At 57.3% G+C, this 57,671-nt stretch carries 48 protein-coding genes and 2 pseudogenes (2 of these 50 cut by a window edge); 39 read left to right on the top strand and 11 right to left on the bottom strand.

The window, feature by feature from the left end; all coding sequences use genetic code 11:
- The 4 genes from ABIE02_RS12925 to ABIE02_RS12940 all read left to right on the top strand — a co-directional run.
- Positions 1 to 15,128, top strand: the 3' portion of a protein-coding gene (locus tag ABIE02_RS12925; RefSeq protein ID WP_429211286.1) for a BapA/Bap/LapF family large adhesin. 1,039 nt of this gene lie to the left of the window's left edge; 15,128 of the gene's 16,167 nt are visible here — the last part of the coding sequence; the start codon falls outside the window, past its left edge; the stop codon is at positions 15,126 to 15,128.
- Between the two features lie 76 nt (positions 15,129 to 15,204).
- Positions 15,205 to 16,605: a TolC family outer membrane protein gene (locus ABIE02_RS12930; RefSeq protein WP_032613346.1), complete on the top strand. Its 1,401-nt coding sequence runs from the start codon at positions 15,205 to 15,207 to the stop codon at positions 16,603 to 16,605.
- Entirely contained in the window at positions 16,602 to 18,794 is a 2,193-nt protein-coding gene (locus tag ABIE02_RS12935; protein WP_032613348.1) for a type I secretion system permease/ATPase, read from the top strand. The genes ABIE02_RS12930 and ABIE02_RS12935 overlap by 4 nt, the downstream gene beginning before the upstream one ends.
- Positions 18,795 to 18,804: 10 nt before the next feature.
- Positions 18,805 to 19,974: an HlyD family efflux transporter periplasmic adaptor subunit gene (locus tag ABIE02_RS12940; RefSeq protein WP_103792627.1), complete on the top strand. Its 1,170-nt coding sequence runs from the start codon at positions 18,805 to 18,807 to the stop codon at positions 19,972 to 19,974.
- A gap of 1,027 nt (positions 19,975 to 21,001) precedes the next feature.
- On the opposite strand, the gene ABIE02_RS12945 is transcribed toward ABIE02_RS12940, so the two are convergent.
- The 5 genes from ABIE02_RS12945 to ABIE02_RS12965 form a co-directional block, all read right to left on the bottom strand.
- Complete coding sequence (locus tag ABIE02_RS12945; protein WP_336995185.1) at positions 21,002 to 21,697, bottom strand: hypothetical protein; 696 nt, start codon at positions 21,695 to 21,697, stop codon at positions 21,002 to 21,004.
- Between the two features lie 319 nt (positions 21,698 to 22,016).
- Complete coding sequence (locus ABIE02_RS12950; RefSeq protein WP_336995184.1) at positions 22,017 to 22,409, bottom strand: hypothetical protein; 393 nt, start codon at positions 22,407 to 22,409, stop codon at positions 22,017 to 22,019.
- A 753-nt stretch (positions 22,410 to 23,162) separates the two neighbouring features.
- On the bottom strand, positions 23,163 to 23,747 hold the full coding sequence (locus ABIE02_RS12955) for a hypothetical protein (RefSeq protein ID WP_336995183.1): 585 nt from the start codon (positions 23,745 to 23,747) through the stop codon (positions 23,163 to 23,165).
- A 21-nt stretch (positions 23,748 to 23,768) separates the two neighbouring features.
- On the bottom strand, positions 23,769 to 24,557 hold the full coding sequence (locus ABIE02_RS12960; protein WP_336995182.1) for a phosphotransferase: 789 nt from the start codon (positions 24,555 to 24,557) through the stop codon (positions 23,769 to 23,771).
- A gap of 3 nt (positions 24,558 to 24,560) precedes the next feature.
- The gene (locus ABIE02_RS12965; protein WP_336654175.1) at positions 24,561 to 25,517 is read right to left on the bottom strand and encodes a LysR family transcriptional regulator; all 957 of its coding nucleotides are present in this window, start codon (positions 25,515 to 25,517) and stop codon (positions 24,561 to 24,563) included.
- 100 nt (positions 25,518 to 25,617) lie between these two features.
- On the opposite strand from ABIE02_RS12965, the gene ABIE02_RS12970 reads away from it, so the two are divergent.
- From ABIE02_RS12970 to ABIE02_RS12980, 3 genes are all read left to right on the top strand, one after another.
- The gene (locus tag ABIE02_RS12970; protein ID WP_032613369.1) at positions 25,618 to 26,052 is read left to right on the top strand and encodes a DMT family transporter; all 435 of its coding nucleotides are present in this window, start codon (positions 25,618 to 25,620) and stop codon (positions 26,050 to 26,052) included.
- A gap of 7 nt (positions 26,053 to 26,059) precedes the next feature.
- Positions 26,060 to 26,545 (top strand): DMT family transporter, encoded by a 486-nt coding sequence (locus ABIE02_RS12975; protein ID WP_032613372.1) that lies wholly within the window; start codon positions 26,060 to 26,062, stop codon positions 26,543 to 26,545.
- Between the two features lie 121 nt (positions 26,546 to 26,666).
- On the top strand, positions 26,667 to 27,353 hold the full coding sequence (locus ABIE02_RS12980; RefSeq protein WP_032613374.1) for an RluA family pseudouridine synthase: 687 nt from the start codon (positions 26,667 to 26,669) through the stop codon (positions 27,351 to 27,353).
- Positions 27,354 to 27,499: 146 nt separating this feature from the next.
- On the opposite strand, the gene ABIE02_RS12985 is transcribed toward ABIE02_RS12980, so the two are convergent.
- Positions 27,500 to 28,018: a hypothetical protein gene (locus ABIE02_RS12985; protein ID WP_103792495.1), complete on the bottom strand. Its 519-nt coding sequence runs from the start codon at positions 28,016 to 28,018 to the stop codon at positions 27,500 to 27,502.
- A gap of 583 nt (positions 28,019 to 28,601) precedes the next feature.
- Here ABIE02_RS12985 and ABIE02_RS12990 point away from each other — a divergent pair.
- From ABIE02_RS12990 to cydB, 6 genes are all read left to right on the top strand, one after another.
- On the top strand, positions 28,602 to 28,787 hold the full coding sequence (locus tag ABIE02_RS12990; protein WP_032613375.1) for a general stress protein: 186 nt from the start codon (positions 28,602 to 28,604) through the stop codon (positions 28,785 to 28,787).
- Between the two features lie 92 nt (positions 28,788 to 28,879).
- A complete protein-coding gene (locus ABIE02_RS12995) occupies positions 28,880 to 29,374 on the top strand; it encodes a ferritin-like domain-containing protein (protein ID WP_103792496.1) in 495 nt (164 codons plus the stop codon).
- A gap of 31 nt (positions 29,375 to 29,405) precedes the next feature.
- Positions 29,406 to 29,912 carry a ferritin-like domain-containing protein gene (locus ABIE02_RS13000; RefSeq protein ID WP_032613379.1) on the top strand — a complete coding sequence of 169 codons (507 nt, stop codon included), beginning with the start codon at positions 29,406 to 29,408 and terminating at the stop codon, positions 29,910 to 29,912.
- A 15-nt stretch (positions 29,913 to 29,927) separates the two neighbouring features.
- Positions 29,928 to 30,800 (top strand): manganese catalase family protein, encoded by an 873-nt coding sequence (locus ABIE02_RS13005; RefSeq protein WP_032613381.1) that lies wholly within the window; start codon positions 29,928 to 29,930, stop codon positions 30,798 to 30,800.
- 77 nt (positions 30,801 to 30,877) lie between these two features.
- Positions 30,878 to 32,281, top strand: coding sequence for a cytochrome ubiquinol oxidase subunit I (locus ABIE02_RS13010; RefSeq protein ID WP_032613384.1), 1,404 nt, complete (start codon positions 30,878 to 30,880; stop codon positions 32,279 to 32,281).
- Positions 32,281 to 33,291 (top strand): cytochrome d ubiquinol oxidase subunit II, encoded by a 1,011-nt coding sequence (gene cydB, locus ABIE02_RS13015; protein ID WP_032613386.1) that lies wholly within the window; start codon positions 32,281 to 32,283, stop codon positions 33,289 to 33,291. Before ABIE02_RS13010 ends, cydB begins: the two co-directional genes overlap by 1 nt.
- Before the next feature lie 220 nt (positions 33,292 to 33,511).
- On the opposite strand, the gene ABIE02_RS13020 is transcribed toward cydB, so the two are convergent.
- Genes ABIE02_RS13020 through ABIE02_RS13035 form a run of 4 tightly spaced genes read right to left on the bottom strand, consistent with a single transcriptional unit; the run spans position 33,512 to position 36,003 of the window.
- Positions 33,512 to 34,498: an SDR family oxidoreductase gene (locus ABIE02_RS13020; RefSeq protein ID WP_032613395.1), complete on the bottom strand. Its 987-nt coding sequence runs from the start codon at positions 34,496 to 34,498 to the stop codon at positions 33,512 to 33,514.
- Positions 34,499 to 34,507: 9 nt separating this feature from the next.
- A complete protein-coding gene (locus tag ABIE02_RS13025; RefSeq protein ID WP_032613397.1) occupies positions 34,508 to 35,032 on the bottom strand; it encodes a 2-oxo-tetronate isomerase in 525 nt (174 codons plus the stop codon).
- Positions 35,029 to 35,481, bottom strand: a complete 453-nt coding sequence (locus ABIE02_RS13030) for a DUF421 domain-containing protein (RefSeq protein ID WP_032613400.1) — start codon at positions 35,479 to 35,481, stop codon at positions 35,029 to 35,031. The genes ABIE02_RS13025 and ABIE02_RS13030 overlap by 4 nt, the downstream gene beginning before the upstream one ends.
- 9 nt (positions 35,482 to 35,490) lie before the next feature.
- Positions 35,491 to 36,003, bottom strand: coding sequence for a hypothetical protein (locus tag ABIE02_RS13035; protein ID WP_336658170.1), 513 nt, complete (start codon positions 36,001 to 36,003; stop codon positions 35,491 to 35,493).
- A gap of 142 nt (positions 36,004 to 36,145) precedes the next feature.
- Here ABIE02_RS13035 and ABIE02_RS13040 point away from each other — a divergent pair, with 142 nt between their 5' ends.
- The 26 genes and pseudogenes from ABIE02_RS13040 to ABIE02_RS13165 all read left to right on the top strand — a co-directional run bounded on the left by ABIE02_RS13040 (position 36,146) and on the right by ABIE02_RS13165 (position 57,488).
- On the top strand, positions 36,146 to 36,538 hold the full coding sequence (locus ABIE02_RS13040; protein ID WP_336658169.1) for a YdeI family stress tolerance OB fold protein: 393 nt from the start codon (positions 36,146 to 36,148) through the stop codon (positions 36,536 to 36,538).
- 220 nt (positions 36,539 to 36,758) lie between these two features.
- Complete coding sequence (locus ABIE02_RS13045) at positions 36,759 to 38,438, top strand: ShlB/FhaC/HecB family hemolysin secretion/activation protein (RefSeq protein ID WP_375341680.1); 1,680 nt, start codon at positions 36,759 to 36,761, stop codon at positions 38,436 to 38,438.
- Positions 38,438 to 38,986, top strand: coding sequence for a toxin-activating lysine-acyltransferase (locus tag ABIE02_RS13050; protein ID WP_032613408.1), 549 nt, complete (start codon positions 38,438 to 38,440; stop codon positions 38,984 to 38,986). Before ABIE02_RS13045 ends, ABIE02_RS13050 begins: the two co-directional genes overlap by 1 nt.
- Positions 38,979 to 47,711, top strand: coding sequence for a hemagglutinin repeat-containing protein (locus ABIE02_RS13055; protein ID WP_429211290.1), 8,733 nt, complete (start codon positions 38,979 to 38,981; stop codon positions 47,709 to 47,711). Before ABIE02_RS13050 ends, ABIE02_RS13055 begins: the two co-directional genes overlap by 8 nt.
- Positions 47,695 to 47,919 (top strand): hypothetical protein, encoded by a 225-nt coding sequence (locus tag ABIE02_RS13060; RefSeq protein WP_032613411.1) that lies wholly within the window; start codon positions 47,695 to 47,697, stop codon positions 47,917 to 47,919. Before ABIE02_RS13055 ends, ABIE02_RS13060 begins: the two co-directional genes overlap by 17 nt.
- 95 nt (positions 47,920 to 48,014) lie before the next feature.
- Positions 48,015 to 48,341 (top strand): hypothetical protein, encoded by a 327-nt coding sequence (locus ABIE02_RS13065; RefSeq protein ID WP_336654173.1) that lies wholly within the window; start codon positions 48,015 to 48,017, stop codon positions 48,339 to 48,341.
- 86 nt (positions 48,342 to 48,427) lie between these two features.
- The gene (locus ABIE02_RS13070) at positions 48,428 to 48,769 is read left to right on the top strand and encodes a hypothetical protein (RefSeq protein ID WP_336654172.1); all 342 of its coding nucleotides are present in this window, start codon (positions 48,428 to 48,430) and stop codon (positions 48,767 to 48,769) included.
- A gap of 107 nt (positions 48,770 to 48,876) precedes the next feature.
- Positions 48,877 to 49,152 (top strand): DUF6966 domain-containing protein, encoded by a 276-nt coding sequence (locus ABIE02_RS13075; RefSeq protein WP_130588319.1) that lies wholly within the window; start codon positions 48,877 to 48,879, stop codon positions 49,150 to 49,152.
- Between the two features lie 387 nt (positions 49,153 to 49,539).
- Positions 49,540 to 50,172, top strand: coding sequence for an SMI1/KNR4 family protein (locus ABIE02_RS13080; RefSeq protein WP_336995180.1), 633 nt, complete (start codon positions 49,540 to 49,542; stop codon positions 50,170 to 50,172).
- Positions 50,173 to 50,193: 21 nt separating this feature from the next.
- Positions 50,194 to 50,610: an Imm63 family immunity protein gene (locus tag ABIE02_RS13085; protein ID WP_032613423.1), complete on the top strand. Its 417-nt coding sequence runs from the start codon at positions 50,194 to 50,196 to the stop codon at positions 50,608 to 50,610.
- Positions 50,611 to 50,675: 65 nt separating this feature from the next.
- Positions 50,676 to 51,092 (top strand): hypothetical protein, encoded by a 417-nt coding sequence (locus tag ABIE02_RS13090; protein ID WP_336995179.1) that lies wholly within the window; start codon positions 50,676 to 50,678, stop codon positions 51,090 to 51,092.
- Entirely contained in the window at positions 51,089 to 51,439 is a 351-nt protein-coding gene (locus tag ABIE02_RS13095) for a DNA/RNA non-specific endonuclease (RefSeq protein ID WP_336995178.1), read from the top strand. Before ABIE02_RS13090 ends, ABIE02_RS13095 begins: the two co-directional genes overlap by 4 nt.
- 32 nt (positions 51,440 to 51,471) lie before the next feature.
- Positions 51,472 to 51,804 (top strand): hypothetical protein, encoded by a 333-nt coding sequence (locus tag ABIE02_RS13100; protein WP_032613425.1) that lies wholly within the window; start codon positions 51,472 to 51,474, stop codon positions 51,802 to 51,804.
- Positions 51,805 to 52,008: 204 nt separating this feature from the next.
- Positions 52,009 to 52,449: pseudogene (locus ABIE02_RS13105) on the top strand (VENN motif pre-toxin domain-containing protein); the annotation flags it as partial.
- Positions 52,450 to 52,544: 95 nt separating this feature from the next.
- Positions 52,545 to 52,742, top strand: coding sequence for a hypothetical protein (locus tag ABIE02_RS13110; RefSeq protein ID WP_336995176.1), 198 nt, complete (start codon positions 52,545 to 52,547; stop codon positions 52,740 to 52,742).
- Between the two features lies 1 nt (position 52,743).
- Positions 52,744 to 53,253, top strand: coding sequence for a DUF2247 family protein (locus ABIE02_RS13115; protein ID WP_200142784.1), 510 nt, complete (start codon positions 52,744 to 52,746; stop codon positions 53,251 to 53,253).
- A gap of 228 nt (positions 53,254 to 53,481) precedes the next feature.
- Entirely contained in the window at positions 53,482 to 53,787 is a 306-nt protein-coding gene (locus ABIE02_RS13120) for a hypothetical protein (protein WP_241258644.1), read from the top strand.
- A 260-nt stretch (positions 53,788 to 54,047) separates the two neighbouring features.
- Positions 54,048 to 54,182, top strand: coding sequence for a hypothetical protein (locus ABIE02_RS13125; RefSeq protein WP_260985652.1), 135 nt, complete (start codon positions 54,048 to 54,050; stop codon positions 54,180 to 54,182).
- Positions 54,179 to 54,469 (top strand): Imm70 family immunity protein, encoded by a 291-nt coding sequence (locus ABIE02_RS13130; RefSeq protein ID WP_164540917.1) that lies wholly within the window; start codon positions 54,179 to 54,181, stop codon positions 54,467 to 54,469. Before ABIE02_RS13125 ends, ABIE02_RS13130 begins: the two co-directional genes overlap by 4 nt.
- A 9-nt stretch (positions 54,470 to 54,478) precedes the next feature.
- Positions 54,479 to 54,679, top strand: coding sequence for a hypothetical protein (locus tag ABIE02_RS13135; protein ID WP_164540919.1), 201 nt, complete (start codon positions 54,479 to 54,481; stop codon positions 54,677 to 54,679).
- A 34-nt stretch (positions 54,680 to 54,713) separates the two neighbouring features.
- Positions 54,714 to 55,067 (top strand): hypothetical protein, encoded by a 354-nt coding sequence (locus ABIE02_RS13140; RefSeq protein ID WP_146054039.1) that lies wholly within the window; start codon positions 54,714 to 54,716, stop codon positions 55,065 to 55,067.
- A 40-nt stretch (positions 55,068 to 55,107) separates the two neighbouring features.
- Positions 55,108 to 55,224: pseudogene (locus ABIE02_RS13145) on the top strand (DUF6966 domain-containing protein); the annotation flags it as partial.
- Between the two features lie 36 nt (positions 55,225 to 55,260).
- Positions 55,261 to 55,485 (top strand): hypothetical protein, encoded by a 225-nt coding sequence (locus ABIE02_RS13150; RefSeq protein ID WP_164540921.1) that lies wholly within the window; start codon positions 55,261 to 55,263, stop codon positions 55,483 to 55,485.
- 134 nt (positions 55,486 to 55,619) lie between these two features.
- The gene (locus ABIE02_RS13155; RefSeq protein ID WP_144882617.1) at positions 55,620 to 56,084 is read left to right on the top strand and encodes a hypothetical protein; all 465 of its coding nucleotides are present in this window, start codon (positions 55,620 to 55,622) and stop codon (positions 56,082 to 56,084) included.
- Between the two features lie 106 nt (positions 56,085 to 56,190).
- On the top strand, positions 56,191 to 56,526 hold the full coding sequence (locus tag ABIE02_RS13160; protein WP_103792511.1) for a hypothetical protein: 336 nt from the start codon (positions 56,191 to 56,193) through the stop codon (positions 56,524 to 56,526).
- 401 nt (positions 56,527 to 56,927) lie between these two features.
- Entirely contained in the window at positions 56,928 to 57,488 is a 561-nt protein-coding gene (locus tag ABIE02_RS13165) for an Ail/Lom family outer membrane beta-barrel protein (protein ID WP_164540923.1), read from the top strand.
- 102 nt (positions 57,489 to 57,590) lie between these two features.
- Here ABIE02_RS13165 and ABIE02_RS13170 read toward each other — a convergent pair whose 3' ends face one another.
- A protein-coding gene (locus ABIE02_RS13170) for a LysR family transcriptional regulator (protein ID WP_164540924.1) crosses the window boundary here: on the bottom strand, positions 57,591 to 57,671 show its 3' end. It continues 813 nt past the right edge of the window; only the last 81 of its 894 coding nucleotides appear in the window; its start codon lies beyond the right edge, outside the window; the stop codon is at positions 57,591 to 57,593.

Consider the following 57,671-nt stretch of genomic DNA (forward strand, 5'->3'; position numbering starts at 1 on the left):
TCACCACCCGGGCCACCGACGGCGCGGGCAATACCGGACCGGCCTCACCGGCATTCAGCTTTAACGTGGACACCGTTGCCCCGAATGCCCCTTCCAGCGTGACGATCACTGACACCACCGGGACGGTGCAGGGCGTGCTTACCGCCGGGCAAACCACCGATGCCAACCGCCCTGCCCTGACCGGCACCGGCGAGGTGGGCAGCACCATCACGATCTATGACAACGGTCAGCCCGTGGGCCAGACCACGGTGGGGGAAGATGGCAAATGGAGCTTTACCCCAACGACCCCTCTCGCGGATGGCGCGCACAGCATCACCCTGACGGAGACCGATCTGACGGGCAACACCAGCGCCCCTTCCGCTCCGTTTGACTTTACCATTGACCGCACCCCGCCGGACCAGCCGACCATCAGCCTGATCCCTGGCGGCACCGAGGTCATCGGCACCGCCGAGCCAGGCAGCACGATCACCATCACCAACGGTAGCGGAACGGTGATTGGTACCGGCCAGACCGATGCCAATGGCGACTACAACGTGGTTCTCACCGAGCCACAAACCGAAGGGAATACCCTCAACGTGGTGGCCTCTGATGCCGCCGGAAACCAGAGCCAGCCAGTGAGTACCGTGGTGGGGGATGTCACCCCGCCTGACGCACCGACCGATCTGGCGATCAATCCTGAAGGCACGGTGGTGACCGGTAAGGCAGAAGCAGGCAGCACCGTCACCCTTCGCGATGGCGACGACGTCATCGGCAGAGGCGTTGCCGGCCCTGACGGCAGCTTCGAAATTCTCCTCAGTACCCCGCGCCTGAACGGGCAGGAACTGGTAGCCACCGCCACCGACCCGGCGGGCAATACCGGGCCGGAAGGCAGTGTGACTGCACCGGACGTCACCCCGCCGCAGGCCCCGCTCATCACCAGCGTGGTGGATGACGTAGAGGGCCTTACCGGCGTGGTGGGCAACGGTCAGGTCACTAATGACTCCCGTCCGCTCATCACGGGTACCGGCGAACCGGGCGCGACCATTAATATCTACAACGGCGAGGCCCTGGTGGGGACTGCCGAAGTGGATGAGAACGGCAACTGGACCACCGAGCTGGAGCTAAGCGGCGACGGTGGCTACGTCCTGACGGCGCAAGCCGTTGATAGCAATGACAACCGCAGCGAATTCTCCAACAGCTGGAGCATCATCCTTGATGCTACGCCACCGGCCACGCCAGCCATTTCCCAGGTGATCAACGATCTGCCTGAGACCGCAGAAGCCATCGCCAACAATGGCACCACCAACGACAACCGCCCAACCCTGTACGGCACCGGCGAAGCAGGTTCGACGATCAGCATTCGGGTGGATGGCGTAGAGATCGGCACCGCCCAGGTGGGCAACGGCGGGGAGTGGAGCTTCACCCCAGCCACGGCGCTGGCGGATGGTCTGCACGAGATCACCACGGTGGCAAAAGATGCCGCCGGGAACAGCAGCCCGGCTTCCGGGGCCTTTACCCTGACGATTGATACCGTCGCCCCGGACGTTCCGGTGATCACCCGGATCGAAGACAACACCGGCAGCGTGCAGGGGGATGTAAGCAACAACGTCCCGACTGACGAAACCCGTCCGGTGATCCACGGCAGCGGCCCGGCGAATGCGCAGATCAGCATCTATGAAGGCACCACCCTGCTCGGCACCACCACCAGCAATGCGGAGGGTATCTGGAGTCTGCAGCTTGCCACGCCGCTGGTTAACGGCACCCACGTCCTGACCGCATCGGTGAGAGATGCAGTCGGCAACGTCTCCACCTCCGACAGCTTTAACCTGGTGGTGGATACCCTGGCCCCGGCCACTCCGGGAGTACCGGCGATCACCGTCAACCCTGACGGAAGCGGCGAAGAGCCGCTCACCTCCGGCGGCAGCACTCGCGACACCACCCCAACCCTGAGCGGCACCGGGACAGAAGGCGATATCGTCACCATCTACGACGGCACCACCAAAATCGGGGAAACCACCATTCCGCCGGGCGGCAACTGGACCTGGACCCCGCCAGCCGGGCTGCCAAATGGCACCTACGATCTCAGCCTGACCGTGACCAACAAAGACGGCGCAGGCAACGAGAGCGCCCCGTCGCAGCCGGTGTCCATCACTATCGATACCGACGCGCCGGATAAACCTGACGTGCCGGTGGTCACCGATAACGTCAGCGACATTACCGGACCGGTGGACAACAACGGCGCGACCAACGACACCCGTCCGGTACTGAGTGGCACCGGCACACCGGATGACGTGATCAGCATCTACGACCAGACCGCAGACGGTAACGTGCTGGTGGGCGAAGTGGTGGTGGATCTCAACGGCAACTGGACATGGCGTTCAGAGACGCCGCTGGCCGAGGGGTCGCACAGCTTTACCGTCATCGCCACCGATGCCGCGGGCAACGCCTCGGTGGTGTCGGACACCATTACCGTGACCGTTGACAGCCAGCTTCCGGAGATCCCGCTGATTAGCAGCGTGGATGGCATCGCCGCGGGCGGCAGCACCAACGACACCACCCCAACCGTCACCGGGACCGGCGAAAACGGCACCACAGTGATCCTCTACAGCAATGGCGTTGAAGTCGGGCGCGGGCTGGTCAGCAACGGCAACTGGTCCATCACCACGGCCGCGCTGAAGGATGGCGCGACGACCCTCACCGTAGCGGCAGTGGATGCCGCCGGGAACGTCAGCAGCGCCGGAAGCGACTTCACCTTTACTATCGACACCGTGCCGCCGGGCAACCCGCAACTGCTGGAGATCTCTGACAGCACGCTGGCGAACGGCACGCTGTACGTGAACAGCGGCACCCCGACCCTCAGCGGTACCGGCGAGCCGTTAAGCACCGTTACCGTCTCCGTTGACGGCAATCCTCTCGGCGAGGTGCAGGTCAACGAGCAGGGGCAGTGGACCTTCCCGCTGCCGGTCGGCACAACGCTGTCCGATAATCCGCATACCATCACCGTGGTAGCGCGCGACGCGGCGGGCAACACCAGCGAAAGCGGCCCGGTCAGCGTGGTCGTCGATACTGACGCCCCGGACGCGCCGGTGGTCAGCGAGGTCGTCTCCGGCGGTACGCCGCTGACCGGCACCGCCGAAGCAGGTACTACCATTACGGTCACTGGCCCGGGTAACGTGGTGTTGGGCACAGCCGTGACCAATGCGCAGGGGCAGTTCTCCGTGGCCCTGACCCCACCGCAGTACAACGAAACCACGCTGAACGTGGTGGCGAGCGATCCAGCGGGTAACGCCAGCGATCCGGTGAGCTTTGACGTCCTGCCGACGCCACAATTGCCGGACGTTCCTGTTATCGACGCCATCCTGGATGACAACGGCACCGCCGGTGACGTCAACGTCAAAGGTGGCAGCTCCAACGACGCCACCCCTACCCTCACCGGTACGGCGATCCCGGGCAGCGTGGTCACCATTTACCTGGACGGTAGCACCACGGCGCTGGGCACCGTCACTGCCAACGAAGTGACGGGGGCCTGGTCGTTCCCGATTTCAGATGCCCTGGCTGAAGGCAGCCACAGCTTCAGCGTGACAGCTACTGTCGACAACCAGACCAGCGGCCAGTCTCCGGGGGCGACGGTCAATATCGATCTCACCCCACCGGCCGCCCCATCGTTTGGCAGCGTGGTGGACGACGTTGGCCCGCAGACCGGTACGGTGGTCAGTGGCAGACCTACCAATGATGACCTGCCGACCTTCACCGGCACGGCAACCCCAGGCGATGTGATCCGCCTTTACGCCGACAATACCCTGATCGGCACCGCGACGGTGGGTAACACCGGAGCCTGGAGCATCACCCTGGCCCAACCGCTGGATGATGGCACCTACGCCCTGACCCTCAGCGCCACCGATCCGGCCGGGAACGAAAGCCCGCGTTCGGAAGCCTTCTCCCTGGTGGTGGATACCACTGCGGACGCCCCAATCATCACCGGGGCCAACGATGACGTCGGGCCGGTTACCGGCAACGTCGCCAACAACGGCAGCACCGACGACAACACCCCAACCCTGACGGGCACGGCGGAAGCGGGCAGCAGCGTCGCCATCTACGACGGCATTAAGCTGATTGGCACCGTCACCGCCAGCGCCACGGGTGCCTGGAGCTTCACGCCGACCACCGTGCTGGCGGAAGGTCAGCACGTCTTTACCGCCGTCGCCACCGATAGCGCGGGCAACGTCAGCCCGATCTCCGGTTCCTACACCCTGACCGTTGACGTGACCCCACCAGCCACGCCGCTGATCACCAGCATCAACGACGATGTGGCGGGCAATACCGGTCTGCTGACCAACGGCCAGGTCACCAACGATGTGCGCCCGGAACTGACCGGCACCGGCGTGGCGGGCAGCACGGTTCACATTCTGGATAATGGGGTGGAGATCGGCACCGCGCTGGTCAGCGCCAGCGGCAACTGGAGCTTTACGCCGTCCACCGATCTGGCCTCAGGGCCACACGATCTGCGCGTTAACGCTACCGATGCCGCGGGCAACGTCTCCGGCGCCTCGCCGGTCTTCAACATCACTATCGATATCACTGCCCCGTCGGCACCGGTGCTGGACACCGTGGTGGATGATGTCGGCACGGTGACCGGCACGCTGGACAGCGGCGATGTCACTAACGACGCCCGTCCAACCTTTACCGGCAGCGGCGAAGTGGGTGCCACTATCCGTATTCTTGTCGATGATCAGGAGATCGGCACCACGGTGGTTAACGCCTCGGGCAGCTGGACCTTTACCCCGGAGACGGCGCTCGAAGAAGGCTCGCGCAGCATCCGCTTTACCGCCACCGACACCGCCGGGAACACCGGTCCCGCCAGCGATCCGTTTATTCTGACGGTCGATACGCTGGCACCTGCGGCCCCGACGCTTACCGCCATCAGCGATAACGTGGGTCCTATCCAGACGCCAATCACCACCTCCGGCCAGGTCACCGATGACGCCTTACCAGGGTTAACCGGCACCGCTGAAGCCAACGCCACCGTAGTGATTTACGATAATGGTGCCCAGGTCGCCACCGTGCAGGCCACGGAAACCGGGGAGTGGAGCTGGACCCCGACCACGGCCCTGAGCAACGGCAGCCACACCTTTACCACCAGCGCCATTGACGCGGCGGGCAACCTCAGCGAAACCTCGCCGGGCTTCACGCTGATTGTCGATACCCTGAAACCAACCGCGCCAGTGATCGCGCTGGCGATTGACGATGTTGACCCGGTGACCGGGGCGCTCACCAGCGGCCGCACCACCAACGATCAACAGCCTGTGCTCACCGGCACCAGCGAACCGAATGCCCGGGTGCAGATTTTCAATGGTGAGACCCTGATCGGTGAAGGCATCGCCAATGCCAATGGCAGCTGGTCGATCGAGGTGAACACACAGCTTAGCGATGATGTGTACAGCTTCACCGCGGTGGCGATCGATGCGGCAGGGAATATCAGCGATCCGTCCGCGCCGTTCACCCTGACAATAGATACCCAGTTGCCGGACGCGCCGGTTCTGGTCTCGGTCACGGATGATGTGGGCGAGCCGGTGGACCTCACCAGTGGCCAACTGACCAACGACGCCAGACCGACCCTCAGCGGCACGGCCGAAGCGGGCAGCACGGTGAACATTTACGACGGCACCACCCTGCTGGGCAGCGCTACTGTTGGGGCGAACAACGCCTGGAGCTTTACCCCAACGACGCCGCTGGCTGACGGGGAACATACGCTCACGGTGACCACCACCGATGCGGCGGGCAACGTCAGCCCACCTAACGAAGGGTTTGTCATCAACGTCGATGCCACCGCCCCGGTCGCACCGCTCATCACCTCGGTGGTGGATAACGTCGGCTCGGTGCAAGGTCCGGTGCTTAACGGCAACCCGACCAACGACACCCGTCCGACCCTCAACGGCACCGCCGAAGCCGGCGCAACCGTGCGCATTTACGACGGTGAGACCCTGGTAGGCGAGACCCTCGCCAACGATCAGGGACAGTGGACGCTGGATGAAACCCTCATCGCCCTTGAGGATGGCGAGCATACCTTCACCGCCATTGCCACCGATGCGGCGGGTAACCTCAGCGCGGCATCCCCGGTGGCTTCCATCACCGTTGATACCCTTGCCCCGGGCGCACCGGACAGCTTCACGGTCCTTAACAATGGCAGCACCCTCACTGGCCGGGGTGAAGCAGGCAGTACCATTACCGTGCGCGATGGCAATACGGTGATCGGCACCGGGGTGGTCAATGACACCGGCAGCTTCTCCATCACCCTTACCACGCCGAAACAGAACGGCGAACTGCTGACGGTCACCGCCACCGACAGAGCCGGAAACACCGGCGCGGAAGGCCAGATCGCCGCCCCGGACACCACGCCTCCGGCCATCCCGGTGATTGTGGATGTGGTAGACAACGTGCCCGGCGTGACCGGCACCATCACTGACGGGCAAACCACCAACGATGCAACGCCGCTGATCCGCGGCACCGGCCCTGCCAACACGACGATTCAACTCTATAGCGGCACGACGCTGATCGGCACCACGCAGACCGGCGAGGGTGGCACCTGGGAGATCCAGCTCACCGCCGCGCTGCCTGACGGCGGCCACGTCCTCACGGCGCAATCCGTGGATACCACGGGCAACGCCAGCGCCGCTTCCAACAGCTGGAGCATCGTGGTTGATGCCACCGCCCCGGACGCCCCGGCGATCACCTCCGTGATCAACGATCTCTCCGGCACCGCGGTCGTCATCGGGAACAACACCGCCACTAACGACACCCGTCCGACCCTGAACGGCACCGGGGAAGCCGGGGCCACCATCAGCATTCAGGTGGATGGCGTGGAAGTCGGCACGGCCCAGGTAGGAACAGGAGGCACATGGAGCTTCACCCCGGAAGACCCGCTCACTGAGGGGCCGCACGCGATCATCGTCGTGGCGACGGATGCCGCGGGTAACACCGGCGAGGCCTCCCCGGCCTTTAACGTCACCATCGACACCGTACCGCCTGTTGCCCCGGTCATCACCCTGGCCGTGGACAGCACGGGCAGCGTCACGGGCGACGTGGTCAGCGACCAGCCGACCGACGAAACCCTGCCGTTGATCCGGGGAACAGGCCCGGCCAACGCGCAGATTAGCCTCTATGAAGGCACCACCCTGCTCGGCACCGCCACCACCAGCGCAACGGGGGCATGGAGCGTGCAACTGACGACCCCGCTGGGTAACGGTACGCACGCCCTGACCGCCACGGTCAGCGATGCGGCAGGCAATACCGCCGTTTCCAACACCTTTAACCTGGTGGTGGATAACGTGGCCCCTGCCACACCGGCTATCCCGGACATCACCGTCAACCCTGACGGCACGGGAGAGATCGCCCTTACCGGCGGCGGTAGCACCCGTGATACCACCCCAACCCTGAGCGGCACCGGGAATGAGGGGGATATCGTCACCATCTACAACGGCACCACCCCGATCGGTGAAACCACCGTCCAGCCAGGCGGCACCTGGACCTGGACCCCGCCAGAAAGTCTGCCAAATGGCACCTACGACCTCAGCCTGACCGTGACCAACAGTGACGGCGCGGGCAACGAGAGCGCCCCGTCGCAGCCGGTGTCCATTACCATCGATACCGATGCTCCAACCGCACCGGGTCTGCCAGTGGTGACGGATAACGTCAGCGACATTACCGGGCCGGTGGGCAATAACGGTGCCACCAACGACACCCGTCCGGTGCTGAGCGGCACCGGCACACCGGATGACGTGATCAGCATCTACGACCAGACCACCACAGGTAATGTGCTGGTGGGCGAAGTGGTAGTGGATATTAACGGCAACTGGACATGGCGTTCAGAGACGCCGCTGGCCGAGGGGTCGCACAGCTTCACCCTCACTGCCACCGATGAGGCGGGCAACGTCTCTGAGCTTTCCGGCACCATGACCGTGACCGTCGACAGCCTCGTGCCTGAGATCCCGGTCATCACCAGCGTGGATGATAACGTTGGGCCGGTCACCGGCAATATCGCGGCGGGCAGCAGCAGCAACGGCAACATCCCAACCGTCACCGGCACCGGGGAGAACGGCACTACCGTTATTCTCTACAGCAACGGTATCGAAGTGGGACGCGGCCTGGTCAGCAACGGCACCTGGACCATCACCACGCCAGTGCTGAAGGATGGCGCGACCACCCTCACCGTGGCAGCAATGGATGCCGCCGGGAACGTCAGCGAGGCGGGCAGTAACTTTGCCTTCACCATCGACACCGTGCCACCGGCAATCCCGCAGCTGCTGGAGATCTCCGACAGCACCCTCGCCAACGGCACGCTCTACGCTAACAGCAGCACCCCAACGCTGAGCGGCACCGGCGAACCGCTGAGCACCGTTACCGTCTCCGTTGACGGCAATCCTGTTGGCGAGGTGCAGGTCAACGCACAGGGACAATGGACGCTGCCGATCCCGGTCGGCACGCCGCTGTCTGATACTACGCATACCCTCACCGTGGTGGCGCGCGATGCGGCGGGCAACACCAGCCAAAGCGGCCCGGTCAGCGTGGTCATTGATACTGACGCACCGGATGCGCCTGCGGTTACCGACATCGTTTCCGGGGGTACACCGCTGACCGGCACCGCCGAAGCGGGTACCACCATTACGGTCACTGGCCCGAATAACGTGGTGTTGGGCACCGCCGTGACCAACGCGCAGGGACAATTCTCCGTGGCCCTGACCCCGCCGCAAAGCGATGCGGTGACCCTCACCCTGACCGCCAGCGACCCGGCGGGCAACGTCAGCGGCCCGGCAACCTATGACGTCCCGGCCACGCCTGCGCTGCCGGATGTCCCGACGATCGATGCCATCCTGGATGACAACGGCACCGGCGGTAACGTCAACGTCAAAGGCGGCAGCTCCAACGACGCCACCCCGACCCTCACCGGTACGGCGATCCCGGGCAGCCTGGTCACCATTTACCAGGACGGCAGCACCACCGCGCTGGGCACGGTGACTGCCGATGCCACCACCGGGGCCTGGACATTCCCGGTCTCGACCCTTGGGGAAGGCAGCCACAGCTTCAGCGTGACCGCCACCGTTGATGGCCAGACCAGCGGCCAGTCGCCAGCGGCGACAGTCAATATCGATCTGACGCCACCTGCTGCACCAGTGTTTGGCACCCTGGTGGATGACGTGGGCACCGTCACCGGATCGGTGGTCAGCGGCAGACCGACCGACGACAACCAGCCGGTACTGAACGGCACGGCGACGCCGGGGGATGTGATTAACGTCTATTCCGGCGATACCCTGCTCGGTAGCGTCCCGGTGAGCGCCACCGGTGCCTGGAGCTTTACCCTGCCTCAGGCGCTGGACGACGGCACTTATACCCTGACCCTCAGCGCTACCGATCCGGCGGGCAACGAAAGCCTGCGCTCGGATCCGTTCTCGCTGGTGGTTGATACCGTGACGGCTACACCGGTTATCACCGGCGCCAACGATGACGTCGGCCCGGTCACCGGTAACGTCGCCAGCGGCGGGTTCACCAACGACAACACCCCAACCCTGTCGGGTAGCGCGGAAGCGGGCAGCAGCGTCGCCATCTACGAAGGCAGCCGCCTGCTCGGCACCGTGCTGGCCAACGCCAGCGGTATCTGGAGCTTCACACCAACGACGGTGCTGGCTGAAGGCGAACATCGCTTTACCGCCATCGCAACCGACACCGCAGGTAACGTCAGCCCGCTCTCCGGGGAGTATATTCTGACCGTCGATATGACCCCACCGGCCACCCCGGTGCTGGTCAGCGTTAACGACGACGTGGCGGGCAATACCGGCCCGCTGGTCAGCGGCCAGCTCACCAACGATGCACGGCCAGAACTGACCGGCACCGGCGTGGCGGGCAGCACCGTGCACATCCTGGATAACGGTATCGAGATCGGCACCGCGCTGGTCAACGCCAGCGGTAGCTGGAGCTTTATTCCGACCAGCGATCTGGCTCAGGGGGCGCACGCGCTGCGCGTCAACGCTACCGATGCGGCAGGTAACGTCTCGGGCACCTCTCCGGCCTTCTCGCTGAACGTAGATACCGTTGCCCCACTGGCGCCGGTGCTCTCCAGCGTGGTGGATGATGTCGGGACCATCACCGGCGCGATCAACAACGGCGGCATTACCAACGACAACCGTCCAACCTTTACCGGCACCGGTGAAGCTGGCTCCACGGTTCGCGTTCTTGTCGACGGGCAGGAGATTGGCAGCGCGGTGGTGAATGCGTCGGGCAGTTGGACCTTTACGCCTGACACCCTCATCGAAGACGGGCTGCACAGCGTGACCCTGACGGCCACCGATCCCGCCGGGAATACCGGTCCTGTCAGCGGTGCCTTTACCCTGACGGTGGATACGCTGGCACCTGCGGCACCGACCATTGTCGCGGCCGCCGACAACGTTGGCCCGATCCAGACCCCACTCACCACCTCCGGTCAGATCACCGACGATGCCACTCCAACCCTGTCGGGCAGAGCCGCCGCTAACGCCACGGTGACTGTCTATAACAATGGCGTCTCCCTCGGCACCGTGCAGGCCACCGCCGCAGGCGACTGGACCTTCACACCCGAAAACGCACTGGACAATGGCAGCCACACCTTCACCGCCACTGCCGTCGATGCGGCAGGCAACCTCAGTGAGGTCTCGGCAGGCTTCACGGTGATTGTGGATACCCTTAAACCGGTCGCGCCGGTCATCGCCCTGGCTCAGGATGATGTCGGTTCTGTTACGGGCGCGCTCACCAGCGGTCAGCGCACCGACGACACCCTGCCGGTGCTCTCCGGTACCAGCGAACCGAATGCCCGGGTGCAGATCTTTGAAGGCCAGGCCCTGCTGGGTACCGCCACTGCCGATGCCAACGGCAACTGGACGATCCCGCTGACCACGCCGCTCACCAACGCCCTGCACAACTTCACGGCGGTGGCGACGGATGCGGCAGGCAACAGCAGCGATCCTTCTGCGACCTTCAGCCTGACGGTAGATACCCAGCCGCCAGCAGTACCGGTTCTGGTCTCGGTGGTGGATGATGTCGGCACCCAGGTGTCGCTCACCAGCGGTCAGTTGACCAACGATGCCAGACCGACCCTGAACGGCACGGCGGAAGCTGGCGCTACGGTGAACGTCTACGACGGCGATCGGCTGCTGGGCAGCGTGGTGGCCGACGCTAACAACGCCTGGAGCTTTACCCCAACGACGCCGCTGGCAGACGGACAGCACACCCTGACGGTGACCGCCACCGATGCGGTGGGCAACGTGAGCCTGCCAACCGCTGGCTTTAACCTTAACCTCGATGCTACCGCCCCGGGCGCGCCTGTCATCACCTCGGTGGTGGATGACGTCGGCTCGATTCAGGGTCCGGTACTCAACGGTAATCCGACTAACGACAACCGTCCGACCCTCAACGGCACAGCCGAAGCCGGTGCAAACGTTCGCATCTACGACGGCACCACTCTGGTGGGCGAGGTCACGGCGAACGCCCAGGGCCAGTGGACGCTGGCGCAGACCACCACCACCCTCACCGACGGGGTGCATAACTTCACCGCTACCGCCACCGATGCGGCGGGCAACCTCAGCGCGGCATCGCCGGTGACCTCCATCACCGTCGATACCGTAGCGCCGGGCGCGCCGGGTGGCTTCACCGTGCTTAACAGCGGCGGCCAGGTTAACGGCACCGCCGAGGCGGGCAGTACCGTGACCATTCTCGGCACTGACAACGTGACGGTGCTGGGCACCGGCGTCGCTGACGCCACCGGGAAGTTCAGCATCACGCTCTCCACGCCGCAGGTTAACGCCGAGCTGCTGCACGTCTTTGCCACCGACCGGGCCGGTAACGCCGGGCTGACGGTGGATCTGCGGATGCCGTACTCGCAGGTGCCAAACCCACCGGCCATCACCAGCGTCAACGACAATGTGGGCAGCATCATCGGCAACCTGCTGAACGGGCAGAGCACGGACGATACCACCCCAACCCTGACCGGGACCGCGCAGCCGTCCTCCACCATCACCCTGTATGACAACAACGTGTTGTTAGCCACGGTGACCACCAACAGCGCGGGGGTCTGGACCTGGACCCCAACCGTGCCGCTGAGTAATGGCCCTCACGCCTTTACCGCCACCGCAGGCAATGCGGCGGGCACCAGCGCCGTGACGCCGCTGAGTTCGATTGTGGTGGATACCGTTGCGCCGGGCACGCCGCAGGGGACCTTCAACGCCGACGGCAGCGTCCTGAGCGGTACTGCCGAAGCGGGCAGCACCATCACCCTGCTGCTGAGCGATAACAGCGTGGTGACCACCACCGCCAACGCGCAGGGCAACTGGAGCTACACCTTCACCGATAAGCAGTCCGAAGGGGAGCGGATCACCCTGTCGGCCACCGATGCGGCGGGTAATACCTCCGTCACCGGCACGGTGATTGCGCCAAACCTGCCGCTGTCGGCCAGTGACAACGTGGTGGGGCTGGCCCTGACCACCAACGCCACCATCAGCACTGCCCAGTACAGTGACTATGGCGTCCAGCTGGTGGGCGGCGTCGGCAACGTGCTGTCGCTGCTGGGGGAAAACTCGGCCCAGGTGACCTTCAGCGTACCGACCGGCGGTAGCGCGGATATGGAGATCAACGCCAGCGCCACCGGCATTGTCCTCTCCCTGCTCAACACTCTGGAGATCATCGTTCAGCGCTGGAACGGCACCACCTGGACCACGGAAGTGGATACCGGCCTGCCGCAGTTCGCTAACCTGTTGACCCTCGGGGCCAGCGGCGTGACGCTGAACCTGACCGGTCTGCCGGGCGGGCAGTATCGCGTGCTGAGCTACAACTCCAACCTGCTGGCGACCGGGTCGTACACCAGCCTTGATGTGGACGTCACGCAAACCACCGCGGGCACCCTGACCGGCACGCTGGTACAAAACGGCAACGTCATCACCGATGTGGATCCGGTGAGCGGCAGCGACAGCGCCCCGAACGGCACGGTGGTCACCAGCGTGACCAACGCCAACGGCGTCACGGTCAACGTGGCGGCGGGTGCGGCGGGCACCACCATCAACGGGCTGTACGGCACCCTGACCCTGCATACTGACGGGAGCTATACCTACACCCTGACCAACACCAGCGCCTCGGTGCTGGGCCGGACCGATACCTTCACCTACAACATCGCCGGGAAAGGGGCCACGGACGACGCCCGCCTGGTAATCACCCTGGGTGAAAACACGGTGCGCAACAGCGTGACGGCAGTGGACGATACCGCCTCCCTGACCTTCAACACGCAGGTGCAGGCTATCGACTACGGTCCATCGAGCCAGAGCGGCTTTACCGTGGTGGGCGTCAACCTGGGTAACGTGCTGAATCTCAACCTGCTGGACGATCGCAGCGAGACGATGAAGTACAGCGTGCAGGAAGGCACCACCCGCACCATGACCATTCAGGGGTCTGTTGGCGGGGTTGCCCTGGCGTCGGTGTTTGACCTCTATATCTACAAGTTCAACCCGGCGACACAGAGCTATGAGCGGATGCGCACCGAGTCAGGCTGGCTGCGCGCGCCGCTGCTGGGCGGCACCTCAGCGCCGCTGACGCTGACCCTGCCGGCAGGGGAATACATCTTCCTGATGAACACCGTCTCGGGGATCACCGCCCTGACCGGCTACCAGCTCAACATCCTGGAAGATCATGTTTATGCCGTCACCAGCACCACCGCCGCGACGACCGGCGACGTGCTGCAGAGTGACATTGTGCCAGCAGGCACCTTCGTCACCCAGGTGAACGGCGTTGACGTGAACGCCACGGGCACCACCCGCATTGAGGGGCAGTACGGCACCCTGCTGATCGACGCGCAGGGCAAATACACCTACACCCTGCGGGCCGGGGTGGGAGCCGACCTGATCAGCACGCCGGACACCTTCGTCTATACCGTGACGGCACCGAATGGCGATAAGGACACCGCCTCGCTGAACATCACCCCAACGCCGGTGGCGCTGGATGCGGTCAACGACGTCAGCGATACGCTGAGCGTGGATGCGACCCACCCTGTGGCGGCCTATCGGGATGATACGGTGGGTAACGCGACCTGGAACGCCGCCCTGCTGGCCCCTACCACGGGCAGAGGCAGCGGCGAGTTTGTGGTGGCGGCCAACACCGCCCTGCATGACGTCGTGCTCCACTTCAACGTCGCCTCACTGTTGACGCTGGGCGGCCTGAACGTGAACTGGACCATTACCGGGGCGGGGGTTTCCAGAAGCGGCTCCTTCAATGGCGGTCTGCTGCTGGGTGGCGTTGCCACCATCAACGTCGCGGGTCTGGATCTGGACGCGGGGACTTACACCCTGAGCTTTACCGGCTCCATGGGGCCGCTGGGGGTAGGCGCCATCTCCATCACGCCGTACGTCACCGGGACAACGGTGTTCCTGAACAATGAGCTGACCACGGCGGGCCACACCGTCACCGGCAATATCTTTGACGGTTCGGATTCGGGCGGCGTGCTGGATCAGCTCCATTCGGTGGACAGCCGTCTGAGCATCACCAGCTATACCGGCACCGTCACTACGCTGGATCCGTACACCACCGCCACGGCGACCGCCACGGTTCAGGGGCATTACGGGGTGCTGACCATCGGCGTGGACGGGCATTACACCTACACCCTGAACAGCGGCGTCTCGCTGGACTCGATGACCACGAAGGAGACCTTTACCTACAAACTGACCGGCGATAACGGCACCTCCGATACCGCGACCCTGACCATTGATATGGCACCGAAGTTCGTCAGTTCCGAGCATAACGATACCTTCACCGGTAGCGCCTATGGCGACACGCTGATTTACGAGGTGTTGAACAACACGGCAGGTAACGGCACGGCGGGCAACGGGGGCAATGACCACTGGACTAACTTCTCGCTGGCGCAGGGAGACAAGATCGACATCAGCGATCTGCTGGTGGGCTGGAACGGTCAAAGCGCAACGCTGGGTAACTATCTGCATGTTACCAACAGCAATGGCAATACCGTGATCTCTGTCGACCGAGACGGAGCGGCAAATATTTACACCAATACTACACTGGTAACATTGGATAACGTTCAGACAACTTACGAGGAACTGGTTAACCAACAACACATCATCACCAGCTAAGGCTAATAACAAGACCCGGGCGCACGTCGCCCGGGCTTAACATTATAAAGTTGTTCAGTTTTTTAGGGATAATGCCATGAACAAAGTACCTTGCTGGTGGCTGGGGTGCTGCCTGTTGTCCGGGCAGGTCCTGGCCGCCGACTCCCCTGCGGTCATTAGTTTTGGGCAATTAAATGAAAATCAGGAGCTGCCCTCTCTGAATGGACGGGTTGCATTGCCGACAAGCCAGGCCGCGCCCGGCACCTTAACCCTGGGCGATGCGGTGACACGTGCCGTTAACTGGCACCCCACCATTCGCGAAGCGGTGGGCAAACTCTACGAACAGATACAGCAGGTAGATGTTGCCAAATCGAAGTACTACCCGCAGATCAGCGCCGGTATTAACAACGGCTACAGTAACAACTCCAGCGATACCGGTTTTACCCCTTCCGTGGTGCTCTCCCTCTCCCAGATGCTCTATGACTTTGGCAAGGTTGCCAGCCAGGTGCGCGCCGAAGACGCGGGTGTGGTGGCACAGCAGGCCAATGTGCTGCTGAGCATTGATACCATCGCCCGGGATACCGCCACCGCGCTGGTGCAGGTGCAGATGTGGCAGCAGATGGTGGATACCGCCGAAGAGCAGCTTGAGGCGCTGGGCAGCATCGGCAAACTGACGCGCCAGCGTAATGACGAAGGGGCCACCTCGCTCTCCGATGTGGTACAGACCGACGCCCGTATCGAAGGGGCACGATCGCAGCTGATGCAGTATCAGGCTAATCTCGACAGCGCCCGCGCCACGCTGATGAGCAATCTTGGCTGGAGCAACCTCAACGCGGTCAGCAACACTTTCCCGGAGAAACTGGCCCGCAGCTGCGACATCAAGGAGCCGGATGACCGGCTGGTGCCTGCGGTGCTCTCCTCCTGGGCGCAGGCCAACGTCGCGCAGGCCAATCTGGACTACGCCAACGCCCAGATGACCCCGACCATTTCGCTGGAGCCGGAGGTGCGCCACTACATTAACAATCGCTATCCCGGCCACGATACGCTGGATAAAACCCAGTACAACGTGTCGGTTAACGTCGAGATGCCCATCTACCAGGGCGGCGGCCTGAACGCGCGGCGTAACGCCGCCAGCCATGCGGTGGAGGCGGCGCAGTCCAACGTGCAGCGCACCCGGCTGGACGTGCGGCAAAAATTGCAGGAGTCCCGCAGCCAGGTGATGAGCCTGATGAGCACTCTGCAGATCCAGTCCCGCCAGGAGACCCTCAGCCAGCGCACCCGCGAACTCTATCAGCAGCAGTATCTGGATCTCGGCTCCCGCCCGTTGCTGGACGTACTGAACGCCGAGCAGGAGGTCTACCAGGCCCGCTTTACCCAGTGGCAAACCGCCGGACAACTGCATCAGCTGCAGATCAACTGCCTGTATAACACCGGACGGATGCGCAATGCCTTCGACCTTGAAAACCACACGATTCAGTCAGTGGAGATCCAGCCATGAAGCAAGACGATATCCTTCACGAGGAGCCGCTGACGCAGGAGGCGCTGGAACACTGGGCGCAGGCGTTTGGCTATGTCGCCACCCGCTACCGGGTGGCCTGTTCCCCTGGGGCGCTGGTGGCGGGCGCACCCTGGCTACAGGGAAAGAGTAAAACCCCGGCCCTGACCGGGCTGGCCCGCGAGGCGGGGCTCTCTTTTAAGCTGCTGAACAACGGCCAGGAGTCGATCAACAGCTGGCGGTTGCCGGTGGTGGTCGAGCTTAATGACGGCAAGATCGGTGTGATCGAGCACTTCGACGGCGAAGATATGCTGGACGTCTGCTTCTTCGACGGCAAGGCGCAGACCAACCGCATCTCGCTGGCGAAGATGTTACCCGCCATTCATCAGGTGGTGGCCCTGCGTCCGCTGGCGGCGTTAAAAGACAGCCGCGTGGATGCCTATATCTCAAAATACCGCCCGGACTGGCTCTACCGGCTGGTGATGCGCGACCTGCGGCCCTACACCTACGTAATGCTGGCGGCGCTGTTCATCAACCTGCTGTCGCTGGCCGGGATTTTATTCTCGATGCAGGTTTATGACCGGGTGATCCCCGCCCAGTCCTACCCCACCCTGTACGTGCTGACTATCGGGGTGCTGATTGCCACCCTGTTCGGCTTTATTCTGCGTCTCGCCCGTAGCCACATTATGGATCTGCTGGGGAAACGGGCCGACCTGCGCGTCTCGGACCGGGTGTTCGGTCACGCCCTGCGCCTGCGCAACAGCGCGGTGCCCCGCTCCACCGGCAGCTTTATCTCTCAGCTGCGCGAGCTGGAGCAGATCCGCGAGATGGTGACCTCATCCACCATCTCCACCATCGTTGACCTGCCCTTCTTCTTCCTGTTTGTCGGGGTACTGGCCATCATCGCCCCTCAGCTGGCGTGGATCGCCCCGGTGGCGGCGGTGCTGATGGTGCTGCCGGGCCTGCTGCTTCAAAAAAAGCTGGCGTCGCTGGCGAAGCAGGCAGCCCATGAATCCACCCTGCGCAACGCCGTGCTGGTGGAGAGCGTCCAGGGGCTGGAGGATATCAAGCTGATGCAGGCCGAGAACCGCTTCCTGCAACAGTGGAATAGCTACGTTCAGATCACCGCCGAGTCCGGCCTGAAGACCCGCGAGCTGACCCAGGGCCTGATCAGCTGGGGGATGACCATTCAGAGCCTGGTCTACACCGCAGTGATTGTGGTGGGTGCCCCGATGGTGATCGAAGGGGAAATGACCACCGGTGCAGTGGTGGCGGCGTCAATGCTGGCCTCGCGGATGATTGCGCCGATGGCAACCCTGTGCGGTGTGCTGGCCCGCTGGCAACAGGTCAAAGCGGCTAAAGAGGGGCTGGACAACATTATGCAGCTCCCCACCGAGAACCAACGCGAAGAGACGCCGATCCGCCAGGACGTGCTGCGCGGTCACTACCTGTTCGAGCAGGCGCAGTTTGCCTACGGCGGCGACGTGCAGAACCCGGCGCTGCGCATCAACCGGCTGGAGATCAAACCCGGCGAGCACGTGGCGATCCTCGGCCGTAACGGCGCGGGCAAATCAACTCTGTTGCAGGCGATGGTAGGCAGCATGGATCTGGTGGGCGGCGAGCTGCGGCTCGACAACCTCAGCCTGCCCCATCTCGACATGGCGGACGTGCGCCGCAACGTCGGCCTGATGAGCCAGAACGCGCGGCTGTTTTACGGCACCCTGCGGGAGAACATTACACTCGGGATGCCGCGCGCCACCGACGACGAAATTTTTGCCGTGCTGGAGATGTGCGGCGCGGCCGCCTTCGTGCAGAAGCTGGCGAAAGGGCTGGACCATCAGATTATGGAGAACGGCGTCGGGCTATCCGGCGGCCAGCGCCAGTCGATTTTGCTGGCGCGTATGTTCCTGCGCGATCCCAACATCGTCCTGCTGGACGAACCTACCGCCTCGCTGGATGAACACACCGAACGCGAGTTTATCCAGCGCCTGAGCCAGTGGCTGGGCAACCGCACCCTGATCGTCGCCACCCACCGCGTGCCGATGCTGGAGCTGGTTGAGCGCGTGGTGGTGTTAAAAGAGGGAATGCTGGTGATGGATGCGCCGAAAGCCCAGGCGCTGAGCAACAGCCGGATGCAGCAGCAACAGCAGGCGAATGGCCGGGAGTGGAAAAATGAAAATCAATCAGCATGATGCCGCCGCGATGGACGACCTGGATAACGCCCTCGGCTCCGAGAGCGGTTATACCGGGGCCAGAAGCATTGTGTTAATCAGCCTGCTGCTGTTTGTCGTCGCCGGGGTGTGGGCGTGGTACAGCATTCTGGATGAGGTTTCCACCGGCACCGGGAAGGTGATCCCCAGCTCCCGCGAGCAGGTATTACAGTCGCTCGACGGCGGGATCCTGGCAGAGCTCAAGGTCCACGAGGGGGACCAGGTGCAGGCCGGGCAGGTGCTGGCGCGTCTCGACCCGACCCGCTCTGAATCCAACGTGGGTGAGAGCGCCGCCCGCTACCGCGCGTCGCTCGCCTCCAGCGCCCGTCTGCATGCAGAGGTGAACGATCAGCCGCTGGTATTCCCCCCTGAACTGGCGAAATGGACCGATCTGATCGCCGCTGAAACCCGGCTCTACAACTCCCGCCGCGAGCAGCTGGAAGACTCCCGGCGCGAGCTGCGCCAGGCGCTGGAACTGGTCAACACGGAGCTTGGGATCACCCAGCGGCTGGTGAAGACCGGTGCCGCCAGCCACGTCGAAGCCCTGCGCTTGCAGCGCCAGAAGAGCGACCTGGAGCTGAAGCTGACCGACCTGCGTTCGCAGTATTACGTCCAGGCGCGGGAGGCGTTGTCCAAATCCAATGCGGAAGTGGATATGCTCTCTGCGGTGCTGAAGGGGCGTGAGGACTCGGTCACCCGTCTGACGATGACCTCCCCGGTGCGCGGCATCGTGAAGAACATTAAGGTGACCACCATCGGCGGCGTTATCCCGCCCAACGGCGAGATGATGGAGATAGTGCCGGTAGACGATCACCTGCTGATTGAAACCCGCCTGTCGCCCCGGGATATCGCCTTTATCCACCCTGGCCAGAAGGCGCTGGTGAAGATCACCGCTTACGATTACGCCATCTACGGCGGGCTGGACGGCGTGGTGGAGACCATCTCGCCGGACACCATCCAGGATGAAGCCAAACCGGAGGTGTTCTATTACCGGGTGTTTATCCGCACCAGCCAGGATTACCTGGTCAACAAAGCGGGCAGACACTTCTCGATCGTGCCGGGGATGATTGCCACGGTGGATATCAAGACCGGCGAGAAATCGGTGATGGATTATATGATCAAGCCGTTTAACCGGGCGAAAGAGGCGCTGCGGGAGCGGTAGAATTTCTTCCTCTCCCTGGAGGGAGAGGAGATATCGGCACGATCGGCTCCTTCTTCTGATATTGGCACGGTCGGCTCCTTCTCCTGATATTGGCACGGTCGGCTCCCTCTTCTGATATTGGCACGGTCGGCTCCCTCTCCCCTATGGGGAGAGGGTTGGGGTGAGGGGAACATGCGGCTCAGGTGGCGGTTCCGTTCACCTTACGTTCTGCGCTTCTCTGTCGGCCCCGTCACCCGTGAACGTGCGAAGGGGGCTCGCCGCCGCCCCCTTCACAATCCCGGCTCCCGGCAAAGAAAATCGCCGCTTCGCGGTGCACTCAGCTTATTCCTCCAGGCTTTCGGGTCGGGCACCAGCCTGCATCCCTGCAGGCTATGCCCTCTCGGCGCGTCCCTGCGCCTCGCCCCGGCCTTACGGAAACGCTTCGTCGATTTTCAGCCGGACAGGGAGTCGCTGTAACTTTTTAATTATATTGTGATTATTTCATTGCGGTAAGAGCATCCAGATCGGCACGATCGGCCCCCTTTCCTCTTTGGGGAGAGGGTTGGGATGAGGGGAACATGCGACTCAGGTGGCGGTTCCGTTCACCTTACGTTCTGCGCTTCTCTGTCGGCCCCGTCACCCGTGAACGTGCGAAGGGGGCTCGCCGCCGCCCCCTTCACAATCCCGGCTCCCGGCCAGGAAAATCGCCGCTTCACGGTGCACTCAGCTTATTCCTCCAGGCTTTCGGGTCGGGCACCAGCCTGCATCCCTGCAGGCTATGCCCTCTCGGCGCGTCCCTGCGCCTCGCCCCGGCCTTACGGAAACGCTTCATCGATTTTCAGCCGGACAGGGGAGTCGCTGTAAATTATTAATTATATTGTGATTATTTCATTGCGGTAAGAGCATCCAGATCGGCACGATCGGCCCCCTCTCCTCTTTGGGGAGAGCGTTGGGGTGAGGGGGAATCCCCCACCCGGTGCCTGACAAGAAAATTGCCATGCCGTGGCCTGTTTTCTGCAGCCAGGGAATTTATATCCTGTTCCCTGCGTTAAATACTCAAAGGGAAACTTAATATCACCGTCATGACAAACCAAAGGAAAATAGTAAACAAAAATATCCAAAAATGGTTAGAGAATGTCTCTTTAACTGACTTATTAGAATATTTTCTCACTAAATTACCGGTCACTAAGCCATCTGTAACAATAAGCAATATTAAGAAAGCCATCAACAAATGGTAAGCATAATCGTGTATTGGAAGAAGCGCCGCCAGATCGCTCAGCGCAGTTGTGAAGGGTATAACGGCTAAGGCGAAGGGGATAAAAAGCGCATTAGCTCTTTTTTTAAATGCAGCGTCTTCAATGTTATTAGAAATCGCCTCTTTGAAAACCTCCCATCGGTCCCAGTAGGTAAAGAAAATCACGATGGTCACCATACCGACGTTTAGCCAGGCTCTGAATAATCCAACCGCGTTAACAACTTTGTCAGGGTTCTCTGGATAGCCAAGGTATTCATTTATATGCGGCTTACATCCCAAGTATAAAAATAGCCAGACAAGTAAAATAACTAATAACGCGTAGTTTAATAACTTCCTGCTAAAAGGCGTCGTCTGTTCACTTTCTTTTTTCTGATTATTTTCCAGACATTGCGCGCAAACACCCGTCTGTTGTGCATGTACTGCTTTTGTGGAAGGAGACTTGTTTTTTGTACCACGATTTCTTTCCCATCCTTTTACCTTGACCGACACTTAATCTCTCCTTCAAATGATGAAAAAACGCCTTTATATGTACTGGAACACTGGCAGGAAACTGCAATAAACTTTACTATCCCGTCTATTTTCATTCGCACTTGTTACCGGGGAAATAACACCCTTGAATATTCAAAAATATAACTACAACCTGCAAAGAGGCCCTATTTATCCTTTCATAATATTTATTATTATTCACCTGCCATTTATGGCAGCAGAAGTCGGGCTTGTGTCTGAGGCGCGGGTATAGGATATAAGCCAGAGAAGGGGCGAATTGCATCCTGACGACATAAAGCCGCTGCAAAGCGGCTTTATTATTTCAGCGGAACATTAACGGCAATGATTCGTTAACCTTCTGCGCGAAAGCGGTCTCTTGCGCTGCACGAGGCGCAATAAAATCAGGGTGACTCATAACATGACTCGTGGCCAGATTGAGGGCGCAGGTCATTTCATACAGCACTCTTTCTTGTTCAGCGCCGTTGCTGTTTTGCAGACTCTGGGCGCAACCCTTTACCCGCAACAAATTTTCCGTCATGCGCAGATTCGCCAGTTTGAACTCATCAGCCTGCTGACCGAGGGATTTCAGCTGTCCCCTGCTTTCTTGTAACGCGGTTTCAAGCTTATCAACCTCATTAGAGAGCCGGGACACCATAATGAAAAGTATGGCGATCCCTACCACGACAGGAACGATTAACCACCATGACAGAAACATGAGCGTAACCCTGAAAGAGACTGAAGGTAGTTAAAGTCTTATAGCTGGCTAATTAAGTTCAATAAGAGAAATGCATGAGTTTGATCGTTGCGCGATCGACTCCCTCTCCCTTGAGGGAAAGGGGAAACATGCGACTGAGGTGGTGGTTCCGTTCACCTTACGTTCAGCACTTCTCTGCCAGCCGCGTCAGCCGTGAACGTGCGAAGGGGGCTCGCCGCCGCCCCCTTCACAATCCCGGCTCCCGGCAAAGAAAATCGCCGCTTCGCGGATTATTCGCCCCATCCCTGGGGCTCACCCCTACGGGGCCAGCGCAGGCGCTGTTCAAAATTGCTCCCGGCAATTTTGTCCTCAGCTTATTCCTTCAGGCTTTCGGGTCGGGCACCAGCCTGCATCCATGCAGGCTATGCCCTCTCGGCGCATCCCTGCGCCTCGCCCCGGCCTTCCGGAAACGCTTCGGCGATTTTCAGCCGGACCAGTGAGTCGCTGTAAGTGATTAATTATATTGTGACTATTTCATTGCGTTAAGAGCATTCAGATTGGCACGATCGGCCTCCTCTCCCCTATGGGGAGAGGGTTGGGGTGAGGGGAACATGCGGCTCAGGTGGCGGTTCCGATCACCTTACGTTCAGCACTTCTCTGTCAATCGCGTCCCCCGTGAACGTGCGAAGAGAGTTCGCCGCCGCACGGCGATTCAGTGCGGCCTGATGCCCTCACCCCGAACCGTACACGCACCAGGAGCGCGCGCAACACGCCTTAAACGCCCGTAGCCTTCGGGTAAATCGTCAGATGCTTCTCTGAGCCATAAAACGGGATCACCAGAAACGCCATGCCCGCCGTTCCGCTGGCGAACTGCACCGCCATATCGCCGTTACGGGTAATGAACAGCATCCGGTCATGCCAGCGACAACCGACGCTCATATCCGGGGTGCAATTTTTATACTTCGTTAATAGCACTCCCTCTTTGGTCAGGAAGAAGTAGCGGCTATCACTCCCGGACGGTTTTGCCGCCGATTCATCCAGCAGCACGTAAGTCACCTCCCGCAGCGTTCTGTTTTGCGCATCCAGCGTTTTCACCTGCAACCGTCTGGCAGGATAGTTAAAGCGCAGCTCCACCATCGCCGCATTGTCGGCTCTGGCACGCAAGGTTTCGGCCAGATCGTTTGCACCATAGTCTTTACCCCCGCCCGGCTTGAGCGGTTTCGTCATAAAGCGGTACACCGTGTGATGCCGAATATCCTGGCGGTTCTGATATTCGGCATTAAACTGCGCTTTTTGTGGGGCGTTGACGACGCAACCGGTGAGTAACAGCAAACATAAAAGGAGAGAAAGTTGACGCATTGAGGTTCTCCACGCAGGGTTTCAAAGAAGGTTGACGGTGCTCGCTAACCAGCCAGGAAGGTGTTCCCGATACCAGCTGAGATAACGTGGATAATCGCTTTTCTGCCGTGCATGCAGGAGTAAGACCACCTCCGTCACGATCCAGGCCTTCGCAATGGCAATCTCTTTGGCTAAGTCATGCCCGTCGGGATAACCGGCAATAAGGCGATAACGTTCGGCCATCGCCTTGAATGCCTGAGGGGTGCCCATCCCCTTAATCAGGGGGGCCAGATCGATAGCCGGGCTTCCCGTACCAAACCGTTCCCAGTCAAAAAGCACCCACTCACCGTTGTCTCTTCTTCCCCAGTTACCTGCATTACTGTCGCCGGATATCAGGCCCGGATGACGAAACAACGCCTCGCTGTGCTGATGAAAACAGAGCATCTGCTGCGCTGCATGATCCGGCAGGGCCAACAGCGCGAGGGATGCCTCAAGCGCGGCGGCTGACCAGCCGTGGGGATGACAGGTCCATGACGGGTCCGGCGGATAAGCATGCAGGCGGGCCAACATCGACAGCACCTCGTCGCCCGCCACGGCCTCCTGATCCACCGGGTGCGGAATGTATTCCAGCCTTAACCTGCGCCGGGGGGCGTCGGCGGACAGCAGTGCGGGAGAAGCAACGCCCGCCAGACCGAGCCGCGGCGCAGCGGCGTGATAAAACGCAAACTCCACCTCGCTGACGGGGGATTTTTCAATAACCCGACGCCCCTCTTCATCGCGGATGAGCGTGACTTTCGCGGTCCCCATTCTGGATAAATTCTGCTCAGACATGCTTTATTCCTTTAATGGCTCATTCACTGCTGATTGCCAGTAAAGCGGCGACCCAAACGTCTCAACATAGTAATCAATCACCGCCCGCACGTTCAGCGGCGGATGGCGCGTATGGGGGTAGATCGCCGCAATGGTGAGTGGTTCGGTATTGATGGAGGTCTCCCATTCCGGCAGCAGTTTCACCAGCTCACCGCTGTGGAACCTGTCGCCAATCAGCCAGTCCGGGAACAGCACTATCCCCATCCCGCCCAGCGCGGCGATAAGCAGGGTTTCGGCATTATTGGAGGACATCAGCGGAGAGACGGGATAGTGAGTCCACGCCTCGCCGGGCCGACGCAGCAGCCAGCGGTTGGGACCGGACGAGCCGCGATAGATCAGGCATTTGTGCTGCACAATGTCGTCCGGCGTTTCCGGCGCGCCGTATTTACGCAGATAAGCCGGGGAGGCGGCCAGATGATAAAACTGCTGGCCCAATACCCGGGCGTGAAACGTGGAGTCGGTCAGCGCGCCGATGCGAAAGATCACGTCGGCGGCATCCCGATGGGGATCGATGTAATCATCGGTCAGCGTCAGCTCAATGCTGAGGCGGGGATAACGCTCCGTCAGGCCGGGGAGACCGGGGGCGATATGCCGCTGGCCAAAAAAGACCGGGGCGTTAATGCGCACCACGCCGGACGGCTCCCGCTTGCGCTCATCCAGCTCCCGGCGCGCATCGTCAAGATTGCCAAGCATCTGTCGTGCAAAACGGATAAAGAGATGCCCGCTCTCGGTCGGGATAATGGCCCGCGTATTGCGGTAGAAAAGCTGCTGGCCGAGCGCATCCTCAAGCTGGTGAATGATGCGGGAAACCTGCGAAGCTGAAATCCCCTCCCGACGTGCCACCACCGAAAAATTCTGGGTCTCATAGACTGCCGTAAAGATCAGCAGCCAGCGAATGGTGATGTTTGTCGCGTCGTACATTGATGCATTTCCTGCACAGGTGTTTATTGCATTATGGCATTTTTCTCACTGATGTTCAGGCGTACGCTTCCCGGCCTGAACAATGGAGAGATGGCGTGGTATGCAACTGATATTGATTTTATTCGTTATTGCGGGCGGCATGGGGCTGTCCGTGGAGGCAGGATTGCTGGGGCCGCTCGGCGGTGAAGTGGGCGATCTGTGGGCAACGTTCAGCGTGTTCGGCGTCGGTGCCGCCCTGACGTTTTTGCTGATGCTGTTTTTCAGCCCGCGCAACAGCCCGTCGTTTTTCGCCCAGCCCTCATGGCAGCTGCTGGGCGGGGTGCTCGGCCCGGTCTACGTGATTATCCTGACCATCGCCACACCCGCGATTGGCATCGCCATGACCATGATTGGCATCCTGGCGGGCCAGGTCTTTAAGAGCCTGATCATCGACCACTATGGTCTGCTGGGAACGCCACACCGCAAAATTGACAGTAAACGTATCATCGCGCTGGGCTTCATCATCGCCGCGCTGGTACTGGTTGCACAGGGGTAAAAGAACAATGACATTAATTATGATTATTCTGGCGGTGATCGGGGGAGCCACCCTGAGCATTCAGGCCGCCATTAACGGCCAGCTGGGCAGCAGCGTTGGGGTCTTTAAAAGTGCCTTTCTGACCTTTTCCGTCGGCGCGCTGATCACCGCCCTGCTGATCTTCTTCTTTGAGCCGAAACAGGCGGTCACCCTGCTGGATGTGCCCAAATGGCAGCTGCTGGGCGCGATGTTCGGGGTGCCCTATATCGTGATCATGGTATTTGCCGTGCAGCGTATCGGTACGGCGGTCGCCACGGTGGCGGTGATTTTCGGGCAACTGACCATGAGCATGCTGATCGACCACTTTGGCTGGCTGGGCAACGCGGCGATTCCCTTCTCGATGAGCCGTCTCGGCGCCATCCTCTGCCTGGGGATCGCCCTTTTCTTTATCTACTCCAGCAGCAGAACGCCTGAAACGACAGGTGAACCTGCAACGGAAACCGCAAGCGACTAACCTCATGCCCGGCCTGCCTCCCTCGCAGGCCGGGTAAGCCATGCGCCACCCGGCAAGCCCATTCGCCAGCGCGCGGCAAATTGGGTATCATCCCCTCCTCTTTTTTCCTCCGGTCTGCCTGATGTCTGCCATTATCGATACCTTTATTGCCCCGCCGTGCCACACCCCGATAGAGACGCTCTGGCAGGACGATCATCTGGTGCTGATCAATAAGCCCAGCGGGCTGCTCAGCCTGTCGGGGAAGAATCCGCAAAACCTCGATTCCGTGCATCACCGGCTGGTACAGACGTTTCCCGGCTGCACCCTGGTGCATCGCCTGGATTTCGGCACCTCCGGGCTGATGGTGATTGCCCGTAACAAGGCGATCAATGCCGCCCTCTGCCAGCAGTTCAGCCAGCGCAGCGTCAGCAAGATCTACACCGCCCTGCTCTGCGGCCATCTGGCCGATGACGACGGGGTGATAGACGCCCCCATTGCCAAAGATCCGGCCCTGTTCCCGCTGATGTCGATTTGCGCCATCAGCGGCAAGCCCGCCCGCTCCCGCTATCGGGTCATCGAGCGCTTTTATCATCAGGAAAACGTGCCGGTGACGCGGGTCGTCCTCATCCCGGAGACCGGGCGCACCCACCAGCTGCGTATTCACTGCCAGCAGTTGGGCCACCCCATTCTGGGCTGCGACCTGTACGGCGGGCTTCTGCCCCCCGGCACCGAAAAGACGCCGCGACTGATGCTGCACGCCAGCGAGCTGCATTTTGTCCATCCCATTAGCGGGGAGCCGATGGTTGTTCGCAGTGCCAGCCCGTTCTGAAAATCTCTCTCACGGGTAGCCTGCTACTCTGAGGCGTTCCATCCGGTGCGCGACCGGGTACGCCCCCCAGAACGCGGGCGTGACGGCAAACTGCTGAGGGTCCGGGAAGTGGAGAACGGATGATGGCGCTTATCCGGCAACTGAACTCACCCCACCTGCTGCACCTCGGGTGCCAGATACACCCGCACATAGCGCACAAACTTGCCGACAAACACCCCGGCGAACAGCCCGCCGGTGATAATGACGAACGCACTCACCCCAGGGCGCTGCAGCACCTCGGGTGCGATGGCGCTCATCACCCCCAGCACGTACTTCACCGCGAAGGCGAGCATCATAAAAGGCAGGGCGGAGTAGTCTGCTGCACGATAGAGGCTGCGCGGCGCGGCGGCGCGCGCAATCGCCGTGCGTTTGATCAGGATATAGCCCATCGCCGCGCCGCTGAGTAGCCCCACCAGCCACAGGGAGCCGGTCGCCAGCGTCAGCGTGCGGAATACCAGCAGATCGTAGATATCCCAGATCAGAAAAAGAGCCGGGATGATGGCCAGCTTCTCCAGCGTCACCGTGGCGGGCTTACGCGCCTTGATGCCCCGGCTGAGGAGAAACAGCAGGATGAGATAGACCCAGAAAGGCGTATGGATCAAGATACCCGAAATGAAATCAATCATATGGTTCACCGTTGCAGCACCTGGATGACACCGTGTCACCGCTCCGGCTCAGTATTGCCTATGGCACCCGCTTCACCATCATACTTTATCAGGGTATTTAATCTCGCCCTTCGCTTACTCTTTTAGAAGTACCCTTTTCAATGAATCATTGTAATCTATGCATAATATACTCACCCGCTTCGCTAGATTATTTTTTAGTCGCCCTTATAAGATGTGAATAATATAAAAATCAATTAAGACTAATCCCACGTATTTTAATTTTTTATGCACTATGGATCCGTTAACACCTTTGTAAACATACGTAAAGAACCCCGCCACGCCTGGACTCGCACGCTTCAGCGAGACACAGAAAAACAGGCAAAGCCGCCCTCACGGAAGGTCGTTTGATAACATAACCTTGTAGAGAAATAGTATAAAAACAAGCGAGCCGATATTTTCTCCAACTCATCATGCGTACTGGAAATTATTGGAAAAACTCCGGTTTGACGATTTAAAAATAGTGACTAAATTTAATTCTGAACGACACCGGATACGAATGAAAACGTATCTACTGACATAAACGATGTAAATGAGGAAACATAATATGGCAGAGCAACGTGGTGGTTCAGGTAATTTCTCACAGGACCGTGAAAAGGCCTCTGAAGCAGGTAAAAAAGGTGGACAGCAAAGCGGCGGTAATTTCAAAAATGACCCGCAGCGCGCATCTGAAGCAGGTAAAAAGGGTGGTCAGCATAGCCATGGTGGCGGACGCAAATCCGACAACTCTTAATTCATCTCATTATTAAAGCCTGTTATTCACTTTAATCGGTAATCTGCGGGTCCGCGGGCTCGCAGAATTTTTATGTCACTGGAGAAAAGCATATGAACATGAAAAGTATAGAAGATGTGTTTATTCACTTGCTATCGGACACTTACAGTGCAGAAAAACAGCTTACCCGTGCTCTGGCGAAATTATCCCGCGAAGCTGCCAGCCCGGATCTGAGCGCTGCGTTTAAAGCGCACCTGGAAGAGACCCACGGCCAGATTGAGCGTATCGATCAGCTCGTGGAGAAAACGCCCAATATTAAACTGAAAAGAATGAAGTGCGTTGCAATGGAAGGCTTGATTGAAGAAGCCAATGAAGTCCTTGAAAGCACAGAAAAAAATGAAGTGCGCGATGCGGCGTTAATCGCGGCAGCGCAGAAAGTCGAACACTATGAGATTGCCAGCTATGGCACCCTCGCCACCCTGGCAGAGCAATTAGGCTATACCCAGGCGGTAAAATTATTAGCCGAGACGCTGGAAGAAGAGAAATCCACCGATCTTAAACTGACCGATCTGGCCGTCGGTAATATTAATCAGAAAGCAGAAAAGTAAGCCTGAATTAACCGAACCCGAGGAAGAAAATATGAATCACGTAGAACACTACCATGACTGGCTACGCGATGCTCACGCCATGGAAAAGCAAGCTGAATCTATGCTCGAATCAATGGCGAGCCGCATCGACAATTATCCTGATGTTCGCGCCCGCATAGAACAGCATATTACTGAAACCAAACAGCAGATTACTGTGCTGGAAGAGATCCTTGATCGTAACGATATTTCTCGTTCGATGTTGAAAGACTCCATGAGCAAAATGATGGCGTTCGGCCAGTCTGTCGGCGGCATGGTCACGTCGGACGAAATTGTGAAAGGCTCTATTAGCGGCTACGTTTTCGAGCAGTTTGAAATTGCCTGTTATACCTCCCTGCTGGCCGCGGCGAAAAAAGCCGGGGACATGGCGTCAGTGCCTGCTATCGAGTCTATCCTTGCGGAAGAACAGCGTATGGCCGACTGGCTCATCCAGCATATCCCGGATACCACCGAGCAATTCCTCCTGCGTTCAGATGCTGATGGCGTGGAAGCTAAAAAATAACCCAGGAGTGAGCCTATGTTCCGACACGTAAAACAGTTGCAATACACCGTTCGCGTCGCCGAGCCGAATCCCGGCCTCGCGAACCTGCTGCTCGAACAGTTTGGCGGCCCTCAGGGTGAGCTGGCCGCCGCCTGCCGTTACTTCACGCAGGGGCTGGGGGACGACGATCCCGCGCGCAGAGAGATGTTGATGGATATCGCTACCGAAGAGCTGAGCCACCTTGAAATCATCGGTACGTTGGTCGGTATGCTGAATAAAGGTGCCAAAGGCGAACTGGCCGAAGGCACCGAAAGTGAAGCGGAACTGTATCGCTCCCTGACGGCCAACGGTAACGATAGCCATATCACCTCCCTGCTGTACGGGGGTGGGCCGCCGCTGACCAACTCTGCGGGCGTACCCTGGACTGCGGCCTATATTGACACCATTGGTGAGGCCACAGCCGACCTGCGCTCCAATATCGCGGCCGAAGCGCGCGCCAAGATCATCTATGAACGCCTGATCAACGTCACTGACGATGTGGGTGTAAAAGATGCCCTTGCGTTCCTGATGACCCGTGAAGCCGCGCACCAGCTGTCGTTTGAGAAAGCATTGCAGTCGATTCGCAATAATTTCCCACCGGGGAAACTGCCGCCAATCGAACAATATGCAACCACCTACTACAATATGTCTGCAGGTGATGATCTTCGCGGCAGCTGGAACAGCGACGAAAACTTCGAGTACGTTGCCGATCCGCAACCCGCCGTTGACGGTGGCGATGGTACGGCTCAGGTCAAGCTCACTAAAGAGCAGGCTGCTATGCTGAAAGCAATGGCGGCCCGTACTGAGTCAGATCCGGATGCCAATCCATTGACGGGTGCTGAGCTGGGGGCCGGTAAAGAAAAACCGTAACCCTGCACCGAAGAAAAAATGCTGTACCACAATGCCCCGTTCCTTACGGGGCATTTCGCTGACAGGGGTAGAGTACGATGTTCGAACTCGATGCGTTCCATCTCGCCAGGCTTCAGTTCGCCTTCACAGTGTCGTTTCACATTATCTTCCCGGCCTTAACCATCGGTCTGGCCAGCTATCTGGTAGTGCTCGAGGGCATGTGGCTGAAGACAAAAAATGACGTCTGGCGCTCGCTGTATCACTTCTGGTTAAAAATCTTCGCCGTTAACTTCGGCATGGGCGTGGTCTCGGGCCTGGTAATGGCCTATCAGTTCGGCACCAACTGGAGCGGATTCTCCCAGTTCGCCGGGAGTATCACCGGCCCGCTGCTCACCTATGAAGTCTTAACCGCTTTCTTCCTCGAAGCGGGTTTCCTCGGCGTGATGCTGTTTGGCTGGAACAAAGTCGGGCCAGGCCTGCACTTTTTTGCCACCTGCATGGTGGCGCTGGGCACCCTGATGTCCACCTTCTGGATCCTCGCCTCCAATAGCTGGATGCACACTCCACAGGGGTTCAGCATCGAGAACGGCCAGGTGATCCCCGAAGACTGGTTCGCCATCATCTTTAACCCCTCCTTCCCCTACCGCCTGATCCATATGTCCATTGCCGCTTTCCTCAGTAGCGCCCTGTTTGTGGGTGCCTCGGGGGCCTGGCATTTGCTGCGCGGTAACGATAGCCCGGCGGTGCGCAAAATGTTCTCGATGGCGCTGTGGATGGCGCTGCTGGTTGCGCCGATTCAGGCCTTCGTCGGGGATATGCACGGTCTGAACACCCTCGAACACCAGCCAGCGAAAATCGCCGCCATAGAAGGCCACTGGGAGAACCCACCGGGTGAAGCCACGCCGCTGCTGCTGTTTGGCGTGCCGGATATGGAGGAGGAGCGCACCAAATACGGGCTGGAGATCCCGGCGCTCGGCAGCCTGATCCTGACCCATAGCCTGGATAAGCAGGTCCCGGCGCTGAAAGATTTCCCGAAAGATGAGCGACCCAACTCGCTGATCGTCTTCTGGTCCTTCCGCGTGATGGTCGGCCTCGGGCTGCTGATGATCCTGATGGGCGTTGTCAGCCTGTGGCTGCGCCATCGCCACCGGCTGTATCACTCCCGTGCGTTCCACTGGTTTGCCCTGAGCATGGGGCCAGCCGGGCTGGTGGCCATCCTTGCGGGCTGGATCACCACCGAAGTGGGCCGTCAGCCGTGGGTGGTCTATGGCTATCTACGCACCATTGATGCGGTGTCGCTGCACAGTACCTTGCAGATGAGCATCAGTCTGCTGGCGTTTTTTGTCGTCTACTGCTCGGTGTTCGGCGTGGGGTATGTCTACCTGGTGCGGTTAATTAAGAAAGGACCGCAGCCTACCGACAATCTCTCCCTGAATACTGACGGCAGACCCGCGCGTCCGCTCTCGGCGGCAGAACCGGTACCGGAAGAGGAGAAACCATAATGGGCGTCGATATCTCAGTGATCTGGTTTGCCATCATCGTCTTCGCCACCCTGATGTACATCATCATGGATGGGTTCGATTTGGGTATCGGCATGCTCTTCTACTTTGAGCGTGACCCGCAGGCGCGTGACGTGATGGTCAACAGCGTCGCGCCGGTGTGGGACGGGAATGAAACCTGGCTGGTGTTGGGGGGCGCGGGGCTATTTGGTGCCTTCCCCCTGGCCTATGCGGTGATTATCGACGCCCTGACGATCCCCCTGACTGCCATGCTGATTGGTCTCATCTTCCGCGGCGTGGCCTTTGAGTTTCGTTTTAAAGCCACGCCGTCGCACCGCGGCTTCTGGGACATCTCCTTCGCCGCCGGTTCGCTGCTGGCGACCTTCAGCCAGGGCATTGTGGTGGGGGCGATGATTAACGGTTTCGACGTGGAGGGCCGTCGTTTTGCCGGTTCCGCGCTGGACTGGCTGACGCCGTTCAACCTGTTCTGCGGGCTGGGGCTGATGGTGGCTTATACCCTGCTGGGCACCACCTGGCTTATCATGAAAAGCGAAGGGGCGTTACAGCGCCATATGCGCGACCTGACCCGCCATGTGCTGCTGGCGCTGCTGGCGGTCGTGGCGGTGGTCAGCATCTGGACGCCTCTCGGCTGGCAGTTTGTGGCCGACCGCTGGTTCTCGCTGCCTAACTTCTTCTACTTCCTGCCGGTGCCGATACTGGTGGCCGTATGCGGGGTATTGATCTGGCGGCTCACCCGTAACCCGCACAGTCACGCTCGCCCCTTCCTGCTGACGCTCGGGCTGATTTTCCTCGGCTTTAGCGGGCTGGGCATTAGCCTGTGGCCCAACATTATCCCGCCGGGCATCACCATCTGGGACGCGGCCGCCCCGCCGTCCAGCCAGCTGTTTATGCTGGTGGGTACGCTGCTGATTATTCCGCTGATTCTGGTCTACACCGCCTGGAGCTACTACGTGTTCCGCGGCAAGGTCACGGATACCGAGGGTTATCACTGAATAACATGAAAGTGCCCCTCTCCCTTGCGGCTGGCAGAGAAGTACAGAACGTAAGGTGAAGGGAACCGCCACCTGAGTCGCCTGTTCCCCTCACCCCAACCCTCTCCCCAAAGGGGAGAGGGGGCTGACCGTGCCACTATTTTTGTGGAGATCTCTCGGCCCTTGAGGGGTACTTTGCAGGGATCGCCGGGTGGCGCTCAGGCTTACCCGGCCTGTAACACTACTTCCGCCGCCCTATCAACTTACCGATCAGTACCAGCCCGGTCACCACCGCGGTACCCACCAGCACTTTACCCGGCACGCCGGAGGTGATGGCTGCGGCCCGGGATTTGGCCTCCGGTGAAAAATGACCGTGTATCCGATGCTCGCCACCGACCGGGTTGGCGAGATTATCCTGTCTGTCTGGCGGGTTGAGCGCCTCCTCCATCTGCCCTTCCCAGGCATTTTTCACCATCATCCGGTCGAGAAGACCGGGGAACAGAAACTGCCCGACAATCGCCCCGATGGTGCTGCGCCCCACCCACAGCTCGCGCACCGGCTTTTGTGCCACGCCGTAAATCGCCTCGGCGGCGACCTCCGGCTGAAAGACCGGCGCAACCGGGCGCATACTGTAAGCAAACTTGTTCCGCGCCCAGTCAAACTGCGGGGTGTTCAGCCCCGGCATCTGCACCATCGCCAGGTGTACGCCGCTGCGCTCGTGCATCAGCTCGGTACGCAGCGCATCGGTGAAGCCGCGGATCGCCGCCTTGGCGCCGCAGTAGGCCGACTGGAGTGGAATGGAGCGGTAGGCCAGCGCGGAGCCGACCTGGATAATCACCCCGCTGTCACGGGGGATCATCTGCTCCATTGCGGCCCGCGTGCCGTTAACGCAGCCCAGATAGGTCACCTCCGTTACCCGGCGAAACTCATCGTCGGTGATGCTGTAAAACGGCGCCAGGGTGGTACACATGGCGTTGTTTATCCACACGTCGATAGCGCCCAGCTGGTCGGCCAGGGTTTGAGCCGCCTGGCTCAGCGCCGTGGCGTCCACCACATCCACACTCACCGCATGGCAGTTGACGCCATAGTTCGCCACCTCCGCCCGCGTGGCCTCAAGACTATGATCATCGCGGGCGATAAGTCCCACGTCGTATCCCGCCGCCGCAAAACGCAGCGCGGTTGCTTTCCCTACCCCAGCCGTTGCGCCGGTAATTACCACCACACTCATAGCCTCTCCTTAATGCAACTGCTTTTTCCAGTGCGGCACCTGCCGCAACAGTTCAGAAAGCGCATAGCGAACCGCTTTCTCGATCACATCTTCACACTCGCCGGTAAAGTGCTGTACGGCGGTGGTCACTTCGCCGCGAAAGCACCAGCCAAACCAGACGGTGCCCGCCGGAGTGCCATCCTCCCCGCCATCCGGCCCCGCGTAACCGCTGATAGCGATACTGACATCCGCATCGGCCAGCTTCAGTGCCCCTTCGGCCATCTCGCCCACCGTCTGGCTACTTACGGCGGTGTACTTTTCAAGCGTGGCATTGCTGACGCCCAACACCTTGTGTTTAGCTTCATTGTTAAAGGTCACCACGCCGGTGCCAAAGAAGGAGGCAGTATCCTTTTCTGCACAGAGTGCAGAGGCCACATTGCCACCGGTACAGGACTCTGCCGTGGTAAGCAGCCAGCCTAAGTCGGTCAACACCGTTGACACCTGGCGGGTGAGTTCCTTGGTGGTTTTGGCCTGGTTCCAGATATTTTCTTTCATGATTCACTCTCTTCGGGAATAATCGATATATGCCCATTACGTTCAAGGATTGCGTATTTAATTTTCTCCAGCTGATATATGCCGTGATTTTGTCGGGCCGATACCAGAATATCGTCGCAGGAGACATCCACTTTCTTTAATTTCTCTTGTTGTAATTCACCGTGCACCACCAGAATAACCGGCGAGCCATCGAACATGGATTCCGCACCGGAAATGTATTTTTTTGCCAGCCCGAAAAGCATATCAATCACCACCAGCGTAATAATGGTTAGCATGGCACCGGTCACCGAAAAATCATCCCCTAACAGCGCCTGCTGCGTGGCCTCACTAATTATCAATAACAGGATTAAATCAAAGCTGGTCATTTGCAGCAGCGCCCGCCTTCCGGCGATTTTAAACACCACCAGCAAAATCAGATAAATCGCCACCGCCCTGAGTATCATTTCCATGCTGGTTCCCTACGGGTAGATAAGTTGCCAGAAAGAGAGACCCGGCTGATTATTTACGGTGACGGTGGTGACGGTCTTACCGGGTTTATCCGGGGTGTTATAGATCCAGACGTTAAAATCTTTGCGTGGTTTTGCCTCCTGATAAACCAGCACCAGCTCCCCACCCTCGCTGTGCATTTCATCAGGCTGCGGCCAGATATTATCGGTTTGCGTTCGCGCCATATATTCTCCACCGACACGCAACGTCAGCGGCGCAGTGCCTTGACCGGGCAACGTAATTTTCAGCTCAAGGGGCGTTTGCAGTCGGCCAAAGCGCTGATATTTCACCTGCACACTCTTGGCGACGTTGGTTTTTGTTGCGTCGCTAAAATAACCACCTGAAAAAACGCCTGCCAGCGCAGCGGCAATAATCAACAATAACAGCACAAAACCGAAGCGGCGGGCATCGTATTCAAACTGCAGAGCGGTATGGTTTTGTTTCACACCGGGCAAAGGAGGGGAACTTTCTTTTACTTTTGCCATATATCACCTCACCGTCTCGTTAATTAATATTATGCAGCCAGATGATTTTTATAGATAAATTTGATTAGGAGTGTTCTTGTTTGCAAAATAAAAAATAGCAACCAGGCTTAATCTGTCAAGCAAGTTAAACTAAGGAGGCAGTATGAAATTAACCGTCGCACCCTTATTGTGTTGTCTTTTAATCTCAACGGCATATGCCGAAGATAATGGTGGACTTAAAAAAGATACTGCTCCTCCAGCGCCACACTCCCTGGATGATGGCTATCGCGGGGCGGAAGACGCCAGAATCATGACCGTGGAGCAGGCCAAAGACATGCACGATGGCGCCACGATCTCCTTACGGGGTAATCTCATTGATGGCGGCGAAGGGGATAAATTTAAATTCCGCGATAAAACCGGCACCATTGATACTGTAATTCCTAAGGCCGTATTTGATGGCCGCACCGTCCAGCCCGATAATATGATCAGCATTAACGGCAGCCTGGATAAAAAATCAACGCCTCCGGTTGTGCGCGTTGACCGCATTCAGAAATAAGCATTAATTTCACTTAAGTTTCACGTGGATATTTCCCGCAATCCACGTGAAACCCCCGATATATTCTTTCCCGGCGCAAACCTACCAGAATTAAGGAGCCTGAAACTCGGATAATTCTGTGCTTTAGGATTAATCCCCCTTTCCTTCCCCTCGCAATACTTAAACAATTTTACACAAATTCACATTGTCTTCTTTTTGCTTACACAGCACGGATCCGCCGATGAAAGCCCGACACAATATCGCCATAATAATAGCGTCAGCCTCTGGCCTGTCTTTAATGATCCCTGCCCAGGCAGCGGAGCCAGATAATCAATTTATTATTCAGCAGCAGCGTCAGAAAGCCCTGGAACAGCAATTAACCCCGCCTGTTCCCGATATACGCCTTTCTGAGCCGTCATCCGGCTTTGGCAAGATTGCGTTTCCGACGGAATCCCCCTGCTTCCCGATCAACCGCGTCGAACTGAGCGGCCAGCAAGCCCTGCCCCACTGGGTGCCGCTACAGAGGATTGCGGACCAGGCGCAGGGGCGCTGTCTGGGCGGCAAAGGGATCAATCTGCTGATGAGCACGATGCAGAACCGCCTCGTTGACCACGGCTGGATCACCACCCGCGTGCTGGCCCCGTCGCAGGATCTGAAAAGCGGAACGCTGAAACTCACCATTGTGCCGGGCACCATCCGCCATGTGCGGCTCACTAAAGAGAGCGATGACTATATCCAGTTGTACAGCGCCTTCCCGGCCCACGAGGGGAACCTGCTGGATCTGCGCGATATTGAACAGGGGCTGGAAAACTTACAACGTCTGCCGACGGTAGAGGCCAATATGGAGCTGCTGCCGGGAGAGAACCCGGGCGAGAGCGACGTGGTGATTACCCGTAAGCAGAGCAAAATGTGGCGTATCGGCCTGTCGCTGGACGATGCCGGGACCGAAACCACCGGGCGCTATCAGGGCGGCGTCACGCTGTCGCTGGATAACCCCTTCTCCCTGAGCGACCTGCTGTATGTCTCTGCCAGCCACGACCTTAACGACAAGGGCGGTAAAGGCAGCAAAAACTACACGGCCCACTACTCCGTGCCCTTTGGCTACTGGATGCTGGGCGTCACCGGCAGCGACTATGACTACCACCAGACCGTCGCCGGGCTGAACAGCGATTATCGCTACAGCGGTAAAAGCAAAAACCTCGATATCCAGCTCAGCCGCGTGCTGCACCGCAGCGGCTCGCAAAAAACCACCTTCAGCTACGACGTGCTGGCGCGGGAGACCCGCAACTTTATCGATGACACGGAAGTGGGCGTCCAGCGTCGTCAGACCGCGGGCTGGCGCATCGGGCTGGATCATCGCCACTACATCGGCCAGGCCACGCTGGATGCGGGCATCAGCTATCAGCGCGGCACCCGCTGGTTCGGCGCACAGCCTGCGCCGGAAGAGTTCTGGGGCGATGCGACTGCGCTCAGCAAAATTACCCTGATAAGCGGCCAGCTCGATCTGCCGTTTGCCATCGGCACGCAAAACTTCCGCTACAACGTGCAGTACCTGCGCCAGATCAGCAACACGCCGCTGACCCCGCAGGATCAGTTCGCCATTGGCAACCGCTGGACGGTACGCGGCTTTGACGGCGAGCGCACCCTGAGCGCCAGCCACGGCTGGTACGTGCGTAACGATCTGGCCTGGCGCACGCCGCTGCCGAACCAGGAGTTCTATCTGGGTGCCGATTACGGCGAAGTGGGCGGTTACAGTTCCGACCTGCAGGTGGGTAAACACCTGGCGGGCGGCGTGGCGGGCCTGCGCGGCAACGCCTTCAACACTGGCTATGACCTGTTCGCCGGAACGCCATTCTCGAAGCCGGACGGCTTTGAAACCAGCGATCTCACGCTCGGCTTTAACCTCAACTGGAGCTGGTGATGCGCGTCGGACATCTGGATATCAAAGCGCCGCTGATCCTCGGCGGCCAGGAGAGCGAGGCCGAAGTGCTGGGGGCCACCGTCTGGCTGTGGATGCACTCCCCGATGCACCGGGACGCCCCGCTGCATGCCCTGCCCACCCTGCTGCTGCCGATCATCAAACGCCAGCAGTACGTGCTGGTGAGCGAAAACGATCGGCCAGTCTTTTTCCTCAGCTGGGCCAGCATGAATGAGGAGGCGGAAGCCCGCTACCTCACCCGCCCCGCCATCGAGATGAAAGAAGAAGACTGGGATAGCGGAGAGCGGATCTGGTTCAGCGACTGGATCGCCCCCTTCGGCCATACCCCCGCGATGTACAACCTGATGCGCCGCGATATCTTCCCCGACCACGTCTGCCGCGCGCTGTATCACCGCGGCGCAGAACGTGGCAAGCGCGTGATGCTGTTCCACGGCAGCCACGTCAGCCGTCAACACGCCAGAGAGTGGCAACAGAATCACCCGCTCACCGTGAGCCTGCCGGAAGCGTTTAAAGGAACGAACCATGAATAAGAACCTGTACCGAATTGTCTTCAACAAAGCGCGCGGCATGCTGATGGTGGTGGCGGATATCGCCCGCTCCGGCCGCGCCGGTTCGTCACGTTCTTCCGGCATCGGCCATACCCACAGCCAGCTTATCGGCAAGGTGAGCGCCATCAGCCTGAGCCTGTGGCTGGCGATGGGGGCCGTGCAGACCGCGCAGGCCGCTATCGTGGCGGACGCCGGTGCGCCAAAAAACCAGCAGCCGACGGTAGTGAACAGCGCCAACGGCACGCCGCAGGTCAACATCCAGACCCCGTCCGGCGCCGGGGTATCACGTAACAACTACACCCAGTTCGACGTGGACAGCAAAGGGGCGATCCTCAACAACTCGCACAAAAACGTGCAGACCAATCTGGGCGGCATGGTGGCGGGCAACCCGTGGCTGGCGAAAGGCGAAGCCAAAGTGATCCTCAACGAGGTCAGCTCCCGCGACCCGAGCAAGCTGAACGGCATGATCGAAGTCGCCGGTAAAAAAGCCCAGGTGGTGATCGCCAACCCGTCGGGCATCACCTGTAGCGGCTGCGGCTTTATTAACGCCAACCGCGCTACCCTCACCACCGGCCAGCCGCAGATGAAAGACGGCGCGCTGACCGGCTTTAACGTCGAGCGCGGCGAGGTGGTGGTGGACGGCGCGGGGATGGATACCTCCGGCGCGGATTACACCGACATTATTGCCCGCTCGGTGAAGGTTAACGCCGGACTGTGGGCCAAGGATCTGAAGGTCACCACCGGGCGCAACAAGGTGGATGCGGCCCACGAGGTCATCGAAAAAGGCAGCGACGATCCCGCCACCCGCCCACAACTGGCGGTGGACGTGGCCAGCCTCGGCGGCATGTATGCCGGTAAGATCCGCATGATCGGCACCGAGAGCGGCGTCGGGGTGCGTAACGCCGGGGCCATCGGTGCCCAGGCGGGCACCGTGACCCTCTCCGCCGACGGACGCATTGAGAACAGCGGCACCCTTCGTGCCAGCGATAGCGTCAGCCTGCAAACCGCCAGCGACATGAACAACAGCGGGGTCATCACTGCCGCCAGCAATGTCCGGGTCAATGCGGCAAGCTTCACCGGGAGCCAGCAGAGCGTGCTGGCCGCCGGGGTGAAAAGCGACGGCAAGCTCGCCGACGCGGGCGATCTGGAACTCAGCACCAGCGGCCAGCTGAGCGCCCACGGGCAAACCCTGGCGGGCGGGGATCTTAGCGTCCGTGGCCAGGGCGTGGACGTCAGCGGCAGCCAGACCCAGGGCAAACGCCTCCTGCTGGACGGCGGCGCGGGGGATGTGAACACCGCCAGCGCGAAGGTCAACGCCAACGAAATGACCGTCCGCACCGGGAAATTACTTAACAACGCCGGGGGCACGCTGAGCGCGGAGACGATTAACCTCAGCGCCCACGACCTCAGTAACCAGAAAGGCAACATCGTCCAGCGTGGCAGCAACGCGCTGACTGTCGATCTGCCGGGCAACATCAATAACCAGCAGGGGCAGATTGGCGCGACGAACGGCGTGCAGCTCAAGGCTGACACCCTCGATAACACCGCAGGGCAGATTATGGCGGTGGCAGGCGATACCCGGCTGCAGGCCGGGGCTATCGACAACACCGCAGGGAAGATCGTGGCGGTGGCGGGCAATACCCGGCTGGAGGCCGGGGCCGTGAACAACCAGCAGGGGCTGATCTCTGCCGCGACGGGCGAGGGTGAAATCCAAAGCCAGCAGGCGGTGAACAACGCCAAAGGCCGCATCGAGGCGGCAAAAACCCAGCGCATCAGCGCCGGGAGCCTTAACAACCAGCAGGGGGTGATTGTCGCCGATGGCGCAACCCTTGCCCTGAACGGCGGCGCGTTTGACAACCGTTCCGGCTCCCTGCTCTCTCAAGGTTCCCTGAGCCTTGAGAGCGGCGCACTGAACAACCAGAGCGGCTTCCTGGCGAGCAACGGCGACTTCAGCCTGAGCGCAGGTGCGCTGAACAACCAGAGCGGGTTGCTGGCAAGCGAAGGCGACTTTAGCCTGAACGCGGGTGCTATCGACAACACCGACGGCCAGATTGGCGCTAACCGGTCGTTGAACGCCGGTTTCGACAGTCTCAGCAATAACGGCGGCGCGCTGAAATCGGTCGGGGCCATGACCCTGAGCGGCGGCCTGCTGGATAACAGCCAGGGCACCACCTTCTCTGGTACCAGCCTCACCTTTGACGGCGATACGCTGAACAATACCGCCGGGCAGTTGGCGGCGACGCAGAGCCTCTCCCTGACCACCACGCAGCTCATCAATAATAAAGGCGTGGTGCAGGGCGACGGCGTGAACGTCACCTCAAGTACCATCGATAATAGCGCAGGTACCCTTAACAGCCTGGGGGCGCTGAACCTCTCGGCAGACCGCCTCAATAACCAGGCGGGTACCCTGGCCGCCAGCGACGCGGCGGATATTGCAGCCACCCGTCTTGATAACCGCAGCGGCGGGCGGGTGATTGGCGAAGCCGATACCACCCTGCACAGCCAGAACCTGCAAAACGGCGGCGGGCAGATCCAGTCGGTGGGCGATCTGCTCCTCGACAGCGCTCGTGGGACTGTAGAGAACGTCTCGGGGCTGATCCGCAGCGGCAAAAGCGTGACCCTCAATGCCCTGAACGTTATTAACCGCGACACGCTCGGTGAAAACCAGGGGCTGGAGGGCCAGAGTCTGGCGCTCAATACTGGTGCCCTGGATAACCAGCGCGGCAGCATTCTGGCGAATAACACGTTGAGCATCGATAACAGCGGTGTGCTGAACAACAGCGCCGGGGCGCTGGCCTCCGGTGATACCCTGGATCTTAGCGGTAGCGGCCTGAATCTGGTTAACGCAGGCGGCACCCTGAAAGCGGGTAAAACCCTGAACGTAGACGCAGCGTCGCTGGATGCCAGCGGCCAGCTGCTGTCGCTGGGGGATATGGATCTCCATAGCGCTAACGGCGTGAACAACACCGGCACCACCATCGCCAACGGCAACCTGACCTTCACCACCGACGGGGATCTCACCAACAGCGGCCAGCTGATGGCGGGCAGCGCCCTCAATGTGCAGAGCGCCAATCTGACCAACCTCGCCAGCGGCGAAATCAATGCCGGGAGCACCACCCTGACGGCCACCGGCACGGTACGCAATACCGGCCTGATCGACGGGATCACCACCCGCATCAATGCGAACACCCTGACCAACATCGGTACCGGGCGGATCTACGGCGACGCGGTGGGCGTAAATGTGGATACCTTTAACAACCTCGCCGAAAACGGCACCGCGGCGACGCTGGCCGGGCGCGAGCGTGTGAACCTCGGCGTGCAGACGCTGAACAACGCCGACCACGGCCTGATCTACAGCGCAGGCAGCATGACCATCGGCGGCGCGCTGGACGACAACGGCGCCGTCACCGGCCGCGCGGGCACCATTAACAACCACAGCTCGACCATCGAGTCCGCCGGGGATATGGCGATTGCCGCCGGGCAGATCAACAACATCAACGACCACTTCTCCACCGAGGTGGTGCGGGTGTCGCAGGACGATCTGACCGACTACCAGCACACGGGTTCAACCAACCGCTGGAGTTCGACTGAGCAAGGTGTGTGGGTGGATGACAACTCCTCCGATGGCCTGAAAAACCTCAACACGCCAGAGCGTTCCGGCCACGGCAATGACAATTTCAACCAGTACGACTACACCCGCACGATCGACGAAACGCGCATCAAAGAGAGCGACCCGGCGAAGATCCTCGCTGGCGGCAACCTGCTGATGACCGGCGACAAGCTGTTCAACGACAAGAGTCAGGTGATCGCAGGCGGCACCCTGGCGATTGACCAGATGGGCAGCGTGCAGAACGACGACGTGCCCGGCAAGCGTTACACCACCGATAAGGGCACCGTCACCCACTACTACCGTATTCGCCACAAAGGCGACGACGAGCAGGGACGCGATCGCACGGCCTACACCCCGCCAACTACCATCCAGGATATCGCCCTGAAACCGGGCCAACTGGTCAGCAACGGCAGCGTCGAGGGGAGCAATCTCAGTATCACTCCGCTGGTGTTGCAGGGAACGGACGTGGCGATTGGGCAGGCTGCGGGCGTGAAACCTGTGCCGCAGCAGACCGTTTCGCCGGGCGAGCCGGTGACCCCGCCTGCCGGGCAGCAGTTTGAAGTGACCCCGGCCGACGGCGCGATCCGCATTATCGGCCCGAATACCACCCTGCCGGACAACAGCCTGTTCAAGGTGAACCCGTCGGCGGAGGTGCCGTATCTGGTGGAGACCGATCCGCGCTTTACCAACGAGCGCCAGTGGCTCGGCAGCGACTACATGCAGGACGCCTTCACCGCCGATGGCGACAATACCCTTAAGCGGCTGGGCGACGGCTACTACGAGCAGCGCCTGATCCGCGAGCAGGTGATTGGCATTACCGGCCAGCGCTATCTCGACGGCTATAACAACGACGAAGAGCAGTACAAAGCGCTGATGGATCGCGGCATTACCTTCGGCAAGCAGTATGACCTGAAGCTCGGCGTGGCGCTGACGCCGGAGCAGATGGCGCTCCTGACCGGGGATATCGTCTGGCTGGTTAATACCCAGGTGAAGATGCCGAACGGCTCAATGGAAAACGTACTGGTCCCGCAGGTCTACGCCAAAGTGAAACCGGGGGATATCGACGGCTCCGGGGCGCTGATTGCCGGGAACAACGTCTCCATTAAGCTCAACGGCGACCTGTTTAACCGCGGGACGATTGCCGGGCGCAATGTGTTGCAGCTGGATGCCGACAACATCACCAACCAGACCGGCACCATTCAGGGGGCAGACGTCAACCTGAACGCCCGCACCGATATCAACAATATTGGCGGCGCCATCGTGGGCGACAGCAGCGTGCTGGCCCGCGCCGGACGCGACATCACTCTCACCAGCACCACCACCAGCGCCTCCAGCGTGAACGGTGAGAACAGCTTTGCCCGCACCACCATCAACAGCGTCTCGGGCATTTACGTCCAGGGCGACGACGGCAAGCTGGCGTTGCAGTCCGGGCGGGATATCACCCTGACCGGGGCGCAGGTGATCGCCAGCGGCGAGAACGGCAAAGCGCAGCTGGTGGCCGGGCGGGATATGACCCTGAATACGGTGGAAACCGCCAGCCGCGATAATCTGGTGTGGGATGGCGATAACAGCCTGAAACAGGGGCAGACCAACAGCATCGGCAGCGAAGTGACGGGTAAAGGTGACGTCACTCTGGCCGCCGGGAACGATCTCAACGCCCGCGCCGCCGCCCTCTCCGCTGGCGAGGCGCTGAACGTCAGCGCCGGGAATAACCTGACCCTGACGGCGGGCGAGAATACGCAGGATCTGGACGAACGGCATAAAGTGGTGGGCGGTAACGGCTTCCTGTCGAAAACCACCACGACCACCCGCGACCAGATTGACCGCCAGACGGTGCAGAGCAGCGAGCTGAACGGCGACACTGTTAACCTGACCGCCGGCAACGATCTCACCGTGCGCGGCAGCAACGTGGCCGGTACGGGCGATGTTGCCCTGCTGGCAGGCAACAACCTGAGCGTCGAGACCCAGGCCGAACGTAATAACGAACTGCACCAGAAGCAGGAGAAAAAATCGGGGCTGTTAAGCTCGGGCGGGATCGGCTTTAGCGTCGGCACCCAGAGCATCAAAACCACCGATACCGGCGCAGACGCCACCCAGGCGGGCAGCACGGTGGGCAGCGTCAATGGCAACCTGAGCCTGCGGGCGGGCGATCGCCTGACGGTGAGCGGCTCGGATCTGGTGGCCGGTCAGGATATGGTCCTCAGCGGTAAAAACGTCGATATCACGGCGGTGAACAACCGCAGCCAGCAGACCCACGAGGTGGAGCAAAAAACCTCCGGGCTGACGCTGGCGCTCTCCGGCACCGTCGGCAGCGCGCTGAACAGCGCCGTCGAGGCCTCCCAGCAGGCGAAATCCTCCGGCAGCAGCCGCCTGCAGGCATTGCAGGGCGTGAAGGCGGCGCTCTCAGGCGTACAGGCCGCGCAGGCCGGGCGGTTGGATCAGGCCATGGGCGCGGATGCCTCTAACACCAACACGGTGGGTATTAGCCTCTCTTACGGCAGCCAGTCGTCGAAATCGACCCAGTACAGCGAGCAGAACACCGCTCAAGGCAGCACCCTTAACGCCGGGCGCGATCTCAGCGTGATCGCCACCGGCAGCGGCGCGCGCGGCACGGACGGAGATCTGACCGTGGAAGGCAGCCAGCTGAAGGCGGGCAACGATATCACCCTTGCCGCCAACCGCGATCTGTACCTGCGCTCGGCGCAAAACACCCAGCTGCTGGACGGCAAAAACGAGAGCAAGGGCGGCAGCGTCGGGGTTGGCATCGGCGTGGGCTCCGGCGGCTTTGGCCTTAACATCTCCGCCAGCGTCAACCGCGGCAAAGGCAACGAGAGCGGCAACGGCACCACCCACAGCGAGACTACCGTAGACGCGGGCCGCCAGGTGAATCTCCTGACCGGACGTGACGCCACCCTGACCGGGGCGCAGGTGAGCGGCGAAACCGTGAAAGCGGACATTGGCCGCAACCTGACGCTCACCTCCGAGCAGGACAGCGATCGCTACGACTCGAAACAGCAGAACGCCAGCGCGGGCGGGAGCTTCAGCATCGGCTCCATGACCGGCTCGGCCAGCGTCAACGTCAGCCGCGACAAGATGCACAGCAACTACGACTCGGTGGTGGAACAGACCGGGATCTTCGCGGGCAAAGGCGGCTACGACGTGACCGTGGGCGAGCATACCCAGCTCAACGGGGCGGTGATTGGCTCGACGGCAACTGCTGATAAAAACCGTCTCGATACCGGCACCATCGGCTTTAGCGATATTGAAAACCGCGCCGATTTCGAAGTGGAACACCAGAGCGTGGGCATGAGCACCGGGGGCAGCATCGGCAGCCAGTTTGCCGGGAATATGGCTAACGGCCTGCTGGTGGGCGCGAACCGCGACGGGCATGACAGCAGCACCACGCACGCGGCGGTATCGGACGGTACGCTGATCGTCCGCGACCAGGATCGTCAGGTTCAGGATGTGAATCAGCTTAGCCGCGACGTGGCGCACGCCAACCAGACGCTCTCCCCTATCTTCGACAAAGAGAAAGAGCAGGAGCGACTCCAGCAGGCGCAGCTGATCGGCGAGATTGGTAATCAGGTGGCCGATATTGCCCGCACCGAGGGCAGCATCCGGGCCACTAACGCCGCGAAAGAGAAGCTGAATCACGTCAACGCACAGGATCTGCAGGAGGCGAAAGCCGCGTGGGAAAAAGCCAACCCGGGCAAAACCGCGACCCTTAGCGACATCAACGGCCAGATCTACCAGACGGCCTACAACGACGCGCTCAGCGCCTCGGGCTTTGGCACCGGCGGTCAGTATCAGCAGGCGATTCAGGCGGCGACGGCGGCGGTTCAGGGGCTGGCCGGGAGCGATCTCAGTGCGGCCCTTGCTGGCGGTGCTGCGCCGTACGTGGCGGAGGTGATTGGTCACTACAGCGGCCTGAACGACGCGGGCAAAGTCGCGGCCCACGCGGTGGTCAACGCCGCGCTGGCCGCCGCCCAGGGGCAAAACGCGCTGGCGGGTGCCGCCGGTGCCGCCACGGGCGAGCTGGTGGGGATGATCGCCACCGAGATGTACGGCAAATCTGCCGATGAGCTGGACGAAACCCAGAAGCAGACGGTTTCTGCCCTGGCAACGCTGGCGGCGGGACTGTCCGGTGGGCTGGTGGGCGACAGCTCTGCCTCTGCTGTGGCGGGAGCGCAGGCGGGTAAGACGACGGTTGAGAATAACTATCTAAGTACGGCAGAAGCACGTCAGCTAGATAAAGAGCTACTGGAGTGTAAAGCCTCCGGCGGTGACTGCATGAAGGTGGTTGAGAAGTATCTGGCAATCAGTAATAAGAAGAGCAAAGAGCTTGCGGATGCCTGTACCGGCGGAGGGGTGACCTGTGTTACCTGGCAGGAGCTGATCCAGGCCTCTACCAACGTGGCCAACGATCCGCAGCCGGGGCAGTTCCGCCTGGATGAAAAACTCAAAGATCCGACGGCAGCGGCACTGGTGAATTATCTGAATGGCGCGGACCTGAAATTCCTGCAGGACAATATCACCAAAGGGGATCGCGTATTGTCTGTGGTGATGGATCCAACCTCATGGCCGGTGATCATCATGGGCGGACGAGCGATTCTGACCAACGCCGTAAATAACACCAAAGAGCAGCTTATCGCTGTGGGCGTGGGTGTCGGTTTAGGGGCAGGTATTCAGTACAAAACGACGGGTGAAGTCAAACTTGCCGATCTTATTGGATCTGGGGTTATCGGGGCGATCACCGCGGGTAAAGGTTATAACCCAACCGTGACATGGAACGCAGCAGGTGGTTACTATCAAGCTCAAATCAATGGCGACGATCCTATGCTCGCAGCTTTACTGAGTAAGGCGGGTGCTTCTGCAGGTTTCGCTACAGGGAACATGATCAAAGTGCCGTTTGATAAAATATTCAACCCGGTATCAAAACAGTACGAGTGGGTTCCAACAGGCGTCTGGACAATAACCAAACCTGTACCACAACACCCTTTACCTTCAATATTGGGTAACGCAGGGGACTCTGCGATGTCGGGTATGGTTTCAGATAAGCTGAAAGAGAGCGGTAGTAAGAATGAAAAACAGCACTAAATCGTTTATTAACCTTGTTTACCTGTGCTGCGCGATAGGTCTGGCTGTGTTCATTCTGACGCTCCTTGGCCGTTTAGTCGGTGCGGGATTAGCATGGAATGTGAAGGAGGATTTCCCCTTCTCTTTCAAAGATGTGTTGATATGTCTTGAGTTAACCTGGCTGGGGCTGCCTGCAGGTTTGATCATCTGGTTTTTTTATCACCGGTAAAAGACCTTGACAGGTTGCAATGTGAATCATCTCCCGCCTCTGCTGGCGGGAGATGAAACGAAACAATTATCTTCGGTGAAGACAGGAGCCTGTAAATGACAACCAAATCAGTTGATCAACTACAGACAGGATTAGATCTCTACCTGTTAAACGGCTATGTCGAATCAAATTCATTTAACGATCCGAATGATGATACGCTGGAATATCTGGGTATGCTGCTCATGGAAGATCAACCCGCGGCGCTAAAATATTGTCAGAGATTTTTGCAGCTGTCCCAGGTCAATGATGAACTAAAATCAGCCGCACTTGATTACTTATTACTGTCCAGTGAATGGCGTTTCGCGTATCAGTATCTTTATAGCCAGGCGGAAAGACTTTCTATCCCGGAACTTGAAAAGGCTTTTTTTTTATTTTTATTGTGATAAAAACGAAGCCACACTTTATCCCGTTCCCGAAGGGCTATTCACGAAATTGTTAGCACGATTTGAGGTTGTTAAGGATGAGCCCGATGCTTATTTTTATCATCTTCATGAAGCCTATAATGACTTTGTTAAAACGCTTTCCGATACGCCGAATTGACTTTATTGTGGGGAAACAATCTGTGACTCAATCACATCATTTAATTAAAGTTATTGCCGATATGGCCATTTTCCTTGAATTTACTGACGAAAATTCGCTCAATCCAGATGCCGCTGTGGAAATGATGGAACATATAGCCGCCGAGCTTCAGCTATTAAAGGACGATGAGAAAATTCGCGTTATCGATTCCTTTGCAGAAATTGCGAAAGCGTACCGGGGGGATGAGTCCGACTTTGTCAAAGCCCTTCCCGATACGCTGGGTTTACGTTAACCTCATTTAATGAATCGTTCTTACAGACCTGCATTGGCGGCAACAAATCTGCAGTATCTATGTTATGGACTTAAAACCTCTGAAAATATGGATATTAAGACGGTAAAATGACTATCGAGAAAACGACTCTAATCGTAGATAAAATGCAACGCATGGCTACCTTATTAGAATTAGGCGGATATGCCGAATGGTCAGCCAGTATTTTTAAACTGGCTAGAAAATATGAGCTTGATTCTGATGATACCAAACACATTTTTCTCAATCTCTATGGTGGAATGGGGTCTCTAAACGATCTCGTAATATATAGAAACGGAAAGGTTTTGATGAGTGAAAACGATGAACTCGATCAGCTCCGGCGCGACCTGTTTAACCTTCTTTCCTGACCCCCCGCTCTCGCAGGTGGTTTTTTAGATTTTTGTTCAAGACAGGAGGAAAGATGCGCGAATCCAGGACATTTATAATGATATTGGTGCGGTATTGCTTTCGATCGCGCCTGAGGATGCGGTAGAAATCATTCTGAACGCAAAGTTAGAACCTGAAAGTGACTGCGGTGAGTTTACTTATGACTAAGTTGATAAACAGGGAAACCAGCATTGGGTTACTGAAACAGCGGATGCCAGTGCAAGACTTTTAGATCTTGTGGTCGAACTGAGGAATTTTTTCGTTGATAACGTTCAATCACTCGAAAAGCCGTTCTGGCAGGGCTGTGAGGTAACGGTAAACGTTGAAACACTCAGGATTAACATTGACTTTAAATATGAGAACTAAACATGTCTATATTTTGGGAAAAGCTCTTATCCGTTTGCAGCAGTGATATCTCCTCAGAAAAGGGGCAAAAAGTACCCGCAGCTTTTCATGATTATCCTCTGGTTGAGGATTTAATTAATTTATTAAATAAACGAAACGGATTTTATGGTTTCGAGTCAGCTCTACATGTTTTCTCTGTTGAGACAGACGGGGAAGAGATCGGCCTCATCGACTGGAATGATAATAGCTTATGGATTGATTGTTACGATGATCTTGCTCGTAACGCCATTTTCTTTGCTGAAGATGTTTTTGGCGGCCAATTTTGTATAAAAAAAGATGGCATATACACGTTCGATCCAGAAACAGGCTCTTTTGATTACCTTGCGCCTGATATCAATGAATGGTGTAAAAACATACTTGAAGACTATCAGGTCTTAACAGGCTATCCACTCGCAAACGCATGGCAGAAGAAGTATGGTTCAATACCTGCGGGCTATCGCCTGGCCCCCAAAATTCCGTTTGTTGTGGGTGGCAAATATGAGCCAGATAATCTTTACTTAGAAAAATCGACAGTAGCAATGAAAGCAAGAGCCCATATTGCATTGCAAATAAGAGATTTTCCTGATGGTAGCAACATCCAGTTAACGTTGAAATAGTGTGCAGTGAGGTTCACTAATATGCTCGCCAATATTAATGAAATACAAAAACAAGTTGATGAGATTATTTTACGAGCAGGTTTTCCAAAACATTCAGTGAATCTGTGTTCTGCTCCCTATGGCGACGGCACTCCCTATATTTCATTCGAAAAAGATTCATATAATTATATTTACTCAGAAAGAGGGTATGAGTTTTCCCGAAAAGTCACTCACTCTTTGAATACGCTGCTTTATTGGATAATGTCCGAATTCGCCTATCAGATTGCCTACCAGTATGAGTTAGAACACAGGGTTGAAGGGAGGGATGGACGGCGCATCGCTTTTCCAAAATTTATTGAAATAATGGCGAATATGAACCCAGCCTGGGAGTCGGAGGCGCGAGTTGACATTCAAAAAATTCTGGCTGAAGCGCCCTACGACGATAGCCTCTATACATAATTGAGGGCAACATCGCAGCGATGCTGGCGCAGGGTAAAATTACAAAGTAAGTGGCCGAAGAGCAGGTGAAGGCCGAAAATGAACGCTATAAGCGCGAAAACTGTGCCGGAATGAGCGCCGAAGCCTGCTCGGTTAAAATGTACACTGAGCGTCGGGAAGCGCTGAAAGAGATGGCGTTATTTGGTGTGGAATTTGTACTCATCGTCGGAGATATTAAAGGGTTTGCGGAAGCGCAATCTGCAGTAGATTATCTGGCCGCTGTAATAGCGATTATTCCGGGGGCAGGTGACGGAGCAAGGAAAGTACTTAAAGCAGCAGAGAAGGCACTGGCAAAAGACGATCTTGATACTGCGTCTACGCTAATCAATAAGGCCAGTGATGAAATTGTTGCTGTATCTGGTAGTAAGGGAAACTGGAGTAAACAGCTGAATAATCCTCTGCCAAATAAAACGTATAAATTGATGGTGATAAAACTTTTGTGACCGATAATCATGGACGGGTAGCATCTATTGAAGCCGATCTGTCATTATTGACGAGAGATCGTAATACCTACCAACAGTGCAAGGCTGGTAAATGTGGGATTACAGGGGATGAAAGTGGTCACCTCATAGCCAGTATTTTTGGAGGTTTGGGTGAGAAGTTTAATATTGTTCCAATGAGTGGCAATCTGAATAAGGTTGTCTGGAAACAAATGGAAAATACGTGGGCTGCTGCACTGAAAGAGGGTAAGCAGGTCAATGTTAAGATAGAACCTGTGTATTCTGGAACGGTAGGTCGCCCGGAAAGCTTTAACGTTTTATACTCTATCAATGGCGAGCGCCCAGTATAATAAAACTTTATTAATGCTCCGGGAGGAAAATAATGAGAAATGATCAAGAGATTTATAAAGATATCGGTACTGTTTTATACAGCATTGCTCCCGACGAAGCTAAAAAGATCATTATGCGTGCAGAGTTATCACCTGAAAACGATCATTGTAAGTATGAATATGATTATCTTGATGCTGCTGATGAAATTCAATGGTTAACGGCAGGTGGAAGGGCGAATACAGATATCCTTCGTTATCTGGTAGAGCTTCGCAACTACTATATCGAAAATAATCTGACCAATGGCCGCCCTGCATGGCATGGATGTGAAGTGACGCTGGATATTGAAAAAATGAAACTCAATATAGACTTCCGATACGACGATTAGTCATCAACGCTCCCGGCCCTTACGCCGGGAGCATGCAATCAGACGGGACCTGTTTAACCTTCTTTCCTGAACAAAAATCCCGCATTCGCAAGTGGGAATCTCAAGAATGAAAAACAGCACTAAATCGTTTATTAACCTTGTTTACCTGTGCTGCGCGACAGGTCTGGCTGTGTTCATTCTGACGCTCCTTGGCCGTTTGAATGGCAGACTTTAGCGTGTAAGGCAGGCGCACAGGCTAAATGGACTGCAATTGACCCTGGACAGGATGGCAGCTTTGCAGCAGGGATGATCGCAGGCGTGCCGGCAGGACTGTATGATGCCGTTGACGGTATCGTGAAGGTCGGGGTAAATCCGCATCAAACTTACGAAGCGCTGAAATCACTGTTTAACAGTGGCGATGTGTTAGGTAACGTTTCAGATGCGATAAAGCAGTCCTATATAGATCGTATTGACCATTTGGAAGCGGAGTATCAGAAAGCTGGCGCCAGTGGTTCGTTTAATGCGGGGGTCGGAGGTGGCAAGCTGGTTACCGATATAGCTGGACTGCTTGCTGGTGGTGCAGGCGTGGCGAAAAACGGCGTCGTTCTCACGGAGAAGATTGTCGTGAAAACCACGACTATGGTGGAAACAGCATTAAAATCTTCGGTTGTTAATAAAATTCTTAAAGCAGACAGAATTGGTAGTGGTTTAAAACCTGACCCAACTCATCGGGGGCGAGTTATCTGAGCCGGGAGCAATTGATGGAAGGGAAAGTTTTCACTCTCAAAGGGGGTGATGGTGTAGAAAGAAAACTTCTTCAGGCTGAAGGTTCCTTTAATGATAAGAAAGGTATATACGAGTATATCTATGATAAGCAAGGGAACATTACACACCAAAGATTTATTGAAGGTGGTAATATAACCGGTCTTCCTAATCAACGGCCACTGAAGGATAAGTGACATGATGTTATATCCGGTACCCTATGATTTTATTGTTAAAAATACTCATCTTTCATGGTGTGATGTGAAGTGGGGTTATGAAAATAATCTCATTGCATCAGACGTGCCCATAAAGATAGCGGAACAAATAGTCTTAACGGGAAGTTATACTGATTCTGAACTTGAATTATCATTCCTTATGCCTGAGAATTCAAATGAGGTGTCTCTCTTTTTAGAGAAGTTGTGCACAGGGTTTGAGCAAGACAATGACTCGACGATCAGGCAAAAATGGTTATTTATTGTTCTAAGCTGGCTTTGGAACAATCGTGCTAGTTTTACAGATCCATTATCTGAAGTTGAAATTATTTATGCAGATTTTGACTACCCCGCTGAAATAGAGGGTTTTGTTAAATATATGCCTCCTTCTGATGGATATGATCCATCCACGCATTCTCAGACGGAAAATATGAATCATTTAATGGAGAACTGGGTGAATTATTTAGAAGAAAAGTTTGTGGAGTATAAAAAGTAAAAATCCTGAAATCTGTGTCGGCACGCCAGAATGTCCCGTTTCAGGTAAAGAACAGCCCGATCATTTGCATCGGGCTATGAGATTTTTCAAACATTTAGCCAAATCAAAAACAGCACTAAATCGTTTATTAACCTTATCAAAGCTGTCCTTTCAGTGTAGCCGTAGTTCGGCTCTCCCCCCTCAAATACTCTCTAAATCTCTCGCACATCCTGAGTGGCCGAAGAGCAGGTGAAGGCCGAAAATGAACGCTATAAGCACGAAAACTGTGCCGGGATGAGCGCCGAAGCCTGCGCGGTTAAAATGTACACTGAGCGTCGGGAAGCGCTGAAAGAGATGGCCTCGCTCGGAGCGGATTTTGTTCCGGTAGTGGGTACTATAAAAAGTGTAGCGGAGGCACAGTCAGCACTGGATTATCTCAATGCAGCCGCTTCCTTAATTCCAGGAGGACGTGTTGCTGCAGGCGTGCTCAAAATAGCAGAGAAGGCACTGGCTAAAGGTGATGTTATTGAAGCGTCTAAGCCAACGATGAGATAGCCACTGCTTCACGTCCCAGCCGCAGGCAATCAGAAATAGATGTAGGTAAAGATCTCGGTGACGGATGGCGTGAACAAGTCAGCTTCAAAGACGGCAAAGAGGTTCCTTATGGTACGAAAGGCGGAGTTCGTCCTGACTGGTGCCAAGGATATGTTTGTAGTGTTGAAGTAAAAAACTATAATATTACGACTAACAAAAATGGATTGATTAACAATGTTACAAAACAGGCTGTTTAGCGACAGAAGAATTTACCTGAAGGAATGCAAAAGCAATTAGTGATTGATATGCGTGGGCAGAGTGTGACAGCCGTAGATAGAATGAAAATTGTAAAAGGCGTTGTAGAAAAATCAAATGGTGCAATTGCTCCTTCCTCAATCAGGTTTAAAACACAATGAAAAATGTAGGAATACTTGCAGCGATGACTCTTGCAGAAGTTGGGCCAGCGTCTGATGTGAAAGTTTTTTTTAATGTGGTGCTTTCTTTATTAGAAAACGGCACCAACGGTAGCAAATACCCCTGGGTAATGGAAAAGCTATATCGTGGGTCTTTAGCTTATGATGATCTTTCCAAAGTTAAAAACGAGCTGGACTCCATTAAAAATGAATTTTCAGCAATATTACCTGATAATATTGAGTGGTCGTCATTTGGGATAGATAAAAATCACTCCCGATTAAATTTTTAAGGAAGGAGTTTGTTTTCAGTCTTTGAGCGATTCTTTAAAGCTTTTGATGAAGCATTAGAATGTACAGAGGTTTACTATCAAAGCTTTAATGAGTATATACCTGTAAGAGTGGGGTTCACCGACGCGCCGCATTATATTGATGATGTTAATAGAACATCAGAGCAATACAATGCATTAGGACCAAATGATGAACCTTTTTGGTTACAATAAAATCAGGAAATATTGTTAACCTTATGAGGTAATTATGGCTGGATGGTTGTATTTCGGAGGACAAGATGGTGTCTCATTGGGATCTTCCGCGATTGATTTTATCGCTTCTTATTTACGGCCTTATATTGCCGGAGTAAGCACAGAGGTTATGGAAAAAGTTTATGAAACCTATGACCTCTTCGATGATACATTAGATTTTTCCGCTTTATCATCAAAAGATTATATGCATTGTTACAGCCAGTTATTAACATCTTTTGAAACTGATCTTGCGGCGGTTCCGATTATTAACGGGAAATCGCGGCAGTGGGCAATTGGCATCTGGCATGATGAAATAAAGCCCAAAATGCAGGCATCACCACTGTATAATCCTGATTTGTTGAATAAATAGACAAACCCCGACCTTTGTGCCGGGGGCATGCTGACAGACGTATAGCGGAATGGGGTCACTAAGCGATCTCGTATTGTATAGAAACGGAAAGGTTTTGATGGGTGAAAACGATGAATTCGATCAGCTCAGACGGGACCTGTTTAACCTTCTTTCCTGAACAAAAATCCCGCATTCGCAAGTGGGAATTTCGAAAATGAGAAACAGCATTAAATCGTTTATTAACCTTGTTTACCTGTGCTGCGCGACAGGTCTGGCCGTGTTCATCCTGACGCTCCTTGGCCGTTTAGTCGGTGCGGGATTAGCATGGAATGTGAAGGAGGATTTCCCCTTCTCTTTCAAAGATGTGTTGATATGTATTGAGTTAACCTGGCTGGGGCTGCCTGCAGGTTTGAGCATCTGGTTTTTTTATTATCGATAAACAGCCCAGGGAACACCCTATTATAATAGTTAACAATTGCCTGGCACTCGGTTAGCGGAATTTTTGCTATAAATTTGTGCTTTAACAAACAAGATATTATTGTTGAGAAATACACGCCAGATGGGAGTTATAAAATGACAGTGGAATGGGCTAGTTTTATAGATGTCCTTGGTAAAAGGGAAGATTCTGTTGAAGTTATTAACCTGTGTCAGGCTATTGGTGAATCCCCGGTTATATCAACTGAAGCTGATGAATATAACGATCCTGATGGGAAAACGAAGTACTATAAATTTTTCCACTCTGGTATTGAGATGGGGTTTCGGAAAGCCTGCTTAAGTCATGTTCATTTTTATTTTGGCAATGAAGATGGATATTCACCTTTTACAGGCAATTTTATCCCAGGAATTAAAGGCGGGATGGACAGGACATTCATTACAAAATTGCTCGGAAAACCCACGTTGTCTGGCGAAGGCAAAGTCGACATGCTCCTTGGCTGGATCAATGGATGGTCAAAATACGAATATGGGAACCACTCACTACATCTTCAGTACACGGAGCATAATCACCTGTGTCACGCAACGCTGATGAAAAAATTATAACAGCATAATTTGCAACGATTTTTATCAAATTTTAGCCTGAATGGTGTATGATGATTACGGGCATAAAATTGCCTCATTTGAACTAATTTATCTGTCAGGAAAAATGATGCGTCAATCCCAGGCTATTTATAATGATATTGGCTCGGTCTTAATAGCCGCAGCGCCCGATAGTGCCGCAAAAATCATTGCGCGCGCTGAGCTGTCGCCTGAAGGCGACCACTGCAAATGTGAATTTGATTATGTTGACATCACCTCAGGAGAGACAAACTGGTTCACTGCTGGCGCACATGCCAATGCTGAATTGCTGGATCTCTTAGTTGAGCTGAGGACATTTATTGTGGAAAATGTCTCATCACAACGGCCCTCATTCTGGCACGCCTGTGAAATAACAGTCGATGTTGAAAAGCTCAAAATCACTATTGATTTTAAATACGGCGATTAGCAGACACTACTCACCTACTACATGAAATCTCCTGATAAATATATGAGCGAGTTAGGGGATCTGCACAATAGAATCGGTCAATTACTGGTTAATGCCGGTCCTGCTGATGCAAAGTAAATCCTTGCTCGCCAGTTACCCTTTACGTCTCCTGTTGGTTAATCTGCGGGATTATTACACTCAGAATAATATGACCAACGGTTATGATGAGTAAACGTGCTCCCCTACCAATACAGGGGGGGCTAATTCCAGGACTATTCCGGCCTTTAAGATTATTCCCTATTTTATCCCCCGGTAAAAAAACCAACAATTTTACCGCCTTAATTTGCAGTGGAATATCTCCAGCCTGAAGGATGGGGAGATATGGCATTACACATAAAAAACGACAACAAGGATTACGGAAAATGAAAAAAATAGCTCTGGCGGTATGGGTTGCGGCAACGCTGACAAGCGGCGCTGCTCTGGCGGATAATCAGACCGTTTCTGTGGGTTATGCGCAGAGTAACGTTGAAGACTTTAAAAATATCCGCGGCGTGAACGTTCAGTATCGCTATGAGTGGGATTCCCCGGTTAGCCTGGTGGGCTCATTCACCTATATGAGCGGCGATCAGGACGAGCATTATTATCTTTTCTCTGACTCCGTTAAAAACCATATCGAAGTGAAATATTACTCCCTGATGGCTGGCCCGGCGTATCGCCTGAACGAATTCGTTTCCCTGTATGCGCTGGGCGGTGTGGCGCGCGTGAAAGCAGACGGCCACACCACCTGGGTGAACGGTGGCGACTACTATACCCAGCGCGACGGTATCGATGAGAAATCCACCTCTTTCGCCTACGGCGCGGGCGTGCAGTTCAACGCAACGCCTGACCTGGCGATCCACGTCGGTTACGAAGGCACCACGGCCGATCTGGGCGACGATTACGGCATCAACGGTTGGAATGTAGGCGTAGGTTATCGCTTCTGATTGGTGCGGCCTGATGCCCTCACCCCGACCCTCTCCCACAGGGAGAGGGTGAAAATCACCGCACCATCCTGTAACGCCCGGCAAGCGCAGCACCGCCGGGCGTTACAGATCGCACGATTCCCGGGCCTGCATGATATGGGCGATAAACTGGGTAAGTTTCGGTAACGGCCGTAAGTCCTGACG

The organism is Leclercia sp. 1548 (assembly GCF_050435045.1).
Classification (GTDB): domain Bacteria; phylum Pseudomonadota; class Gammaproteobacteria; order Enterobacterales; family Enterobacteriaceae; genus Enterobacter; species Enterobacter adecarboxylatus.

Excerpts from the sequence above, each read along its gene's own strand:
- ABIE02_RS12930 (WP_032613346.1), top strand. The coding sequence starts at position 15,205 with ATGAACAAAGTACCTTGCTGGTGGCTGGGGTGCTGCCTGTTGTCCGGG.
- ABIE02_RS12935 (WP_032613348.1), top strand. The coding sequence starts at position 16,602 with ATGAAGCAAGACGATATCCTTCACGAGGAGCCGCTGACGCAGGAGGCG.
- ABIE02_RS12940 (WP_103792627.1), top strand. The coding sequence starts at position 18,805 with ATGGACGACCTGGATAACGCCCTCGGCTCCGAGAGCGGTTATACCGGG.
- ABIE02_RS12950 (WP_336995184.1), bottom strand. The coding sequence starts at position 22,409 with ATGTTTCTGTCATGGTGGTTAATCGTTCCTGTCGTGGTAGGGATCGCC.
- ABIE02_RS12955 (WP_336995183.1), bottom strand. The coding sequence starts at position 23,747 with ATGCGTCAACTTTCTCTCCTTTTATGTTTGCTGTTACTCACCGGTTGC.
- ABIE02_RS12960 (WP_336995182.1), bottom strand. The coding sequence starts at position 24,557 with ATGTCTGAGCAGAATTTATCCAGAATGGGGACCGCGAAAGTCACGCTC.
- ABIE02_RS12965 (WP_336654175.1), bottom strand. The coding sequence starts at position 25,517 with ATGTACGACGCGACAAACATCACCATTCGCTGGCTGCTGATCTTTACG.
- ABIE02_RS12970 (WP_032613369.1), top strand. The coding sequence starts at position 25,618 with ATGCAACTGATATTGATTTTATTCGTTATTGCGGGCGGCATGGGGCTG.
- ABIE02_RS12975 (WP_032613372.1), top strand. The coding sequence starts at position 26,060 with ATGACATTAATTATGATTATTCTGGCGGTGATCGGGGGAGCCACCCTG.
- ABIE02_RS12980 (WP_032613374.1), top strand. The coding sequence starts at position 26,667 with ATGTCTGCCATTATCGATACCTTTATTGCCCCGCCGTGCCACACCCCG.
- ABIE02_RS12985 (WP_103792495.1), bottom strand. The coding sequence starts at position 28,018 with ATGATTGATTTCATTTCGGGTATCTTGATCCATACGCCTTTCTGGGTC.
- ABIE02_RS12990 (WP_032613375.1), top strand. The coding sequence starts at position 28,602 with ATGGCAGAGCAACGTGGTGGTTCAGGTAATTTCTCACAGGACCGTGAA.
- ABIE02_RS12995 (WP_103792496.1), top strand. The coding sequence starts at position 28,880 with ATGAACATGAAAAGTATAGAAGATGTGTTTATTCACTTGCTATCGGAC.
- ABIE02_RS13000 (WP_032613379.1), top strand. The coding sequence starts at position 29,406 with ATGAATCACGTAGAACACTACCATGACTGGCTACGCGATGCTCACGCC.
- ABIE02_RS13005 (WP_032613381.1), top strand. The coding sequence starts at position 29,928 with ATGTTCCGACACGTAAAACAGTTGCAATACACCGTTCGCGTCGCCGAG.
- ABIE02_RS13010 (WP_032613384.1), top strand. The coding sequence starts at position 30,878 with ATGTTCGAACTCGATGCGTTCCATCTCGCCAGGCTTCAGTTCGCCTTC.
- cydB (WP_032613386.1), top strand. The coding sequence starts at position 32,281 with ATGGGCGTCGATATCTCAGTGATCTGGTTTGCCATCATCGTCTTCGCC.
- ABIE02_RS13020 (WP_032613395.1), bottom strand. The coding sequence starts at position 34,498 with ATGAGTGTGGTGGTAATTACCGGCGCAACGGCTGGGGTAGGGAAAGCA.
- ABIE02_RS13025 (WP_032613397.1), bottom strand. The coding sequence starts at position 35,032 with ATGAAAGAAAATATCTGGAACCAGGCCAAAACCACCAAGGAACTCACC.
- ABIE02_RS13030 (WP_032613400.1), bottom strand. The coding sequence starts at position 35,481 with ATGGAAATGATACTCAGGGCGGTGGCGATTTATCTGATTTTGCTGGTG.
- ABIE02_RS13035 (WP_336658170.1), bottom strand. The coding sequence starts at position 36,003 with ATGGCAAAAGTAAAAGAAAGTTCCCCTCCTTTGCCCGGTGTGAAACAA.
- ABIE02_RS13040 (WP_336658169.1), top strand. The coding sequence starts at position 36,146 with ATGAAATTAACCGTCGCACCCTTATTGTGTTGTCTTTTAATCTCAACG.
- ABIE02_RS13045 (WP_375341680.1), top strand. The coding sequence starts at position 36,759 with ATGAAAGCCCGACACAATATCGCCATAATAATAGCGTCAGCCTCTGGC.
- ABIE02_RS13050 (WP_032613408.1), top strand. The coding sequence starts at position 38,438 with ATGCGCGTCGGACATCTGGATATCAAAGCGCCGCTGATCCTCGGCGGC.
- ABIE02_RS13055 (WP_429211290.1), top strand. The coding sequence starts at position 38,979 with ATGAATAAGAACCTGTACCGAATTGTCTTCAACAAAGCGCGCGGCATG.
- ABIE02_RS13060 (WP_032613411.1), top strand. The coding sequence starts at position 47,695 with ATGAAAAACAGCACTAAATCGTTTATTAACCTTGTTTACCTGTGCTGC.
- ABIE02_RS13065 (WP_336654173.1), top strand. The coding sequence starts at position 48,015 with ATGACAACCAAATCAGTTGATCAACTACAGACAGGATTAGATCTCTAC.
- ABIE02_RS13070 (WP_336654172.1), top strand. The coding sequence starts at position 48,428 with ATGCTTATTTTTATCATCTTCATGAAGCCTATAATGACTTTGTTAAAA.
- ABIE02_RS13075 (WP_130588319.1), top strand. The coding sequence starts at position 48,877 with ATGACTATCGAGAAAACGACTCTAATCGTAGATAAAATGCAACGCATG.
- ABIE02_RS13080 (WP_336995180.1), top strand. The coding sequence starts at position 49,540 with ATGTCTATATTTTGGGAAAAGCTCTTATCCGTTTGCAGCAGTGATATC.
- ABIE02_RS13085 (WP_032613423.1), top strand. The coding sequence starts at position 50,194 with ATGCTCGCCAATATTAATGAAATACAAAAACAAGTTGATGAGATTATT.
- ABIE02_RS13100 (WP_032613425.1), top strand. The coding sequence starts at position 51,472 with ATGAGAAATGATCAAGAGATTTATAAAGATATCGGTACTGTTTTATAC.
- ABIE02_RS13110 (WP_336995176.1), top strand. The coding sequence starts at position 52,545 with ATGGAAGGGAAAGTTTTCACTCTCAAAGGGGGTGATGGTGTAGAAAGA.
- ABIE02_RS13115 (WP_200142784.1), top strand. The coding sequence starts at position 52,744 with ATGATGTTATATCCGGTACCCTATGATTTTATTGTTAAAAATACTCAT.
- ABIE02_RS13125 (WP_260985652.1), top strand. The coding sequence starts at position 54,048 with ATGCAAAAGCAATTAGTGATTGATATGCGTGGGCAGAGTGTGACAGCC.
- ABIE02_RS13130 (WP_164540917.1), top strand. The coding sequence starts at position 54,179 with ATGAAAAATGTAGGAATACTTGCAGCGATGACTCTTGCAGAAGTTGGG.
- ABIE02_RS13140 (WP_146054039.1), top strand. The coding sequence starts at position 54,714 with ATGGCTGGATGGTTGTATTTCGGAGGACAAGATGGTGTCTCATTGGGA.
- ABIE02_RS13150 (WP_164540921.1), top strand. The coding sequence starts at position 55,261 with ATGAGAAACAGCATTAAATCGTTTATTAACCTTGTTTACCTGTGCTGC.
- ABIE02_RS13155 (WP_144882617.1), top strand. The coding sequence starts at position 55,620 with ATGACAGTGGAATGGGCTAGTTTTATAGATGTCCTTGGTAAAAGGGAA.
- ABIE02_RS13160 (WP_103792511.1), top strand. The coding sequence starts at position 56,191 with ATGCGTCAATCCCAGGCTATTTATAATGATATTGGCTCGGTCTTAATA.
- ABIE02_RS13165 (WP_164540923.1), top strand. The coding sequence starts at position 56,928 with ATGAAAAAAATAGCTCTGGCGGTATGGGTTGCGGCAACGCTGACAAGC.